This window comes from Streptomyces sp. GbtcB6, from assembly GCF_019091475.1.
GTDB lineage: Bacteria > Actinomycetota > Actinomycetes > Streptomycetales > Streptomycetaceae > Streptomyces > Streptomyces hyaluromycini.
The window spans coordinates 1-57,671 of the sequence record NZ_JAGXJL010000049.1 but is presented as its reverse complement, the minus strand read 5'-3'; the positions used below and the strand labels follow the sequence as shown (position 1 = coordinate 57,671).

The 57,671-nt window shown below is 71.7% G+C and carries 41 protein-coding genes (1 of these 41 running past the window's edge); 16 read left to right on the top strand and 25 right to left on the bottom strand.

From position 1 onward, the window contains the following. The 7 genes from iolD to KVT45_RS44575 form a co-directional block, all read left to right on the top strand. Nucleotides 1-1,485 carry the 3' portion of a 3D-(3,5/4)-trihydroxycyclohexane-1,2-dione acylhydrolase (decyclizing) gene (iolD, locus tag KVT45_RS44605; RefSeq protein ID WP_217555388.1) on the top strand. 387 nt of this gene lie to the left of the window's left edge, so the window shows 1,485 of its 1,872 coding nt (coding positions 388-1,872); its start codon lies beyond the left edge, outside the window; its stop codon occupies nt 1,483-1,485. Nucleotides 1,486-1,515: 30 nt separating this feature from the next. After that, entirely contained in the window at nt 1,516-2,301 is a 786-nt protein-coding gene (locus tag KVT45_RS44600) for a GntR family transcriptional regulator (RefSeq protein ID WP_217555386.1), read from the top strand. 320 nt (nt 2,302-2,621) lie between these two features. Beyond that, nucleotides 2,622-3,935: an ABC transporter substrate-binding protein gene (locus KVT45_RS44595; RefSeq protein ID WP_217555385.1), complete on the top strand. Its 1,314-nt coding sequence runs from the start codon at nt 2,622-2,624 to the stop codon at nt 3,933-3,935. An 8-nt stretch (nt 3,936-3,943) separates the two neighbouring features. Beyond that, nucleotides 3,944-4,924 carry a carbohydrate ABC transporter permease gene (locus KVT45_RS44590; protein ID WP_217555384.1) on the top strand — a complete coding sequence of 327 codons (981 nt, stop codon included), beginning with the start codon at nt 3,944-3,946 and terminating at the stop codon, nt 4,922-4,924. Then, nucleotides 4,921-5,811, top strand: a complete 891-nt coding sequence (locus KVT45_RS44585; protein ID WP_217555382.1) for a carbohydrate ABC transporter permease — start codon at nt 4,921-4,923, stop codon at nt 5,809-5,811. Before KVT45_RS44590 ends, KVT45_RS44585 begins: the two co-directional genes overlap by 4 nt. A gap of 26 nt (nt 5,812-5,837) precedes the next feature. Next, nucleotides 5,838-7,160, top strand: a complete 1,323-nt coding sequence (locus KVT45_RS44580) for a glycoside hydrolase family 36 protein (RefSeq protein WP_217555380.1) — start codon at nt 5,838-5,840, stop codon at nt 7,158-7,160. Further along, on the top strand, nt 7,157-9,166 hold the full coding sequence (locus KVT45_RS44575) for a beta-galactosidase (protein WP_217555378.1): 2,010 nt from the start codon (nt 7,157-7,159) through the stop codon (nt 9,164-9,166). The genes KVT45_RS44580 and KVT45_RS44575 overlap by 4 nt, the downstream gene beginning before the upstream one ends. Here KVT45_RS44575 and KVT45_RS44570 read toward each other — a convergent pair. From KVT45_RS44570 to KVT45_RS44530, 9 genes are all read right to left on the bottom strand, one after another. Continuing rightward, nucleotides 9,160-10,146: an aldo/keto reductase gene (locus KVT45_RS44570; RefSeq protein WP_217555376.1), complete on the bottom strand. Its 987-nt coding sequence runs from the start codon at nt 10,144-10,146 to the stop codon at nt 9,160-9,162. The genes KVT45_RS44575 and KVT45_RS44570 overlap by 7 nt on opposite strands. A 74-nt stretch (nt 10,147-10,220) precedes the next feature. Further along, nucleotides 10,221-10,889: an NUDIX domain-containing protein gene (locus tag KVT45_RS44565; protein ID WP_217555374.1), complete on the bottom strand. Its 669-nt coding sequence runs from the start codon at nt 10,887-10,889 to the stop codon at nt 10,221-10,223. Between the two features lie 209 nt (nt 10,890-11,098). Then, nucleotides 11,099-12,865 (bottom strand): ABC transporter ATP-binding protein, encoded by a 1,767-nt coding sequence (locus tag KVT45_RS44560; RefSeq protein ID WP_254648257.1) that lies wholly within the window; start codon nt 12,863-12,865, stop codon nt 11,099-11,101. A 262-nt stretch (nt 12,866-13,127) separates the two neighbouring features. Then, nucleotides 13,128-14,348 carry an ROK family transcriptional regulator gene (locus KVT45_RS44555; RefSeq protein WP_245883516.1) on the bottom strand — a complete coding sequence of 407 codons (1,221 nt, stop codon included), beginning with the start codon at nt 14,346-14,348 and terminating at the stop codon, nt 13,128-13,130. Between the two features lie 114 nt (nt 14,349-14,462). Beyond that, complete coding sequence (locus KVT45_RS44550) at nt 14,463-17,564, bottom strand: glycoside hydrolase family 38 C-terminal domain-containing protein (RefSeq protein ID WP_217555370.1); 3,102 nt, start codon at nt 17,562-17,564, stop codon at nt 14,463-14,465. Then, complete coding sequence (locus KVT45_RS44545; RefSeq protein WP_217555368.1) at nt 17,557-19,605, bottom strand: DUF2264 domain-containing protein; 2,049 nt, start codon at nt 19,603-19,605, stop codon at nt 17,557-17,559. Before KVT45_RS44545 ends, KVT45_RS44550 begins: the two co-directional genes overlap by 8 nt. After that, nucleotides 19,602-21,281 (bottom strand): substrate-binding domain-containing protein, encoded by a 1,680-nt coding sequence (locus KVT45_RS44540; RefSeq protein WP_254648256.1) that lies wholly within the window; start codon nt 21,279-21,281, stop codon nt 19,602-19,604. Before KVT45_RS44540 ends, KVT45_RS44545 begins: the two co-directional genes overlap by 4 nt. Nucleotides 21,282-21,289: 8 nt before the next feature. Then, nucleotides 21,290-22,231, bottom strand: a complete 942-nt coding sequence (locus tag KVT45_RS44535; RefSeq protein WP_217555366.1) for a carbohydrate ABC transporter permease — start codon at nt 22,229-22,231, stop codon at nt 21,290-21,292. Next, nucleotides 22,228-23,205 (bottom strand): sugar ABC transporter permease, encoded by a 978-nt coding sequence (locus KVT45_RS44530; protein ID WP_217555364.1) that lies wholly within the window; start codon nt 23,203-23,205, stop codon nt 22,228-22,230. The genes KVT45_RS44535 and KVT45_RS44530 overlap by 4 nt, the downstream gene beginning before the upstream one ends. 393 nt (nt 23,206-23,598) lie before the next feature. Here KVT45_RS44530 and KVT45_RS44525 point away from each other — a divergent pair, with 393 nt between their 5' ends. After that, nucleotides 23,599-24,519: an NADP-dependent oxidoreductase gene (locus KVT45_RS44525; RefSeq protein WP_217555363.1), complete on the top strand. Its 921-nt coding sequence runs from the start codon at nt 23,599-23,601 to the stop codon at nt 24,517-24,519. A gap of 159 nt (nt 24,520-24,678) precedes the next feature. Here KVT45_RS44525 and KVT45_RS44520 read toward each other — a convergent pair whose 3' ends face one another. The 16 genes from KVT45_RS44520 to KVT45_RS44445 all read right to left on the bottom strand — a co-directional run bounded on the left by KVT45_RS44520 (nt 24,679) and on the right by KVT45_RS44445 (nt 45,502). Further along, nucleotides 24,679-25,674, bottom strand: a complete 996-nt coding sequence (locus KVT45_RS44520; protein ID WP_217555361.1) for a hydroxyacid dehydrogenase — start codon at nt 25,672-25,674, stop codon at nt 24,679-24,681. Between the two features lie 94 nt (nt 25,675-25,768). After that, nucleotides 25,769-28,795: a glycoside hydrolase family 38 C-terminal domain-containing protein gene (locus KVT45_RS44515; protein WP_217555359.1), complete on the bottom strand. Its 3,027-nt coding sequence runs from the start codon at nt 28,793-28,795 to the stop codon at nt 25,769-25,771. 29 nt (nt 28,796-28,824) lie between these two features. Beyond that, nucleotides 28,825-29,904, bottom strand: coding sequence for a Gfo/Idh/MocA family protein (locus tag KVT45_RS44510; RefSeq protein WP_217555357.1), 1,080 nt, complete (start codon nt 29,902-29,904; stop codon nt 28,825-28,827). Then, a complete protein-coding gene (locus KVT45_RS44505) occupies nt 29,889-30,545 on the bottom strand; it encodes a ThuA domain-containing protein (protein ID WP_217555355.1) in 657 nt (218 codons plus the stop codon). The genes KVT45_RS44510 and KVT45_RS44505 overlap by 16 nt, the downstream gene beginning before the upstream one ends. 174 nt (nt 30,546-30,719) lie before the next feature. Further along, a complete protein-coding gene (locus KVT45_RS44500; protein ID WP_217555353.1) occupies nt 30,720-32,543 on the bottom strand; it encodes a glycosyl hydrolase family 28-related protein in 1,824 nt (607 codons plus the stop codon). Nucleotides 32,544-32,945: 402 nt separating this feature from the next. Continuing rightward, a complete protein-coding gene (locus KVT45_RS44495) occupies nt 32,946-33,995 on the bottom strand; it encodes a sugar kinase (protein WP_217555351.1) in 1,050 nt (349 codons plus the stop codon). Next, a complete protein-coding gene (locus KVT45_RS44490) occupies nt 33,992-34,627 on the bottom strand; it encodes a bifunctional 4-hydroxy-2-oxoglutarate aldolase/2-dehydro-3-deoxy-phosphogluconate aldolase (RefSeq protein ID WP_217555349.1) in 636 nt (211 codons plus the stop codon). The genes KVT45_RS44495 and KVT45_RS44490 overlap by 4 nt, the downstream gene beginning before the upstream one ends. A gap of 20 nt (nt 34,628-34,647) precedes the next feature. After that, a complete protein-coding gene (locus tag KVT45_RS44485; RefSeq protein ID WP_217555347.1) occupies nt 34,648-35,475 on the bottom strand; it encodes a hypothetical protein in 828 nt (275 codons plus the stop codon). Next, on the bottom strand, nt 35,472-36,617 hold the full coding sequence (gene dgoD, locus KVT45_RS44480) for a galactonate dehydratase (protein WP_217555345.1): 1,146 nt from the start codon (nt 36,615-36,617) through the stop codon (nt 35,472-35,474). The genes KVT45_RS44485 and dgoD overlap by 4 nt, the downstream gene beginning before the upstream one ends. After that, nucleotides 36,614-37,369 carry a FadR/GntR family transcriptional regulator gene (locus tag KVT45_RS44475; RefSeq protein ID WP_217555343.1) on the bottom strand — a complete coding sequence of 252 codons (756 nt, stop codon included), beginning with the start codon at nt 37,367-37,369 and terminating at the stop codon, nt 36,614-36,616. The genes dgoD and KVT45_RS44475 overlap by 4 nt, the downstream gene beginning before the upstream one ends. A 28-nt stretch (nt 37,370-37,397) precedes the next feature. Continuing rightward, the gene (locus KVT45_RS44470; RefSeq protein WP_217555341.1) at nt 37,398-38,171 is read right to left on the bottom strand and encodes an SDR family NAD(P)-dependent oxidoreductase; all 774 of its coding nucleotides are present in this window, start codon (nt 38,169-38,171) and stop codon (nt 37,398-37,400) included. A 40-nt stretch (nt 38,172-38,211) separates the two neighbouring features. Next, on the bottom strand, nt 38,212-40,284 hold the full coding sequence (locus KVT45_RS44465; protein ID WP_217555339.1) for an alpha-galactosidase: 2,073 nt from the start codon (nt 40,282-40,284) through the stop codon (nt 38,212-38,214). After that, nucleotides 40,281-41,141: a carbohydrate ABC transporter permease gene (locus KVT45_RS44460; protein ID WP_217555337.1), complete on the bottom strand. Its 861-nt coding sequence runs from the start codon at nt 41,139-41,141 to the stop codon at nt 40,281-40,283. Before KVT45_RS44460 ends, KVT45_RS44465 begins: the two co-directional genes overlap by 4 nt. Continuing rightward, on the bottom strand, nt 41,141-42,076 hold the full coding sequence (locus KVT45_RS44455) for a carbohydrate ABC transporter permease (protein ID WP_217555335.1): 936 nt from the start codon (nt 42,074-42,076) through the stop codon (nt 41,141-41,143). Before KVT45_RS44455 ends, KVT45_RS44460 begins: the two co-directional genes overlap by 1 nt. 1 nt (nt 42,077) lies before the next feature. Further along, nucleotides 42,078-43,367 carry an ABC transporter substrate-binding protein gene (locus tag KVT45_RS44450; RefSeq protein ID WP_217555333.1) on the bottom strand — a complete coding sequence of 430 codons (1,290 nt, stop codon included), beginning with the start codon at nt 43,365-43,367 and terminating at the stop codon, nt 42,078-42,080. A 14-nt stretch (nt 43,368-43,381) separates the two neighbouring features. Next, the gene (locus tag KVT45_RS44445; RefSeq protein WP_217555331.1) at nt 43,382-45,502 is read right to left on the bottom strand and encodes a glycoside hydrolase family 27 protein; all 2,121 of its coding nucleotides are present in this window, start codon (nt 45,500-45,502) and stop codon (nt 43,382-43,384) included. Nucleotides 45,503-45,771: 269 nt separating this feature from the next. Here KVT45_RS44445 and KVT45_RS44440 point away from each other — a divergent pair, with 269 nt between their 5' ends. The 8 genes from KVT45_RS44440 to KVT45_RS44405 form a co-directional block, all read left to right on the top strand. After that, entirely contained in the window at nt 45,772-49,407 is a 3,636-nt protein-coding gene (locus KVT45_RS44440) for a discoidin domain-containing protein (protein ID WP_217555329.1), read from the top strand. A gap of 231 nt (nt 49,408-49,638) precedes the next feature. Continuing rightward, complete coding sequence (locus KVT45_RS44435; RefSeq protein ID WP_217555327.1) at nt 49,639-50,259, top strand: hypothetical protein; 621 nt, start codon at nt 49,639-49,641, stop codon at nt 50,257-50,259. 210 nt (nt 50,260-50,469) lie between these two features. Continuing rightward, nucleotides 50,470-51,465, top strand: a complete 996-nt coding sequence (locus KVT45_RS44430; protein WP_217555325.1) for a LacI family DNA-binding transcriptional regulator — start codon at nt 50,470-50,472, stop codon at nt 51,463-51,465. 329 nt (nt 51,466-51,794) lie between these two features. Continuing rightward, nucleotides 51,795-53,324, top strand: coding sequence for an ABC transporter substrate-binding protein (locus KVT45_RS44425; RefSeq protein WP_217555324.1), 1,530 nt, complete (start codon nt 51,795-51,797; stop codon nt 53,322-53,324). Nucleotides 53,325-53,413: 89 nt separating this feature from the next. Next, nucleotides 53,414-54,355: an ABC transporter permease gene (locus tag KVT45_RS44420; RefSeq protein WP_217555323.1), complete on the top strand. Its 942-nt coding sequence runs from the start codon at nt 53,414-53,416 to the stop codon at nt 54,353-54,355. Next, nucleotides 54,352-56,181 (top strand): dipeptide/oligopeptide/nickel ABC transporter permease/ATP-binding protein, encoded by a 1,830-nt coding sequence (locus KVT45_RS44415; protein ID WP_217555321.1) that lies wholly within the window; start codon nt 54,352-54,354, stop codon nt 56,179-56,181. Before KVT45_RS44420 ends, KVT45_RS44415 begins: the two co-directional genes overlap by 4 nt. Next, a complete protein-coding gene (locus KVT45_RS44410; RefSeq protein WP_217555319.1) occupies nt 56,178-57,092 on the top strand; it encodes an ATP-binding cassette domain-containing protein in 915 nt (304 codons plus the stop codon). Before KVT45_RS44415 ends, KVT45_RS44410 begins: the two co-directional genes overlap by 4 nt. After that, on the top strand, nt 57,089-57,671 hold a 583-nt coding region (locus KVT45_RS44405; protein ID WP_217555317.1), incomplete at its 3' end, for a family 43 glycosylhydrolase. The genes KVT45_RS44410 and KVT45_RS44405, both read left to right, overlap by 4 nt.

Sequence of the window (57,671 nt, the reverse complement as noted above, 5' to 3'; positions counted from 1 at the left end):
CTGCTGCAACAGCTGGAGCACCCGAGCGAGTTCGACGTCTCCGTCAACGACACCCTGCGCCCGGTCTCCCGCTACTTCGACCGGATCACCCGCCCCGAGGCGCTGATCCCCTCCGCGCTGAACGCCATGCGGGTCCTCGCCGACCCGGCCGAGACCGGCGCGGTCACCCTCGCCCTCCCCCAGGACGTCCAGGCGGAGGCGTACGACTGGCCGGAGGAGTTCTTCGCCGAGCGTGTGTGGCGGGTCCGTCGGCCCGCCCCCGACCCCGTGGAGCTGGCCGACGCCGTGAGCGCCGTACGGGCCGCTCAGCGCCCCCTGATCGTGGCGGGCGGCGGAGTCCACCACAGCCGCGCGGAAGACGCTCTGAGGGCCCTTGTAGAGGCCACCGGCATCCCCGTCGCCTCGACCCAGGCGGGCAAGGGCTCGCTGCGCCACAACCACCCGGCCGACCTGGGCGGGGTCGGGCACACCGGGACGGCCGTCGCCGACGACCTGGCCCGCACGGCCGACCTGGTCATCGGCGTCGGCACCCGGTACACGGACTTCACCACGGCCTCCGGCACCCTCTTCCAGAACCCGGACGTCCGCTTCCTCAACCTGAACATCACCGGGTTCGACGCCCACAAGCTGGCCGCGCGCACGCTCGTCTGCGACGCGCGGGCGGGGCTCACGGCCCTCGCGGAGGCCCTGTCCGGGCACCGGGTGGCCGCGGACTACGCGGCCGAGTACCGGGCGGGCAAGGAGCGTTGGGACGCCGTCGTCGAGGCGGCCTACCGCGCGGACGACGAGGACGCCGTACCGACCCAGACCCAGGTGCTCGGCGCCCTGGACGCGGTCGTCGGTGATGACGACGTTGTCATCAACGCGGCCGGCTCGCTCCCGGGCGACCTGCACAAGCTGTGGCGGGCCCGCTCGCCGCGCCAGTACCACCTGGAGTACGGCTACTCCTGCATGGGCTACGAGATCCCGGCCGGCATCGGCGTCCAGCAGGCGGCCCCGGACGTCGCGGTCTGGTCGCTGGTCGGCGACGGCACCTATCTGATGATGCCGACCGAGATCGTCACCGCCGTCCAGGAGGGCCTGCCCCTCAACCTGGTCCTCATCCAGAACCACGGGTACGCCTCCATCGGCGGCCTCTCCGAGGCGGTGGGCGGCGAGCGGTTCGGCACGGCCTACCGCTTCCGCTCCGCCGACGGCACCTTCGGCGGCGCGCCGCTGCCGGTGGACCTCGCCGCCAACGCGGCCAGCCTCGGCATGGAGGTGCTGCGCGCCAAGACCGTGCGGGAGCTGCGCGAGGCGCTCGCCACGGCCCGCGCGAGCGACCGGCCGACGTGTGTGTACGTGGAGACGGACCCGGCGCCCACCGCTCCCCCGGCCGAGGCCTGGTGGGACGTGCCGGTCGCCGAGACCGCCGAGCGCGAGGCCGCCGTACTGGCCCGCGAGGACTACGACCGGCAGGTCGCCGACCGCCGCCGGCATCTGTGATTCCCCCGAACCCCGGAAGGAGGTGTCCCGGTGGCCCGAACCGGTGATTCCACCCGCACCGCGACCGTCTCGGCACTCGACGCCCTGGACTTCGCCCTGGACCGCGGCAGTCCGGTGCCGCTCTACTACCAGCTCGCCCAGCAGCTGGAGGAGGCCATAGAGCACGGAGTGCTCGCCCCGGGCAACCTCCTGGGCAACGAGATCGACCTGTCGGTACGGCTCGGCCTGTCCCGGCCCACGGTCCGCCAGGCCATCCAGTCGCTTGTCGACAAGGGCCTCCTTGTGCGCCGCCGGGGCGTGGGCACCCAGGTGGTGCACAGCCAGGTCAAGCGGCCGCTGGAGCTGAGCAGCCTCTACGACGACCTGGAGTCGGCCGGGCAGGGCCCGACCACCCGGGTGCTGCGCAACGAGCGGATCCCGGCGACCGCCGAGGTGGCCGCCGCGCTGGGGATCGCGGAGGGCGCGGACGTGGTCGTCCTGGAGCGGCTGCGCTGCACACACGGCCAGCCGGTGGCGTTCCTGTGCAACTACCTGCCCGCCGCCCTGCTCGAACTCGACACCGAGCGGCTGGAGACGACCGGCCTGTACCGGATGATGCGCACGGCGGGCATCACCCTGCACAGCGCCCGGCAGACGGTGGGCGCCCGCAGCGCCACCGCCGAGGAGGCCGTCCGGCTCGACGAGAAGGAGGGCGCCGCCCTGCTCACCATGCGGCGCACGGCGTACGACGACACCGGGCGGCCGGTGGAGTACGGCAGCCATGTCTACCGGGCGTCCCGGTACGCCTTCGACTTCCAGCTGCTCGTACGGCCGTAGAACGTGCCGTGCCGGGCCGGTTGCTGCGGGTTTAACCGCTGGTCCCGCGACCGGAAACCAACACGCCCGCACACGAGCCCCCATGGAGTTTGTCCCATGGGGGCTCCGTCGTACCGCTCTGTTCAACAAACCGCCAGGCGACCATGTCGATTACGTTTCGGGCAAGAGACGGGCGAGAGAGACGCAGGCTATTGACGCATGAGCGGACAAGCGGCTGTTATTGCGCCCACGATGTTCGGCCGAGTTGGTTTCTGATCGGTTTCGGGACCTTTCGAAGATCAACTCTTCCCCTTGCCGAACCCTGTTACTCAGGAGCCGCCATGCGCATCTCCCCGTCCGGTCTTCACGTGCCGGGACCGAGCCGCCGTAACGTCATCCGCGGTGCCGGTTCGGCCGCGCTGCTCGCCGGTGCCGGCATACCCCTGCTGTCCGCCTGTGGCGGCAGCGGATCCTCCTCGGACCCGAAGACGGTCAGCCTCGGCTCCAACCAGTCCGACGCCGTGCCGAAGAAGGCCTACGGAGCCCTCTACACGGCCTTCACCAAGCAGTCCGGCATCACCGTCAAGGTGAACACCAAGGACCACAACACCTTCCAGGAGCAGATCAACTCGTATCTGCAGGGCACGCCGGACGACGTGTTCAACTGGTTCGCGGGCTACCGCATGCAGTTCTTCGCGCAGAAGGGCCTTGCCTCCCCGATCGACGACGTGTGGGAGAAGATCGGGGCCAACTTCCCCGACGCGATGAAGAAGCTCAGCAAGGGCGCGGACGGCAAGTACTACTTCGTGCCGCTGAACACGTACCCCTGGGCGGTCTTCTACCGCAAGAGCGTCTTCCAGGCGAAGGGCTACACGGTCCCCACCACCTGGGACGAACTGGTCGCCCTGTGCAAGCAGATGAAGAAGGACGGTCTGGTCCCGATCGCGTTCGGCGACAAGGACGCGTGGCCGGCGATGGGCACCTTCGACCAGATCAACTTCCGTCTCAACGGCTACGACTTCCACGTCGAGCTGATGGGGGGCAAGGCCGCCTGGACCGACGCCAAGGTCAAGGCCGTCTTCGACCACTGGGCCGAGCTGCTCCCGTACCACCAGGACGGCTTCATGGGCCGCACCTGGCAGGACGCCGCCCAGACCCTGGTGTCGAAGAAGGCCGGCATGTACCTCCTCGGCTCCTTCGTGGCCCAGCAGTTCACCAACGCGGCCGACCTGGACGACCTCGACTTCTTCGCCTTCCCGGAGATCAACTCCGCGTACGGCCAGGACACCGTGGAGGCGCCCACCGACGGCTTCATGGTCAGCAAGTCCCCGAAGAACCACGACGGTGTCGTGAAGCTGCTGGAGTACCTCGGCTCCCCGGCTGCCGAGGAGCTCTACCTCAAGGGCGACCCGAGCGTGGTGGCGGCCTCCAACAAGGCCAGCACGTCGTCGTACTCGGCGCTGCAGAAGAAGGCGTACGACATGATCGGCGCCGCCAAGAGCCTCACCCAGTTCATGGACCGCGACTCCCGCCCGGACTTCACGTCCACGGTGATGCAGCCCGGTCTGCAGAAGTTCCTGCAGAACCCCAAGGGGATCGACAGCCTGCTCTCGTCCATCGAGCGCCAGAAGAAGACGATCTTCGCGTCCGAGTGAGCTGCTGAATGACGACTGAAATCCCCACGAAGTCCCAGGAGGCGGCCGCCGTGCCGCCTCCTGGGCGCGCGTCCGAAAAGAAGCGGGTCCAGCAGGGGCACAAGCGCCTGCTGACCCGCCGTGACCGGATCACCCTCGCCTTCATGGCGGGCGTGCCGACGCTTCTGCACGTTCTCCTGGTCTGGGTGACCGCCCTGGCCTCTATCCTCCTCGCCTTCACCTCCTGGGACGGCATCGGCTTCGACTCCATCAAATGGGTCGGGCTCGACAACTTCCAGCAACTCTTCAGCGACAACCCGCAGTTCTGGCCGGCCGTCCAGCACAACGTCATCTGGTTCGTCGTCCTCATCCTGATCCCGACCCCGTTCGGCCTGTTCCTGGCCGTGCAGCTGGACAAGAAGATCAGGTTCAGCCGGGTCTACCAGACGGCGTTCTTCCTCCCGGTCGTCATCTCCCTGGCGTGCATCGGGTTCGTCTGGCAGCTGATCTACAACCCGGACACGGGCCTGATCAACAGCCTCATCGGCGCGAACAAGCCGGGCCACTACATCGACTGGATCGGTGACCCGAACCTCAACCTGTGGGCCGTGCTGGTCGCCGCGTCCTGGCGGCACACCGGCTACATGATGATCCTGTACCTGGCCGGCCTGAAGAGCGTCGACCCGTCCCTCCGGGAGGCCTCGTCCCTCGACGGCGCCAACGAGTGGCAGACGTTCAAGAACGTCATCTTCCCGACGCTGCGGCCGACCAACACCATCGTCCTGGTCGTGACGATCATCGAGTCGCTGCGCGCCTTCGACCTGGTCTTCGTCTTCAACAAGGGCGCCCAGGGCACCGAGTTGCTCTCCATCCTGGTGACCAACAACATCATCGGCGAGTCCAGCCGCATCGGTTACGGCTCGGCGATCGCGGTGGTGCTGCTGTTCATCTCCCTGATCGTGATCATTCCCTATCTGATCGCGACCTTCCGGAAGGAGCGGCGCGCATGAGCACCGTGAGCAGCGCGCTGCCCAAGCAGCGCAACCCGATCCGCCCGGCCCGTGTCCTGCTGCACGTGTTCCTGGCCGGCACGGCCCTGGCGTGGCTCGCCCCGCTGCTGTGGGCGATCTTCTCGGCCATGCGCCCGTACAGCGAGACCAGCAACCGCGGCTACGTGTCCTGGCCGCACACGCTGAACTTCGACAACTTCAAGAACGCGTTCACGCAGTCGGACATGACCCACTACTTCATGAACACGCTGGTCATCGCGGTCCCGGCCGTGCTGCTCACGCTGTTCCTGTCGTCGATGGTCGCGTTCTACGTCGCCCGCTTCGACTTCCGGGTCAACCTCTTCCTGCTGCTGGTCTTCACCGCCGGCAACCTGCTGCCGCAGCAGGTCATCATCACCCCGCTGTACCGGATGTACCTGCTGACGAACCTGCCGGGGATCACGCAGAGCGGCAAGCTGTACGACTCGGCGCTCGGTCTGGTGCTGATCCATGTGGCGTTCCAGTCCGGGTTCTGCGCGTTCGTGCTCAGCAACTACATGCGTTCGCTGCCGCACGAGCTGACCGAGGCCGCGCTGGTGGACGGCGCGTCGGTGTGGCGGCTGTACTGGCAGGTCACGCTGCCGCTGTGCAAGCCGGCGATGGCGGCCCTGGCGACCCTGTTGTCGATCTGGATCTACAACGACTTCTTCTGGGCGCTGGTACTGATCTCGACCGGAGACAACATGCCGATCACCTCGGCGCTGAACAACCTCTCCGGCCAGTTCTTCACCGACCCGAACCTGGTCGCCGCCGGTTCCCTGCTGACCGCGATCCCGACGCTGCTCGTGTACTTCGCGCTCCAGAAGCAGTTCGTCAGCGGTCTGACCCTGGGCTCCGCCAAGGGCTGATCCGGCCCCGTCCGAAAGAGAACCTCGTGCACAACCCGTTCACCCCGGTCGCCTCCGTGCCGGTGGACACGCGCACCGCCCGTGTCCACGAGGAGGGCTGGCAGTCCTGGTCGCCGAGCGGCGCCTACGCCCTCGGCGCGGCCCCTTACCGCCCGACGAACGACAACTGGGCGACCGTGTGTTACCGCCCTGGCCGCAGCGTGCCCGACGGGGCCTTCCAGGGCGAGGGCCTGCTGGCGCTCGACCCGGGCGACGGCTCCCCGGTCCGGCTCTGGGCGGCGCCCGACCCGCTGCACGAGGTGCCCTCGATCCGGCTGACCGTCGCGGCCGGGGTCGCGGAGGTCGAGGCCGACGGCCCGGTCAAGGAGTGGACCGGCACGGACATCCAGTCCGTGCTGGCCGACTGGGCCGGCGCCCTGGCCGTGCCGGCGCCCCGCCCCGCGCCCACCGTCTGGTGCTCCTGGTACGAGTACTTCACGGCCGTCACCGAGGACGACATCCACGAGAACCTGCGGGCGATGGACACCCTCGACCTGCCGATCGACGTGGTGCAGATCGACGACGGCTACCAGAGCGCCCTGGGCGACTGGCTGACCCTCTCCGGCCGCTTCCGCTCCCGGCGGGGCATCGCGGACGCCATCCGCGCCCGCGGCCGCCGGGCGGGCGTCTGGACGGCGCCCTTCCTGGTCGACCCGGCGAGCGCCCTCGCCGAGACCTACCCGGACTGGCTGGTCCGCGACCCCGACGGCAACCCGCTGCACGCGGGCCGCAACTGGGGGCACGACCTGTACGTCCTGGACACCACCCACCCCGCCGCCGCGGCCTACCTCACCGACGTCTTCGCGACACTGCGCGCCGAGGGCTACGACTACTTCAAGGTCGACTTCCTCTACGCGGGCGCGATGGACGGCGTACGGCACTCGGGCGCGGACGCGCTGACCGCGTACCGGCTGGGCATCGGCCTGATCCGGGAGGCGATCGGCGCGGACGCCTACCTGCTCGGCTGCGGCGCGCCGATCCTGCCCTCGATCGGCCTGTTCGACGCGATGCGGGTCAGCCCGGACACCGCTCCGCACCGCCGTCCCGAGGCCGACGACTTCAGCCAACCGGGCCAGGATCCGGCCGAGTTCACCGGGGTCGGCCGCCAGTGGCAGCACGGCCGCCTCTGGGTCAACGACCCCGACTGCCTGATGGCCCGCCCCGCCGTGGAGACCCGTGCGCGCTGGGCGGCGCACGTGGAGGCCGTCGGCGGCCTGGTCGCCTCCAGCGACCGGCTGCTCTCCCTCGACCAGTGGGGCGTGGAGACAACCCGCCGCCTTCTCACCGGAGTTACCGGAGCCGACCGATGAACGACCGCACCCTCTCCGTCCCCGGCATCGTCTACGGCGGCGACTACAACCCCGAGCAGTGGCCCGAGGAGGTGTGGGCCGAAGACGTCCGCCTGATGCGCGAGGCGGGCGTGAACATGGTCAGCGTCGGCATCTTCTCGTGGGCGCTGATGGAGCCGTCCGAGGGCGTCTACGACTTCTCGCGGATGGACCGGATCCTCGGCCTCCTCCACGAGAACGGCATCGCCGCCGACCTCGCCACCCCCACGGCCGCCCCGCCGGCCTGGTTCTTCCGCGCCCACCCCGAGGCGCTCCCGGTGGACCACGACGGCCGCACCCTGTCGTACGGCAGCCGGCAGACGTTCTGCCCGAGCAGCCCCGCCTACCGCGCGGCCGCGCTGAGGATCGCGGGCGCGATCGCCGACCGGTACGCGAGCCACCCGGCCGTGAAGATGTGGCACGTCCACAACGAGTACGGCTGCCACAACGCCGCCTGCTACTGCGACACCAGCGCGGAGTCCTTCCGCCGCTGGCTGCGGGCCCGGTACGGCGACGACCTGGCCGCCCTCAACCACGCCTGGGGCACCACCTTCTGGAGCCAGTGGTACTACGACTGGGAGGAGATCCTGCCGCCCCGCGCGACCGGCGCGGTCCCCAACCCGACGCACCAGCTGGACTGGCGGCGGTTCTGCTCCGACGAACTGCTGTCGCTGTACACGGCGGAGCGGGACGTGCTCCGGGAGGCGGCCCCCGCGATCCCCGCCACCACCAACTTCATGGTGATGTACAACTTCGACGCCCTCGACTACTGGCGCTGGGCACCGGAGCTGGACGTGGTGGCCAACGACCACTACCTGATGTCGGCCGACCCGGAGTCGCAGATCGACGTCGCGCTGAGCGGCGACCTGATGCGGTCGCTGGCGGGCGGGCCGTGGCTGCTGATGGAGCACTCGACGGGCGCCGTCAACTGGCAGCCCGTCAACCGGGCCAAGACGGCGGGCGAGTTGCGACGCAACGCGCTCGCGCATGTGGCGCACGGCGCGGACGGCATCTGCTACTTCCAGTGGCGGGCGGCGAAGGCGGGTGCCGAGCAGTGGCACTCGGCGATGCTGCCGCACGCGGGGACCGACAGCCAGATCTGGCGGGACGTGGTCCGGCTGGGCGCCGATCTCAAGGCACTCGCCGAGGTGCGCGGCAGCACCGGCACCGCCGAGGTGGCCGTGGTCTGGGACTGGGACGCCCGCTGGGCCGTCGAGCTGCCCTCGCAGCCGAGCGAGAAGCTGCGCTACCTGGACGTCGTCCGCGCCTGGTACGAGCCGCTGTGGCGGGCCGGCGTGGCGGTGGACTTCGTCCGCCCGGACGCGGACCTGTCGGCGTACAAGGCGGTGCTGGCCCCGAGCCTGTACCTGGTGGACGACACGGGCGTGGCGAACCTGACCGCCTTCGCGGAGGCCGGCGGCACCCTGGCCGTCGGCTTCCACAGCGGTGCGGTGGACGAGAACTGCCATGTGCGGCTGGGCGGTTACCCGGGCGCCTTCCGGGAGCTGCTGGGCGTGCGCACCGACGAGCTGTTCCCGCTGCTGCCCGAGGAGCGGGTGACGCTGAGCGAGGGCGGCACGGGCTCGCTCTGGTCGGAGCGGGTGGGCCTGGCGGGCGCGGCGGCGGTGACGTCGTACGCCGACGGGCCGCTGGCCGGGGTACCGGCGGTGACCCGGCACGGCTACGGGTCGGGCACCGCCTGGTACGTGGCGACGCTCCCCGACCCGGAGACCCTGGCGGGGCTGCTCGGCCGGATCCGCGCCGAGGCCGGCGTGGCCGCGGGCCGCACCGCCCCGGCGGGCGTGGAGGTCGTCGTGCGGCGCGGTGCGGACGCGGACTACGTGTTCGTGATCGACCACACCGGCGAGGGCGCCGAACTCCCGGTCGCGGCAGGGTCGGTGGAGCTGCTGTCCGGCAAGCCCGCCGACGGCACGGTCACCGTGGCGCCGGGCGAGATCGCCGTCGTACGGGAGCCGCGCGGTCAGTGAGCCGCGTCCAGGCGGGCCCGCTGACCGGGCGTGAGCTCCAGGTCCACGGCGGCGAGGTTCTCCTCCAGCTGGGCCACGGACGACATCCCGGCCAGCGGGACGACCGGCAGCGGCCCGCCCAGCAGCCACGCCAGCACCACCTGGTTGAGGGTCGCCCCGGTCTCCCTGGCCACCTCGCCCAGCACGGCGAGGCGGGCCGGGGTGCCGGGGTGGTCGAAATCGGCGGGCAGCGTTTTGCCGGGCTGGGTGTAGGCGCCCTTGAGCAGCGGTGAGTAGGCGACCAGGGTGAGGTCCGGCTCCGCGCGCAGGTAGCTGCGCAGCTGGGCGTCGGCGCCGCCGAGGCTGCCGTCCGGGAACAGGTCGTCGGGGATGTCGGTGCGCGGGCGCAGGTAGCTGTGCTGGTACTGGAGCACCTCGTAGCCGGGCAGCCCGGCCGCGGCGGCCAGGGCCCGGGCGCGTTCCAGCCGCCAGACGGCGTGGTTGCTGGCGCCGAGCAGGCCGACGGTGCCCTCCGCGACGAGCGCGGCGAACCCCTCGACCGTCTCGCCGAGCGGGACGGCGGGGTCCTCTATGTGGGCGTACAGCAGGTCGAGTCTTTCGACGCCGAGGCGTTCGCGACTGCGCTCGGCCGACTCGCGGATCACCTTCGCGGACAGGCCCTCGGCGTTGTCGGTGTAGCTCGTGCCGGGGGCGAGGGGGCGGGCGCCGAGCTTGGTGGCGATGACGATCCCGTCGCCGATCCCGCGGCTGCGCCGCCAGCGGCCGAGCAGTTCCTCGCTCTGGCCGCCCTGGCTCCCGTCCTCCCAGAAGGCGTAGTTGTCGGACGTGTCGATGAAGTTCCCGCCGGCCTCGACGTAGCGGTCGAGGACGGCGAAGGAGGTCTTCTCGTCGGTGCGGGACCCGAACAGCATGGCGCCGAGCGCGAGGACGCTCACCTCGCGGCGGGTCCTCGGGTCGGTACCGATGGTGCGGTACTTCATGCCCTCTCCTCCGTCCGGGCACCCGGGGGTTCGGGTGCACGGTGGTGAGTCTTCGGCTTGAAGTGCGCACGAAGTCAAGGGCGCCTGGCGAACGGTCCGTCCAGGGCCGCCCACTGCAGCAGCATGATCGTCTTCGCGTCGGCGATCTCGCCCGTCCGGATCATCTCCAGGGCGCGCCGGAAGGGGAGTTCGAGGATCTCGATGTCCTCGCCCTCCTCGTCCAGGCCGCCGCCCTCGTGGGTGCGGGTCGAGGGGCCGTAGGCGGCGGCGTAGAAGGAGATCCGTTCGGTGACCGAGCCCGGGCTCATGTAGACGTCGAAGACGTGCTCGACCTCGCCGACGGTGTGGCCGGTCTCCTCGACGACCTCCCGGCGGACCGCGTGCTCCGGGTGCTCGGCCTCGTCGTCCAGGAGGCCTGCCGGGGTCTCGACCAGCATGCCGTCGGGGTGGCCGTTGACGTACACCGGGAAGCGGAACTGGCGGGTGAGTAGGACGGTTTCGCGTTCGGTGTCGTAGAGGAGGAGGGTGGCGCCGTTGCCGCGGTCGTGGGTCTCGCGTTCCTCGGTGTGCCAGGTGCCGTCGGCGTGCTGGAGATCGAAGGTGGTAGCCCGCTCGACGTACCAGTGGCTGGACAGGAGTCTCACCTCCCGGACCTTCACACGCGGGTTGCCGGTCAGGTCCAGTCCGGCACGGTCGAGGCCGGTACGGCCCCGGCGGTCGGGGGTGTCGATCCCGGCGGTCATCGGGTGCCCGCCGGGCGGGCGGGGGCGGTCAGGTAACTCATGATCACCTGTCTACCACCCGCCCACGTCCGGCAGGCGTCTCCCGAGCAGGCCGGGCGAAGTCCCCTACGGTTCGGCAGCGCCCCGTAGGGGCGCGGGGAACTGCGCGACCAGCCACAACGGTGCCGCAGCCAACCGACAACGCGCCCCCGGCTCCTCCAGCGAAGCGCCTAGTGCACTTCGGCCCGCGCCGGACCCTCGTCCAGGAACCCGCCCGACTGGTGCTGCCACAGCTTGGCGTAGGCGCCCTCCGCGGCGAGCAGTTCGTGGTGGGTGCCCTGCTCGACGATCCGGCCGCGGTCCAGGACCACGAGCCGGTCCATGGAGGCGACCGTGCTCAGCCTGTGGGCCACCACCAGCGCCGTCCGGCCCTCCATGAGCCGCCACAGCGCCTCCTGGACGAGGATCTCGCTCTCGGAGTCCAGCGCGCTGGTCGCCTCGTCCAGGAGCAGGATCGGGGCGTCCCGCAGGATCGCCCGGGCCAGGGCGACCCGCTGGCGCTGGCCGCCGGAGAGCTTGACGCCGCGCTCCCCCACCATCGTGTCGAACCCGTCCGGCAGCGCGTCGGCGAACTCCGTGACGTGCGCGGCCTCGGCGGCCAGCCGGATCTCGGCGTCGGTGGCGTCCGGCCGGGCGAAGGCGATGTTGTCCCGCAGGGTGCGGTGGAACATCGCCGGGTCCTGCGGGACGTAGGCGATCTGGCTGCGCAGGTCGGCCTGGCGCAGCCGGCTGATGTCCTGGCCGCCGATCATGATCCGGCCGGCGTCGATGTCGGTCATCCGCAGCAGCAGCCGGGTGAGCGTGGTCTTGCCGCCGCCCGACCGGCCGACGAACCCGAACTTCGACCCGCTGGGCACATCCAGTTCGAGCCCCTCGAACAGCGGCCTCGCACCCGCGTGGGTGAAGGAGACCTTCTCGAAGCGGACGCCGGCGGCCCGCGGCGCGAGCTGTTCCGGAGCCTCCGGGTCGTTCACGGTCGGCGGTTCCAGGAGCAGTTCGGTGAACTGGGCCGCCTCCGTCATGGAGCTCTCCATGCGCCGGTAGATCTGGTTGAACTCGAACATGATCCGGGTCGCGTTGGTGTAGTAGGTGAAGGCGACCACGACCGCCTCCACGTTGTGCCCGCCGCCCGCCAGTGCCACCGCGAGCAGCAGCCCCACCGCGTTGGTCGCCACCGACATCGGCGCGACGAACGTGTCGATGCGCAGGTTGCCGTAGTCCCAGGAGCGCAGGGTGCGCCGCCTCGACTCGGCTACCCGCGACCGGTGTTCGGCGGCCTCCCGCTTCTCGGCGGCGAACGCCCGGACCGTGTCCATGTTCATCAGGCTGTCGGCGACATGCCCCGACACCCGGGCGATCGCCTCCTCACGCTGGTCGACCAGCCGTTGCCGGTGGCGGATCAGCGGGAACACGCACACGGCCGTCACCGCGATCATCGCCAGCAGCGCGACGACGAGCAGCGGCTGGTAGCGCCACAGCACCACCGAGCCGAACGCCAGCGGCACGAAGCTGCCGACGATGTTGAAGGTCAGCGTGTCGCCGAACTCCTCGAAGCGGGTGGCGAAGCTCAGCACCCGCTTGGTGAGCGACCCCGCGAAGTTGTCGTGGAAGAACGCGGCGTCCTTCGCGAACAGTTCGTCCATGCCGATGACGTACAACTGCTCGATACCGAGTGCGTCCACTCGGTTCAGGCAGTGCAGACCGATGCGCCAGAACGCCTCCGCCAGCAGCAGGACACCGGCGAAGCCGAGGACGTACGGCAGTGTGGCGCCGAGGCCCAGGCCGTGGCCGTCGGCGATCCGGCCGACCAGCTTGGCCACGACCAGCGGGGCCAGGTAGTTGATTCCGATGTTGCCGAGCGCCGGCAGCAGCAACGCGGGCAGGGTGAGCCGCTTGAGCCGGGCCAACTCCCGTCCGTAGTAACGAAGCGCGAGCATGACGGCGCCCTTGCGGGGTCCCGTCGCAGGTAAATCGACAGAGGATGTCATCTCAACCCTGTGTAGTCGTCGTACGGCATGCCGAGTCGGCCGCCGCATGGTCCGCGACGGCCTGGAATCGGCAGGTCAGGAAAGGGAAGTCTCCCGCGACGACGGTCGCTCGGTCCACGTGTTTTTTCGTCGACGACTACGGAGCGAACACGTGGTCGACCGAAGGGGGGCCGTATCCGGGTGGTCCGGTACGGCCCGGCCGGCTCGGGGCTCAGCCCAGCAGCAGCGACCTGGGCTGGGCGGAGAGCGCCTGGTCGAGGACGAGGGAGGCGGCGCCCACGGCGGCGACGTTCTCGCCGAGGGTGGTGGAGACGACCGTCGTCGGGTGGGTCGCCTTCACGAACGGGGAGCGGGCGACCATCGGTTCGATGACGCGCAGCAGCCGGTCGGCGAGCAGCTTCCAGGTCGGCCCGCCGAACACGATGGTGTCGACGTCCAGAAGGGTGGCCGCCGCGCACACCCCGCGGCCGATCCGGATCGCGAGGCGCTCGATGATGCCGTCCGCCTGTGCGTCGCCCGCGGCGGCGAGCTCCGCGAGCCGCTCCAGACCGCGCTGGGCGTCGGCCGGGTTGGTCACCGTGTACTCGGCGCCGAGCACGCCCAGGGCGACGCCTTCCTCGACGAGTGTCTTCGTCGAGGAGGCGGCGCCGAGGCCGCCGACCTCGCCCGCGTTCCCGGAGACGCCGCGCAGCACGGTGTCCTCCACCACCAGACCCATGCCGGAGCCGGTGCCGAGGTAGAAGAAGAGCAGGTTGCGGCTGTCGGTGGCCGCTCCGGTCCAGCGTTCGGCGACCACGGCGGCCGTGACGTCCTTGTCGAGCAGCGCCGGGAACCCGGTCGCCTCGCTGAGCCTGTCGCGCAGCGGGTAGCGGCCCCAGCCGGGCAGCTCGGGCGGGTCCACGACCCAGCCGGCGTCCGCGTCGATGGGGCCGGGCGCGGCGATGCCGAGGCCGAGGACCCGCTCCCGGTCGGCGCCCGACTCGGCGACGATCGCGGAGACCGAGGCCGCCATGTCCGCGGCGATCGCGTCGGTGTCGCCGCCGCTCGGCGTCACCACGCTGCGCTGGGCGACCACGGTGCCGAGCAGATCCACCAGGACGCAGGTGATGACCGCCGGGTCGAGGTGCACCCCCACCGCGTACCGGGCCGCGGGGACGATTTCGAGCAGGGTGCGGGGCTTTCCGCTGCCGGTGCTCTGCTTGCCGGACTCCCGTGCGATGCCCTGGTCGAGCAGGCGCCGGGTGATGTTCGAGACGGTCTGCGCGGACAGCCCGGTGGCCTGGGCGAGTTCCACCCGGCTCAGGCCGGTGGGGTGCCGGCGGATGGCGTCCAGGATCACGGACTCGTTGAAGTCACCGAGGCGCGGCAGGTTGGTACCGCGCCGGATGGTGGGCTGCCCGGTGCTCGCCGTGCTCCCCGTCGTGCTTGTCAACGTGCTTCTCCCTGCCTCGGCCGGCGGCATCCCGCGTCCGCCCCTCCGACGCATTCAGTTGGTGGAATGTTAGGGCACGGCTCCGTGGCCGCGGATGGTCCTTGCGCGTACACGTCAGGCTCGGTCCGGGGATCCGCCGGCCGGGCGCAGCCGCAGCGTCCGGATCTGGAACGGCCGGAACCCGAGGTCGACGGCGGCCTCTCCGGACGCCTGGGGCAGCTCCCGTTCCGGCCGCTCCAGCAGGTCGCAGTCGTGGACGGCGGCGGTCGCGAAACCCGCCGTGAGGCGTGCCCGGACCGCTCCCCCGCACGCCTCGTACAGGCGCACGACGACATCGCCGCTGCGGTCGTCGGCGAGCTTGACCGACTCCACGACCACGTCGGAGGTGTCGAGGGCGACCAGCGCCCGGGCCGCGACCGGGGCGGGCCGCAGCGGCAGGTTCAGGGCGTAGCCGCCGGCGACGGCCTCCTCGATGCCGGCCCCGGCGAGCAGCGCGTAGCCGAAGGTGTGCCGGCCGCGGTCGGCCTGCGGGTCGGGGCTGTGCGGGGCCCGCAGGAGGGAGAGCCGCAGGGTCGTGGTCGTGCCCCCGTCCCCCCGGGTGTCGCGGCGGACGTCGTGCCCGTAGGTGGAGTCGGTGAGCAGGGCGGCGCCCCAGTGCCGTTCGCCCACGTGCACCCAGCGGTGCGCCCACAGTTCGAAGCGGGCCGCGTCCCAGCTGGTGTTCTCGTGGGTGGGCCGCCGGACGTGCCCGAACTGGATCTCGGCGCTCTCCTGGTCCGCGTGCACGTCCAGCGGCCAGGCCGCCTTCAGTACGGTGTCCCGCTCCTGCCAGTCGATGTCGTTGCGGACGGTCACCCGACGGCTCTCGGCGGCCACCTCGATGTGCTGCACGAACCGTGAGGAGCCGTGGACGCGCTCGACCCGCACCGACGCGAGCAGCGGCCCCTCCGCCACGAGCGTCACCGACTCGGCCTCGTCCAGGTCGCGCACGGTGTCCCGGTAGTAGGGGTCGAGGTTCCACGCCGACCACAGGTTGGGGTCGTCCGGGTGGAGCTGGAGGAGGTTGCCGGCGGCTCCGGGGGCGATGGCCTCCCGCCGCGCCGCGTGGTCGTACACGGAGGTGACCAGGCCACGGCTGTCGACGACGACGGTGAGCGCCCCGTTGCCGAGGACGAAGCCGCCGTCCCGCGCGGCGGCGGTGACCGGGCCGCGGTACTCGTCGGCCGTGCCGCCGGAGGCGAGCGCGCCGACCTCGGCGAGGACGGCGCTGCGCCCGTCCGGCAGGCGCTGGCCACCGGGGAAACCGGGGACCACCACGACCTCGCGGCGCGGGTACGGCCCGGCGTTGAGGAGGGCCGGCGGGCCGGGCAGGAAGGCCACCGCCTCGGCGATCAGCGTCTCCAGCTCAGCGTGGATCTCCGCGTACTCCCGCTCGGCCTGCCGGTGCACCCAGGCGATGGACGAGCCCGGCAGGATGTCGTGGAACTGGTTGAGGAGCACCCGCTGCCACAGCGACTCCAGCCGCTCGTACGGGTACGGCGCCCCGGCCCGGACGGCGGCGGTGGCGGCCCACAGCTCCGCCTCGCGCAGCAGCGCCTCGCTGCGCCGGTTGCCGCGCTTGGTGCGGGCCTGGCTGGTGTAGGTGCCCCGATGGTTCTCCAGGTACAACTCGCCTCGCCACACCGGGAGTTGGCCCTTGTACTCGGCGCGGGCCGCCTCGAAGAACGCGTCCGGCGACTCGATGACGACCTTCGGGGAGCCTTCGAGGTCGCGCAGCCGGCGGGCCTTCTCCAGCATCGAGCGGGTGGGACCGCCCCCGCCGTCGCCGTGGCCGAACGGGGCCAGCGAGCGGGTGGCCACCCCCTTCTCGGCGAAGTTGCTTTCGGCGTGGGCGAGTTCACCGGCCGTGAGGGAGGCGACGTAGCTGTCGACGGGCGGGAAGTGGGTGAAGACGCGTGATCCGTCGATGCCTTCCCAGGCGAAGGTGTGGTGCGGCAGCCTGTTCGTCTCGTTCCAGGAGAGTTTCTGGGTGAGGAACCACCGGGCACCGGCCAGCCTGGCGAGCTGCGGGTAGGCGGCGGTGTAGCCGAACGAGTCGGGCAGCCACACGCCGTGCTGCTCGACGCCGAGATTCTCCGCGAAGAAGCGCCGCCCGTAGACGAGTTGGCGGGCCAGCGCCTCGCCGCCGGGCAGGTTGCCGTCGGCCTCCACCCACATGCCGCCCACCGGTACCCAGTTCCCGTCGGCCGCGGCCTTCTTCATCCGGGCGAAGATCTCCGGCCGCTGCTCCTTCATCCACGCGTACTGCTGCGCCGAGGAACAGGCGAAGACCAGCTCGGGGTACTCCTGCGCCAGCGTGGTCATGTTGGTGAAGGTGCGGGCGCACTTGCGCACGGTCTCGCGCACCGGCCACAGCCATGCCGAGTCGATGTGGGCGTGGCCGATCGCGGCGACGGTGTGCGCGGAGGCGTGCGCGGGCCGGGACAGCACCTCGGCCAGGCGCTGCCGGGCGGCGGACGCCGTCCCCGCCACGTCGGCCGGGTCGACGGCGTCGGCGGCGCGGCGCAGCGCGTGCAGGATCTCGTGCCGTCGGCCGGCACCGACCGGCAGTTCGTGCATCAGTTCGTCGAGCACCTCGATGTCGTGGACGAGGTGCCACACCTCGTCCTCGCGCACCGCGATCTCGGCCTGTACGAGCCGGTAGAGGGGTGCGGTGCCCGCGGTGTCGGGCGAGCCGTAGTGGACGCCCACGCTCGCGCTGGCGACGATCGGCGGGTTGGCGGCCAGCTCGACCAGCAGGTCGACCCGGTCGCCGCCGGTCGCGGAGCCGGTCAGGAGCACGGTCCGGTGGTAGGGGTGCAGGCCCTGGATCGGGGCGCCCTGGGCGTCGTGGACCAGGCCCTCCGCCTGGCCGCCGGGTCCCTTGGTCAGGTCGAAGTCCAGGTCGAAGACGGCCTCTACGCGCCGGCCCGCCCACTCCGCGGGTATCTCCGCGCGGGCCCGCAGCCAGGTCGTCGCCCAGGGGCCGCCCCAGGTGGAGCCGAGTGTGAAGGGCTCGTAGTCGGCGCGCAGCGCGTCGGCGACGGGGACCGGTTCGCCGTCCACGAACCAGGCGCTCAGTCGGAGGGGGCGCGCGGCGCTGTAGAGGGCGGGGCGGACGACCCGGTCCAGCAGTTTGCGGATCCGGGTCTCGGTGATCCGGCGGTCGTCATGCACGGTGCGGGTCCTTCCGGACGTCGGGCCGGACGTCGTGCTCGGGGTCGGGGTCGGGCAGCCGGACGGTGTCCCGGGTGCCGTCCGGCCAGGTCACGTCCGCGAGCAGGGTGGTGCCCTCGGCGCGGGTGGTGACCTGGGGCAGGGCGGTGGGGTCGGTGCCGCCGAGGTGGATCAGGGCGATGTGCAGGGTGCCGTGGGCGACCGGCCCCGCGGTCTCCGCGAAGGGGGTGGCGGACGGGGAGCCGAGGGCGTTGCTGTCGACGCCGTCGGCCACGGCGACCCGCGGCAGTCCCCGTGCACCGACGACGAGCGAGACCAGCCCCTCGTCACCGGTGACCCGGGCGGCAGCGCCGTGGTCGTCACCGGCGCCCCCGGCGGCAGCGCCGTGGTCGTCACCGGCGCCCCCGGCGGGAGCACCGTGGCCGTCACCGGCGACCCCGGCGCCGCCGCCGTCCGCCCGGCCGGCCAGGGCCCAGCCGCCGACGCGCAGTACCTGGCCGTCCCCTGGGTCGCCGTCGACGCGTACGGCCCGGACCTCGACCGAACCGCGCAGCACGGACCCGACGGTGATCCAGGGGCCGGGGGTGTAGCGGGTGTCGGGGCCGCCGAACGGGTCCCAGGTCGCGTCCGCGGGCCAGTGCGCCCGGGAGCGCGAGACGGCCGTGGCACCGTCGAGGGACACCCGCGTCGCCGGGCGCCGGTGGGAGGCGCGGCCCGCGGCGTCCAGCAGCACGACCGCGTTGTCCAGCGGGTCGGCGTCCGCGCTTCCGCCGGGGAGGGTGGGGTCACCGGGTGTCTCGGGTGCGGTGTGCGTCGAGTAGGCGAACCGCGCGTAGCAGGGGTCGTCCGCATGCGGGCGGAACGGGTCGGTGTGGTCGCCGCCGTGGTTGACGACGCGTACGACGCCGTCGGCGGCGGTGCCGGCGACCAGCCAGCCGGGTGCGGCCAGGGCGCGGGTGAAGTCTCCTTGCTCCACGGCGAGTTGTTCCTCCGGCTCGGTCCACACGGGGTGGTCCGGCGGCAGCAGGAGACCGAGGAAGCCCTTCGCCGCCCAGTACGGGGAGGCGGGTCCCGAGTACACCTGGAGGAGGCCGCGGAACGGGCGTCGCCAGCCGAGGGTGAGCAGGCTGTCGGCGTCGGTGCCGAAGTGGCCGAGCATCCGGTTCGCGATCGCCCGGGTCTCCCCCGGCGCCAGCGGGGTGGCGTCGAACAGGGCGCCGGTCCACAGCGGGGCGAGCGCCGCGTGCCGGTAGGTGAGCGAGCGGCCCTGGATCAGCGGCCCGCCGTTGGCGCCGATCAGCAGCCGCTGGTCCGCGAGGAAGCGGTGCAGCCGGGCCCGGTAGCGGTCGAGGAGTCCGGCGGGCGCGGCGGTGCCGAGGATGCGGCAGAACCACAGCGGGTAGAGGTGCATGGCCCAGCCGTTGTAGTGGTCGAAGTTGCGCCGTTCGCCGCCGGTGAGTCCGTCGGAGTACCAGCCGTCGCCCGCGTACCAGCCGTCGGTGAGCGCGATGACCCGGTCCAGGTCCTGTTGCCGCCACTCTCCGCCGGTCGTGCGGGCGAAGGCCTCGGTGACGCCCTGGAACCAGATCCAGTTGTTGCCGGGCATCGGGTCACCGGCCATCGGGGCCAGCCAGTCGAGGATCCGCTGTCTGACCCGGTCGTCGAGGCGGTCCCAGATCCAGGGCCGGGTCTCGTGCAGGGCGAGGACGATCGAGGCGGCCTCGACCTTGGCCTGGTTGCACTCGGTGAAGGCGGGCCAGCGGTCCGGGTGCCTCGGGTCGGTGCCGGCGGCCAGGCCGGCCGCGTACCAGCCGGCCAGGTCGTGCGGGTCGGCCCCGCCCGCCCCCGCCAGCCGGAGACCGGCCAGCAGGAACGTGCGGGCGAACCCTTCCAGGCCGTCGCTGAGTGAGCCGTTCGCGCTGGGCACTCCGGGGAGCCGGACCAGGGAGTGGTCCTCGGTGGCGTACGGCCGTACCGCGAGCAGCATCCGGTCCGCGGTCCGCTCCCAGTGGGCGCGGTCCTCGGCGGGGGTGCGGTTCATGAGTTCCGGGTCTCCCATGCCTGTTCGAACTCGGCGCGGATCCGGTCACCCGCCTCCTTGCGCCAGTTCCGCATCGCGTCGTCCCACGCCTTCAGCGGGAGGCGGCCCTGCATGATGCCCTTGCGGGTGTCGTCCAGGAGGGTGCCGAACAGCTTGGACTTCTTGGAGTCGGTCGGCGAGTACAGCGGCTCGGCGGGGTTGGGGATCAGTACCTTCACGGCTTCCTTCTGGAAGGCGTACTGCGTGTTCACGATGTCCGGCTTGGCCGGGTAGTACAGGGTGAACGGCGCGTCCGTCGCGAAGATGGTGGGCAGCGTGGCCTCGGCCTGGCCCTGCGGGGTGAGGACCGGGTCGGTGCCCTTCAGGGTGTGGTCCGGGCCCCGGACCCCGTACTTGCGCAGCAGGTAGGCGTCCGTGCCGAAGGGGGCCGCGAGGGCGTTCATGGCGCGCAGGATCTGCTGGATACGGGACCTGGGGGCCTTCTTGACGATGAGCGTGGCGTAGTTGGCGGAGCCCTGCCACTGGCCGCCCGCGCCGCCGTCGTACCCGGGGGCCATCATGTAGCCGAGTTCGAAGCCCTTCGTGGCGGCGGCGTAGTTGGTGTAGTAGTCGTTCCACGCGGCGGGTGCGTCGGGGTTCATGACGGTCTGTCCGCCGCCGAACCAGTCCTTCGCCTTGCCGAGCACGCTGTACGTGTCCGGGTGCATGACCCCGGCCCTGGTCAGCCGGCGGACGGCGTCCAGTGCCTGCTTGGCCTCGTCCGTCTCGTAGTACCAGGTGAACTTGCCGTTCTCCGCACGCCAGTTGTTGGGGGCCTTCAGCATCTGCATCACGAAGTTCCAGGCGGTGATGCTGTCGCCCAGGGCGTACTGGTTGTTCTTCGGGTCCGTGACGTCCTTGCAGAGCTGGAGGAACTCGGCCCAGCTCTTCGGGTTCGGGTCGAGCCCGCGCTTGTCGATCAGGTCGAGCCGGGTGTAGGTGGGGCCGCCGGAGAGCGGGCGGGGCATCGGCAGCGCGTAGATGCCGCCGTTGCGCACGCAGGGCGCCCAGGAGGCGGAGGGGATGTTGGCCAGGAAGGGGTAGTCCCGGATGTTGTCGCCGGACAGGTGCGGGGTGAGGTCCTCGAAGAGGGTGTCCAGCATGTCCGGGGTGGCGGCCGAGTTCTGGTCCGGCTTCAGCATCAGCATCGCGTCGGGCAGGTCGCCGCCCGCGATGGTCACGGCGAACTTGGCCGGGTAGTCGCCGACCGGTGTGATCTCGAAGTCGAGGTCGCAGCCGACGCTCTTGTTGAGGTTCTGCCACAGGACGTTGCGTCCCTCCGGCGGCGGCACCGGGTTGAAGATGAGCGTCATGATGTCGATGGCCGGGCCCTTGGCGGGCGGGCCGTCCGGGAAGGCCGTGACCGGGGCGGCCGGGTAGTCCAGATAGCCGGGTGCGACGCCGTCCGCGGTGGCCGGCATCGCGGTCGTCACCCCCTTGTACGGGAGGTACGCCGGCAGCTGGGCCTGGGCGTTGGCCTCGCGGGCGGTGGCCGGGCGGTAGTCCCCGCAGCCGGCCAGGGCCAGGCCCGCGGTGACGCCGGCGGCGGAGGCGAGGAAACCGCGCCGGCTCAGGGATCCGCTGTTCACGAGGGTGTTCGCGGAGGTGTTCACAGGGGTGTCCACGGGGGTGTCCATCGGGGTCCTCATCCCTTCACCGCCCCGATCATCACGCCCCTGTTCATGTGCCGTTGCAGGAAGGGGTAGATGACCACGATGGGCACGATCGACAGAACCAGGATCGCCGCCTGCAGCGACTGGGCCGGCGGCAGCGGCGCCCCGGCCGCGACATCCACCTGCCCGCCGCTGAGCGCCGCGTTGTTGACGACGTACGTCCGCAGCACCAGCTGCATCGGCCACTTGGACGCGTCGTTCATGTAGAGCAGGGCGTTGAAGAACGCGTTCCAGTAGGTCACCGCGTAGAACAGGCCGATGACGGCGACGGACGCCTTGGACAGCGGCAGCACCAGCCGGGTGAGGATCTTCCGCTCGGAGGCGCCGTCCATCCGGGCCGCGTCGATGAGCTCGGCGGGCAGGCTCATGAAGAAGGAGCGCAGCACGATCACGTTGAACGCGTTGATCGCGGAAGGCAGGATCAGCGACCAGTAGCTGTTGATCAGGCCGAGCTGCTTGACCATCAGGTAGCTCGGGATGACACCGGGCACGAACAGCATCGACATCAGCAGCAGGAGCAGCACGGGCTTGTGCCCGAAGGACCCGGGGCGGCTGAGGCCGTACGCCAGCATGATGGACGAGACCAGGCTGAGGGCCGTGCCGACGACGGTGATGCCGACGCTGACCAGCATGGCCTTGGAGACGATCCCGCCGTTGAGGAGTGCCCTGTAGGCGAGGAACGTGGGGTGGTCGGGCCACAGGACGTAGCCGCCCGCCTTGGTGACCTCCGCGGAGTCCGCCAGCGAGGTCGAGACGATCGCCACGAAGGGCAGCACCACCAGGACCACGCAGACCAGCAGGATCAGCGACTTGGCGGTACGCCAGGGCAGGGTGCCCGGGGTCTCCCCGGGGATGGCGCTGTAGGCGCGGCGCGGCCTGCGGCGCACCGGGTGGGCCGGCGACAGCGTTGTCATGACCGGTAGACACCTTCTTCCCCGAAGAGGTGGGCGATCTTGTTGGCGCCCAGCACGAGCACCACGCCGACCAGGCCCTTGACCAGGCCGACGGCGGCGCTGACCCCCCAGTCGCCGGCGATGAGGCCGTGGTTGTAGACGTAGGTGTCCAGCACCTCGCTGTTGTCGAGGCCGACACCGGTCTGCTGGAGCAGGATCTGTTCGAAGCCGACGGACAGCGCGTCGCCGAGCCGGAGGATCAGCAGCAGGATCACCAGGCCCCGCAGGGCCGGCAGGGTGACGTGCCAGGTCTGCCGCCGGCGGCTGGCGCCGTCCATGGCGGCCGCCTCGTAGAGGTTGTTGTCGACCCGGGAGAGGGCGGCGAGGAAGAGGATCGTGCCCCAGCCGGTGTCCTTCCAGATGACCTGGGAGGTGAGCAGCGTCTTGAACAGGTCGGGGTTGCCGATGATGTTCCAGGTGCCCATGTCGTGGGCCTGGAGGAACAGGTTGAGCATCCCGCTGCCGCCCAGCAGCTGCTGGAACAGGGAGACGACGACCACCCAGGACAGGAAGTGCGGCAGGTACAGGACGTTCTGCACCCACTTCTTGACGCGTTCGCTGACCAGGCTGTTGAGGGCGAGCGCCAGGAGGATCGGCGCCGGGAAGACGAACACGACCTGGATCAGGGTGAGTTCGAGGGTGTTCACCAGCGCGTGCAGGAACTGGTCGTCACCGTTGAACAGCACGTCGAAGTTCTTCAGCCCGTTCCACGGGCTGTGCATGATGCCGATGTACGGCTGGTAGTCCTGGAACGCGATGATGTTGCCGAGCAGCGGGATGTAGTGGAACAGCAGCAGGACGACGAGGCCTGGTGTCACGAACCAGAACAGGCCCAGGTCGCGGCGGCGTCCCGGCCGGCCCGGCCTCGGGCGTCCGCTGCCCGGTGGCCCGCCCTCCTCGGCCGGACGAGCGGCCGGTTCTTGCAACGTTGTCATGACGAGAGAGCCCTTTCGTCGAGAGACGTACGACGGGCGTGTTCCGGCCACCCCCCGGACCGGCAGGAGTATGTAAATCCAATCGATGGGCTAACGTCAATGCTCCCGACAGGTAAATTCATGGGCGGGTTCACGGCTTACGGGCGCCCGGAGGGGCAGGGCGCGGGCGAAGTGGCCCATGCCACGGGACGGAAGGTGGCCCAGAGGTCCGGGCCGGTTCCGGGATACCGTCGAAGGCGTGACGACAGCAGCGCCCGCCGGTCCCCTCGGCCGGCCGCCGTCCGCGGTGGCAGGGCTCGCCGCGGGGCGCTGAGATGGGTCACGACGGGCGGCCGCCGCCGGGCGGGGCCGGTCCGTCGCCACGACTCCCCCACCCTCCCAGAGGTACCTCTCATGCAAGCCATCACCGTCAAGGACCGCGACGCCGGAGTCGGCGGTCTCGCCCTCACCGAGCTGCCGCTCCCGCACGCGGCGGAGAACGACGTGATCGTGCGCGTGCACGCCGCCGGGTTCACGCCCGGCGAGCTGACCTGGCCCGCCACCTGGACCGACCGGGCCGGCCGCGACCGCACGCCGAGCGTGCCCGGCCACGAACTGTCCGGCGTGGTCACCGAGCTGGGCTACGGCACCACCGGACTGACCGTCGGCCAGCGGGTGTTCGGGCTCGCCGACTGGACCCGTGACGGCACGCTCGCCGAGTACACCGCCGTCGAGGCCCGCAACCTCGCCCCGCTCCCGGCCGACGTCGACCATGTCACGGCCGCGGCCCTGCCGATCTCCGGGCTCACCGCCTGGCAGGGCCTCTTCGACCACGGCCGCCTGGCCACCGGCCAGACCGTGCTGATCCACGGTGCCGCGGGCGGCGTCGGCTCCATCGCCGTGCAGCTGGCCCGTGCGGCGGGCGCGCGGGTGATCGGCACCGGCCGGGCGGCCGACCGCGACCTCGCCCGCGACCTGGGCGTGGACACCTTCGTGGACCTGCAGGCCGGGCGGCTGGAGGACATCGGCGAGGTCGACGTGGTGTTCGACGTGATCGGCGGCGAGATCCTCGACCGCTCCACGGCGCTGGTCCGCGCCGGCGGCACCCTGGTCACCATCGCCCGTCCGGTCACCGTCCACCCCGCGGACGGGCGGGCGGTCTTCTTCGTCGTCGAACCCGACCGCGCACGCCTCACCGACCTCGCCGCACGGCTGCGCGACGGACGCCTCAGGCCCGTCGTCGGCGCGGTCCGGCCGCTCGCCGAGGCGGTTGCCGCGTTCACCCCGGAGAAGCGCACGCCCGGCAGGACGATCATCCGGGTGGCGGAGGACTGAGGGGCGCCGGTACGGGCGGTCCCCGCCGGTCACGCCGGCCGGCGCGACAACGCACCGTGACGTGCTCCAGGCCGCCCGGCCAGAGCGCTCCGTGCCCCGGCCGGGCGGCCTGGAGCACGTCTCGCCGCGGCGCCGCCCGGGACGGCCCCGTGGCCCCTGTCAGGCCAGTCGGTGCAGGGCCTCCTCGGTCACCTCCCCGAGCAGTGGCTCGCCGGCCGCCCAGCGCTCGACCTCCGCGAGCGCGTACCGGCCCAGCCGGCGCAGCTCGCTGCCCTGGGCACCGGCGATGTGCGGGGTGACCAGCACATTGGGCAGGGACAGCAAGGGGTGCCCGGGCGGCAGCGGTTCCGGGTCCGTCACGTCGAGGTACGCCTCCAGCCGGCCGGAGGCGCACTCGCGGGTCAGCGCCTCCGTGTCGACGACGGCGCCGCGGGCCGTGTTGACGAGCACGCCCCCGTCCGGGATCAGGGCGAGCATCCCGGCATCGAGCAGGCCGGTCGTCTCCGGCAGCAGCGGCGCGTGCACGCTCACCACCGCCGACCGGCGGCACAGCTCGGCCAGTCCGACCCGCTCCGCGCCCAGCCGTCGCGCCTGTTCGTCCGTGACGTGCGGGTCGCTCAGCAGCAGCCGGTGGCCCGCGTCGGACCGGCGCAGCCCGGCCAGCACCGCGCGCCCGATGCGTGAGGCACCGACGATGCCCACCGTTCCGCCGTCGGCGCCGGTACGGCTCTCGAAGGCCGGCCACCCGGCGCCGTAGCCGGCCGCCATGGTCAGCGTGCGGCGGGCGGCGAGCGTGACGAGGGCCAGGGTGTAGGCGGCGACGGGGCCCGCGTTGGCGTCGGCCGCCGACGACACCACGATGCCGCGCTCCCAGACCGCGTCGGTCACCAGCCCCTTGACGCTGCCGGCGGCGTGCATCACGGCCCGCAGGCGGGGTGCCCGAGCCAGCACGTCAGCGGTCAGGCGCGGGCAGCCCCAGCTGCTGATCAGCACCTCCGCCTCGGCGAACGCGGCGGGGAAGACCGCCCCCACCGGGCCGGGGGCGAGCCGGACCAGCCCGGAGAGCCGGTCCCGCAGCTCCGCGGGGAGCACCTGGTCCGCGACGACGGGGTCCATGACGGACACGGCCGTGGGCCGGCCGGACGGGGCAGTCATCGTGCTGGGTCCTCTCTCGGTCCGTACGACAACGGGATCGGAGACGGCACCGGGCCCGGCGGACGTGCCGGGCCCGGGGTGTCGGGTCACCGGGTCAGGCGCGCGGCAGCCGCAGCGTCACCATCTGGAACGGCCGCAGCGCGAGGACGACACCGCCGTCCGCCGCGGCGGGCCGCTCGGCGTCCGCGAGCGGGCGCTCCAGCAGGTCCGTCAGGACGGCCCGGTCCGCCGCGAAGCCGTCGGCGGACACGGTGGCCCGGGCCCGGCCGCCGTTCGCCTCGTACAGCCGCACCACCAGGTCGCCGCCGCGGTCGTCGGCCAGCTTCACCGCGCTGACGACGACGGCGTCGTTGTCGACGGTCACCAGCGGCGCCACCTCGGCGGCTCCGCCGACCCGGCGCTCGGGCAGGTTGGCCCGGTAGCCCTCGCGGACCGCGTCCCCGATCGTCGCACCCGGCACCAGCGCGTGCCGGAAGCGGTGCACGCCCTGGTCGGTCTCCGGGTCCGGGTAGCGGGGCGCGCGCAGCAGCGACGCCCGTACGGTGGTCGTCGTACCCGCGTCCCCGGCGCCGGTGCGCACCGCGCGGGTCACGTCGTGGCCGTACGTCGAGTCGTTGACGACGGCGACGCCCCAGCCCGGTTCGTCGAGGTGGACGAAGCGGTGGTTGCAGGCCTCGAACTTGGCCCACTCCCAGCTGGTGTTCTGGTGGGTGGGCCGGTACACGTGCCCGAACTGCGTCTCGGCGGCGTACCGGTCGGCCCTGATGTCCAGCGGGAAGGCCAGCTTCAGGAAGCGCTCGGTCTCGTGCCAGTCCACCTCGGTGTCGATGTCGAGGCGCTTGGCGTCCGCCGGGACCGACAGCAGCTGGATGACCCGGGAGCCGCCGAAGACCCGCTCGACACGCACCGCGCCGCCCTCGGCCTCCAGTCCCGCCACCTCGGCGAGGTCGCTGCCGACGTTGCGGTAGAAGGCGTCGACGTCCCACGCGTCCCACTGGTTGGGGAAGTCGGGGTGCAGCTGGAGCAGGTTGGCCGCCTGCCCCGGCGCGATCGCCTCCCGGTCCGCGGTGATGTCGTACGCCGAGACCACCAGTCCCCGTCCGTCGATCTCGACCCGCAGCAGGCCGTTGTCGAGAAGATAGCCGCCGCCCTCGCGCGGGACGGGCGTCACGGTGTCCCCCTGGGCGGCCCGGGCCGCGGCACCTCCGGCGGGCACCGAACCGCGGGTGTGCGGAGCGGAGTTGAAGATCAGAGTGCGCTCCCCCTCCCCCGCCAGGGCACGCTGGGCCGCGCCGATGACGCCCTCCAGCTCCCCGGCCAGCCGTGTGTAGGTCTCGCGGGCCTCCCGGTGCACCCAGGCGATCGACGAGCCGGGCAGGATGTCGTGGAACTGGTGGAGCAGGACCGTCTTCCAGATCCGGTCCAACTGCTCGTAGGGATACGGGAATCCGGTACGCACCGTGGCCGTCGCGGCCCACAGTTCGGCCTCGCGCAGCAGGTGTTCGCTGCGCCGGTTGCCCTGTTTGGTCTGCGCCTGGCTGGTGAGGGTCGCGCGGTGCAGTTCCAGGTAGAGCTCGCCGACCCACACCGGCGGGTCCGGGTATTCGGCCTCCGCCTTGGCGAAGAAGTCGGCGGGCGCCTCCCACGCGACGGCCGCCGAGCCCGCCAGGCTGCGCAGCCGGGCTGCCTTGGCGACCATCTCCCGGGTGGTGCCGCCGCCCCCGTCGCCGTAGCCGGTGGGGGCGAGGGAGCGGGTGGCGGCGCCCTTCTCCTTGAAGTTGCGGGCCGCGTGCGCGATCTGACTGCCTGTCATCTCGCAGTTGTAGGTGTCGACGGGCGGGAAGTGGGTGAAGATCCGGCTGCCGTCGATGCCCTCCCACTGGAAGGTGTGGTGCGGGAAGCTGTTGGTCCGGCTCCAGGAGATCTTCTGGGTGAGGAGCCGTGTCGAGCCCGCCGCCCTGATGATCTGCGGGAGCCCGGCGGCGAAGCCGAAGGTGTCGGGCAGCCAGGCCTCGTCGTTCTCGATGCCGAACTCGTCGAGGAAGAACCGCTTGCCGTGCACGAACTGACGGGCCATCGCCTCCGAGCCCGGCATGTTGGTGTCCGACTCCACCCACATCCCGCCCGCCGGCACGAACCGACCCTCCGCGACCGCCTTCTTCACCTTCGCGTACACCTCGGGCCGGTGCTCCTTGATCCAGGCGAACTGCTGGGCCTGGGACATGGCGAAGACGAATTCGGGCTCCTCCGCCAGGAGGGCCGTCATGTTGGACGTCGTACGGGCCACCTTGCGGACCGTCTCGCGAATCGGCCACAGCCACGCCGAGTCGATGTGCGCGTGCCCGACCGCGCTGATCCGGTGGGCGGAGGGCGCGGCGGGGACGGCGAGCACCTCGGCCAGACACGCACGCGCCCGTTCCGCCGTGCCGTTCACGTCCTGGAGGTCGACGGCGTCGAGTGCCCGGCCGACCGCACGCAGGATCTCCCAGCGGCGTGCCCCGTCGACGGGCAGTTCCGCCATGAGCTCGCCGAGGACCTCCAGGTCCATGACCAGGTTCCACACGGTCTCGTCGAAGACGGCCAGCCGCAGCTCGCCGAGGACGTACTGGGGCGCGTCACCGGCGGTCGCCCGGTCACCCATCGGGGTGGGCCGGAACGGCACGCCGCTCGCGTCCAGGTCGGGGTTGGAGGCGGCCTCGATGCGCCAGTGGACCTGCTCCCCGCCGGCCACGGGTGAGCCGACGCGGACATGGGTGTTGCGCGGGTGGAGGCCCTTGACCGGCGTGCCGTCGGGACGGTAGACGAGACCCTCGCACTGGAAGCCCGGGGTGCGCGGGGTGAAGCCGAGGTCGAGGACGGCCTCGACGGTCCGGCCGGCCCACTCGGCGGGGACGGTGCCGGTGACCTTGAACCAGCTGGTTCCCCACGGCGTGCCCCACGGGGTGCCCGGGGCGATGGGGCGGGTCGGGGCGGCCAGCCCCTCGGCCACCGGGACGGGTTCGCCCGGGGTGGACCAGATCTCCACGGTCAGGGGGGTGGTGACGGGGTGGACGGCGGGACGGATGCGTTCCCTGAGGACGCGTTCCAGACGTGCTTCGACCAGGTTCCGGTCGTCGTGCATGAAGGGGGTCTCCTGTTGCGTGGTGCGGGTCAGTGGAGCGGAGCGGGTCGCTCGCAGGTACTGGTCACCGGGAGTGCGCGGCCCTGGTCCGCCGCGTCCATGAGGGTCAGCATGACGTCCAGGACGTGGGCGGCGAGTTCGGCCGACGCACGGTGCGGGCGCCCCTGCGTCAGGGCCTCGGCGAGATCGGCGAGGCCGATGCCGCGGCCCGCGTCCCGGTAACCGGCGGAGACGGGCAGGGTCTGCCAGCCGTCGCCCCGATGGAGTTCGACGGCGCCGTCGAAGCCGTTCGGGTCGGGCACCGACAACGAGGCATCGGTGCCGTGCACTTCGATGCGCGGCAGCCGGGCGGCGCGCACGTCGAAGCTCATGACCAGGGTGGACAGGGCTCCGCCGGCGTGCTCCAGAACACCGGTGATGTGGGTGTCCACCTCCACCGGGAAGACGGTCCCCGCGCGCGGGCCGCTGCCGATGGTCCGCTCGGCCCGCGGCCGCGAGGAGGCGCCGGTCACCCTGACCACCGGGCCCAGCAGGTGGACCAGGGCGGAGAGGTAGTAGGGGCCCATGTCGAGCAGGGGGCCGCCGCCCGGCCGGTAGTAGAACTCCGGGTCCGGGTGCCACTTCTCGTGTCCGGCGCTGGTCATGAAGGCGGTGGCCGCGACCGGCCGGCCGATCAGACCGTCGTCGACCGCCTTGCGCGCGGTCTGCGTTCCGGTGCCGAGGACGGTGTCGGGCGCGCAGCCGACCCGCAGCCCGGCCTCCCGCGCCGCCGCCAGCACGGCGTCGGCCTCCTTGCGGTTCGCCGCGAGCGGCTTCTCGCCGTACACGTGCTTGCCTGCGGCGAGCGCGGTGAGGGCGACCTCCGCGTGGGCGGCGGGAACGGTGAGGTTGAGGACGGCGTCCACGTCGTCCCGGGCCAGGAGCGCGGTGACGTCCGGCGCCTCGGCCGCGCCGGTCTGCCCGGCGACGCTCCGCGCCCGGGCGGGGTCGAGGTCGGTGACGGCGGTGAGCCGTACGGACGTCAGCCCTTCCAGGGTCGAGAGGTAGGCGCCGCTGATCTTCCCGGCGCCGACGATGCCGATGTCCAAGGGCTTCAGCGGCTCGCCCACAGCAGTCCCCTTTCGGTCAGTGTGCGCACTTCGGGCACGTCGAAGTCGTCGGGCTTGTGCCCGATGGCCGAGACGAAGACCCGCCCCGCGCCCCAGGTCCTGGTCCACACGGCGGGCATCACCGCGGGCCGGTCCCGGAGTTCGTCGGCCGGGAAGGTGGTGGTCGCGAGGACGTCGATGTGGGGGTCGGTCAGCAGCCAGTACTGCTCGGTGTGCACGGCGAAGTCGTCGAGCCCCGCGACGACCGGGTGGCCGGCCCGCTCGGGCAGCAGGTGCACGGTGTGGTCGTGGAAGCCCGGCGGGTGCATCACGAACTTGCCGCCGGTCAGCAGGTGGTAGCCGTGGTCGTGGAAGCTGTCGACGATGCCGCCGTGCCAGCCGGCCAGGCCGGTGCCGGCGCGTACCGCGGCGGCGAGGTTGTCGCTCTGCTCCCGGGTGATGGTGCCCATGGTCCAGCACTGCACGACCAGGTCGGTGGCGGCCAGGCGCTCCGTGTCCTCGTACACCGCGAGGTCTTCGGAGGTCTCGACGACGAACCCGTTCTCCTTGAGGAAGGGGACGAAGCCGTCGCTGATCGTCACGGGCTGATGCCCGTCCCAACCGCCGCGGACGACCAGCGCCCGCCGGATGTCGGTGGTCAAGGTGATCGCACGCTCCCATCGGCGCCGCACGGCTGTGCGCGGCGGTCGGTATTGAAAGGGCGGGTCGGAAATGAAAGGCGGGTCGGACTAGGGGCGATGTGAACCTATGGATGCCCCCGACAGTTTGTCAATACGTTTTATGAACCCTGCGCGCGGTGTGCGGGCAGGTGCCGGTCAGCCGGTGATGTCGAAGGTGGACGCCGAGTCGTTCTGGGTCGCGACCTGGCCCGACCGCAGGTTCTGGATGGTGTTGCCGGAGAAGGTCCCGGTGCCGGTGACCCCCGAGGCGACCCAGATTCCCTGGTCGGCCGGAGCGTCGATCGTGTTGCCGGTCAGCGTCACGTTGACGTTCTTGCGGTCGATGTAGAGGCCCGCGCGGAAGGCTCCGCGCAACACGTTGTTGCTCAGGGTGACGTTCGTATAGGCGTCCGGATACAGCGAGGTACTGGCCGGGGAGCTGATCCGTACCCCGTGCCGGACGCCGTTCCAACCGCCGCCGCCGATCAGGACGTTGCCGCTGACCGTGGCCGACTCCAGGGGGTGGCCGGTGTCGCCGAACACCCCGATGTCCAGGGCGCTGTTGGAGGACACACTGTTCACCAGGTTGTCCGTCATCTCGACGTTGCGCCCGCCGGCGATCCGCAGGCCGTTGGCCCACCAGGGCGCGATGGCGGTGTTGTCGATGATCTTCGCGCCGTCGACCTGGCCGTTGGTGCCGCTCGCGCCGGCGTCGGAGTAGGTCGCGAAGGAGTCGTCGCCGGTGCCCCGGGCGAAGTTGTTCTGGACCGTGATGTGGTAGCCGAGCTTGTCCGGGTTCGGCGTGTTGCTGTTGTTGATGTTGAAGCCGTCGCCGTAGGAGTCGGCGGTCCGGCTGTCCCGGACGATGCCGTTGGAGCCGGAGAGCCAGTTGGCGTCGGTGTGCCGGGTCCAGATGCGCTCGACCAGCCAGCCGCCGGCGCCGCTGGCGTTGATGCCGTAGTCCGCGCCGCCGGAGCCGCCGACGCCCCGCCAGACGGCGTTGGTGTCGATCTGGACGTCCCGCAGCGTGGTGCCCGAGCCCACCAGGATCTGCGACCGCCAGGTGGCCGGCAGCGGCGGCCTGCGGTAGATCGTCGTGTACCACATGCCGGCACCCTCCACCGTCACGCCGGTGAAGTTGAGCGTCGTGCCCGACAGGCTGTTCGTCAGGTACTTGCCCGGCGGGATCCACACCGACTTGCCCTGTGTCCTGGCGGCGTTGACCGTGTTCTGGATGGCGGCGGTCGAGTCGGTGCCGAAGTTCGGGTCCGCGCCGTAGCCGACGACGGAGAGCGAGTCGGCCGGCTGGGTCCGCGCGGCTCCGACGTTCTCCAGGTCGACCGAGTCGACGTCGTAGACCGCGGCGGTGTTGGCGGAGTCCTTCCGGAGGGTGATGGTGCCGCCCGCCGGGATGGCGGTGCCGGTGACCCGGACGGGGAACTCGTTGTAGAAGCGGTACGGCATTCCGCCCGCGTTGGGGTCGTCCGGGTTGGTGGTCGCGTCTCGGTAGTTCCAGGCCTGCTTGGAACTCAGGGTGATCGCCTGCCGGTAGGTGCCGTTCACATAGAGGTCGAGCGTCGCGTCGATGCCACCGCCGGTCGCCGAGTCGGGGATGGAGGCGCGCACCACCAGGCTGTTGGCCGCCTTGCCCGAACTGTTCTTCAAGGTCACCGAGTTGCTGGTGCCCTTCAGCTCGACCAGCGAGTTCCCGGAGGCCTCGGTCTCCAGGGTGGCCACGGACGGCACCGCGGCCCCCGGCTTGAGGGAGCGGACGGCCGCGCCGCCGCCGAGCGTGCCGGTCTCGGCCTCGACCGTCACGAACGGCGTCGTGGCACCGGCCGTCGCGGCGGCCGGCCGGGCATCGGCCCCGGCCGCGGCGCCGGCCCGGCCGTCGGTGCCGGGAACGACGAACAGCGCACCGGCGGCGACGGAGGCCATACCGCCGAGCCAGAAGGAGGGTCGTCGGATTCTTCGGAGCATGTGTCACCTCTCGACGAGAGTCGGAGGCAGCGCGGGACCGACCGGTCGCACACTCCCTCGCTGTCCAAACGGGGTGCGGGACACTTACTTCCGGGACACTTGCTTCTCTGCGTGCGAAGGGCACGCACGCACCTGCCAAAGCCGACCTCGCGCCGGCACCGGCGCACGCACACATCGGCCGCACCGGCACCGGCGCACAGCCGTACCGGCCCGCGCCGGCACCGGTACACGCCCGTACCCGTACCGGCGCCCACCGATGACCGGCATACGCCGACACCGACACCGACACCGATGTGTCGCCGCCGATTTCCTTCGACCTGATCCGCCGGACAGGCCCCGGCCCCGCCGATCGCGCTGGCGAGTCTAGCGACGGCCCGGCGATTATTCCATCACCTTGATTAACTAACTTTGAACCGCCTCGGAGCCTTCTCGCCGCCGCCCTTCCGGCCCGGCCGCCGGTCCGTCGCCGGATCCGTCGTCGTACCGCTGCCAGTCCCGGTCCGTGAGTTCGAGGAGCCGGGCGATGTCCGTCGGCTCGGGCAGAGGACCGTGGTCCCCCGTCACCTTGAGGGCGGAGACGGCGGTGAGGTGGCCGAGCCGGAGGGCACGGGCCGGCGTCTCCGCGCGCAGCAGCCCGGCCAGGAAGCCCGCCGCGAACGCGTCGCCCGCGCCGACCGGTTCCACCACGGCCGTCCGCAGCGCGGGCACCGTGCACGCGCCGTTCGCGGTCACGGCGGTCGCGGCCCGGGCGCCGTCCTTGACGACGAGGATCCGCGGCCCGGGCAGCAGCTCTCGCAGGCCGGTGACGGTCAGGTCGCCGCCCCACAGCTCCTGGGCCTCGTCGAGGCCCACGAAAACGATGTCAGCGCGGTCGGCGAGGGCACGCAGCAGTGCCGGCGCGGTGCCGTCCGGCCACAGCGCGACCCGGTGGTTGACATCGAAGCTGACGGCGTACGGCCGTTCGGCCGCGGGCGTGTCGAGGGCCCGGGTCACCAGGGCGCGGCAGGACGCGGAGAGGGCGGGGGTGATGCCGGTGAGGTGCAGGAGGGCCGCCGAGCTCAGGGGTTCGCCGTCGAGCAGGCCGGGGCCGAGGGCCGAGGCCGCCGAGCCGGCGCGGTAGTAGTGGACGCGGGTGCCGGCGGGGCCCGGGTTCTTGAGGAGGAGGCCCGTGGGCCGGTGCGGGTCGGTGCGCACATGCGTCACGTCGACCCCGGCGGCGGCGACCGCGGCGCGCACCCGGCGGCCCAGCGGATCGTCGCCGACGGCCGAGAGCCAGCGGGCCGGAATGCCGTGGTCGGCGAGGTACATGGCCACGTTGGACTCCGCGCCCGCGACGGACAGCCGCAGTTGCTCGGCGTCCGCCAGCGGCCGGGGCGGGTCGGGGGCCAGGGCGGCCATGGTCTCGCCGAGGCAGACGACCGGTCCCGGGGCCGGACGCCAGGGGGCCGTCACGCCGGTCCCTCCTCCGGTACGGCGGCCCGGAAGGCGCGGGCCCGCTCGCGCAGGGCGGTGATGCTGCCGCCGTCCGCCGCGTCCCCGACGAGCGGGGAGCCGATGCCGACGGCGGTGGCCCCGGCGGCCAGGTAGGCCCGCGCGGCCGGCACGTCGACGCCGCCGACCGGGACGAACGCGGCGTCGGGGAACGGTCCGCGCAGCGCCTTCAGGTAGGCCGCTCCCCCGGCCTCGGCGGCCGGGAAGAGCTTCAGCGCGGCCGCGCCACGGGCCTGCGCGGCGATCACGTCGGTGGGGGTCAGCACGCCGGCCAGGACCGGCATGCCGAGTTGCCGCGCGGTGTCGGCACCGGCGCCGAGACCCGGGGTGACGGCGAAAGTGGCGCCCGCACGGTGGGCGGCGTGCGCGTCGGCGGCGGTCAGCACCGTGCCGGCGCCCAGCGGCCGTTCGGGGCCGAGTTCCTTGTGGGCCCGGGCGATGACGGCGAGGGCGTCCGCGCCGCTGAGCGACACCTCGATCAGTTCGATGCCCTCCTCGGCCAGGGCCAGCACGGTGCGCAGGGCGGCTTCCGGGTCGCCGCCGCGCACGATGGCGAGCAGACGGCGGGCGGCGAGGGCGGCTCGCAGATCCACGAGCGGGGCTCCTTCCATGGTCAGCGGGGGCAGTGGCAGTCGGTGCCGATGGTGAGCCGCCAGCGGACCTCGCCCGAGGCGGGGACGCGGGCGGCGTCGTCCGGGCCCGCGTCGGCGAGGTCGAAGACGCGGCCGAGCATCGGCTCGACGCCCGTACTGCGATAGGGCCGGTCGGCGGGGAAGCCGCCGAGGTTGCGCCACAGGGCGACGGAGAGCGGCTGTCCCTCCGCCTCGACGGCCAGGGCTAGCCGGTCCGTGCCGTCGTGCACACAGCACCGGTTGCCGTCCACCACGGCCCCGACCGCCGTACCGTCGTCCGGTCCGAAGCGGTCGAGCCGCAGCCCCAGGGGTGCGGGCCAGGTGCCCGTCACCCAGGGTGCGCCGTCCGGCCAGGGACCGTCCAGCAGGGGCGCCGCCTCCGGGAACAGCCGGGTGGGCGCCCCCTCCCGGGCCCGCAGGACGGCTTCCTCGGAGAGGTCGAGGAGCGCGTGGGCGGCCCAGAGGAAGCGGAAGCCGGGGTCGGCCGTCAGCACGTAGTCGGCCTCGACACCGTCGGCCGTGTCGCGCAGCGTGCGCGTCAGGGTGAAGCGGTCGCAGCGGACGGTCTCCCCGGCACCGTCACCGTCGCGCGTCCAGGGCCGGGACCAGGCGTCCCCGTGGTCGGGGGTGCCGCGGACGGTGGGGACGCACTCCTCCAGTCCTCCCGCGTCCACGAACGCGTCGCCCGGTGCCACGCCGTGGCGTTCGGGGCTCTCGCGCCGCCACAGCCACTCACGGCCGCCGCGGCGCAGCGAGGTCCAGCGGCCGCCGTGCGCGAGGTCGGTGACGGCGTCGAGCGGCACGGTCACCACTCCGCGAAGGAGCCGTCGGCGTGCCGCCACACCGGGTTGCGCCACCGGTGCCCCGTACGGTCGGCCGCGCGTACGGCCGACTCGTCGAGGGTGATGCCGAGCCCGGGGGCGTCACCGCGGTGCGCGTGCCCGTCCACGAAGCGGAAGGGTTCGGGGTCGACGAGGTAGGAGAGGAGGTCGGCTTCCTTGTTGTAGTGGATGCCGCGGCTCTGTTCCTGGATGAGGAAGTTCGGGGTGGCGAAGGCGACTTGGAGGCCGGCCGCGAGGGAGATGGGGCCGAGCGGGCAGTGCGGGGCGAGCTGGGCGCCGTAGGTCTCGGCGAGCGAGGCGATGCGGTGCACCTCGGAGATGCCGCCGGCGTGCGAGAGGTCCGGCTGGGCGACCGCGATGCCGGCGGCCAGGACGGGCAGGAACTCGGCGCGCGAGTACAGGCGTTCGCCGGTGGCCAGCGGCACCGGGCTCGCGGAGACCAGTCCGGGCAGCAGGTGGCCCTGCTCGGGAAGGACCGGTTCCTCCACGAACAGCGGGTGCAGCGGGGCGAGTTCGGCGAGGACGCGGCGGGCGCTCGCGGCGGTGAAGCGGCCGTGGAAGTCGACGGCGACGTCCCGCTCCGGGCCGAGGGCGTCCCGGGCGGCGCTCACCCGGGCGACCACGGCCGCCGTCTCCGCCGCCGTGGCCAGCGGCGAGGTGGCCCCGGCGGCGTTCATCTTCACCGCGGTGAAGCCCGCCTCGACCTGGGCCGCTATCTGCTCGGTCAGCTGGGCGGGTTCGTCGCCGCCGACCCAGGCGTAGACCCGTACCCGATCGCGCACCGGACCGCCCAGCAGGGCGTGCACGGGCGCGCCGTAGGTCTTGCCGGCGATGTCCCACAGGGCCTGGTCGAGGCCCGCGACGGCGCTCGACAGCACCGGCCCGCCCCGGTAGAAGCCGCCCTTGGTGAGCACCTGCCAGTGGTCCTGGATGCGCAGCGGATCCTGCCCCACCAGGTATTCGGCGAGGACGTCGACGGCCGCACGGACGACCTCGGCGCGCCCCTCGACGACGGGTTCGCCCCAGCCGACCACTCCGTCGTCGGTCTCGACGCGGCAGAACAGCCAGCGCGGCGGGACGAGGAAGGTCTCTATCCGGTCGATCTTCACTGGCCGCCGCTGCCTTTCGTGTCGTTGCTCCCGGTCCCGTCCTCGGGGCCGTCGAGCCGTGCCAGGTCGCGGCCCGCCTGGTCGAGCAGGGCCCGCATGGCGGTCTCGGCCGCCTGTGGGTCGCGGTCGCGCACGGCGTCCAGGACGGCGCGGTGCGCGGGGACGGGATCCTCGCTGTGCGGGGCGCTGTGCACGATCCGGTCCCGGTGGGCCAGCCCCGACTCGATCACCATCTCCATGCGTTCGAGCAGTTCGTTGTGGGTGGCGGCGAGCAGGGCGCGGTGGAAGGCGAGGTCGGCGTCGACGGCGTGGCCGGGGTCGGCCTCCTGCCTCCCCATCGCCTCCACGGCCGTCTCCAGCAGCAGCAGGTCGGCCTCGGTGCGGCGCTCGGCGGCGAGCCGGACGGCGGCCGGTTCGATGATGGCGCGGACCTCGGCGAGGTTGCGCAGCAGCGACCACTCCGCGCCGGTCGTACCGCCGCCCTCGAACTGCCAGCGCAGCACGTCGGCGTCGAGCAGGTTCCAGTCCGCGCGAGCCCGTACGAAGGTGCCGCGTTTCTGGCGGGCGTCGACCATGCCCTTGGCGGCGAGCACCTTGAGGGACTCGCGCAGGGCGGTGAGGCTGACGTCGAGTTCGCTCTGCAGCGCCACCAGGTCGAGCGTGGCCCCTTCCGGGATCTCGCCGCCCAGGATGCGGCGCGCCAGGGCCTCCACGGTCTGGCCGTGCACACCGCGGCGGGCGTAGGGCGTCATGTCGTACAGCCTTTCTGTTCAAGGGGCATCATGCGGAGGCCTTCACGACGCTCCAGCCACCGTCCACGACGAGACTGGACCCGGTGATGTAGGAGGCCTCGTCGGCGCAGAGGAACGCGATCGCGGCGGCCACCTCCTCGGGGGTGCCGAACCGGCGGGCGGCCGTTCCGGCGACGCTGCGTTGCCGCTCCTCCGGCGGCACCCTGTTCCAGGCCCCGGTCAGGATGGGCCCGGGGAGTACCGCGTTGACGCGCACCTCGGGCCCGTACTCGACGGCGAGCTGTCCGCACAGGGACAGCAGGCCGCCCTTGGCCGCGGCGTAGGCGGGGTGGCCGGGGATGCCCGCGTGGGCGTGCACCGACGAGGTGAGCACCACGGCGCCGCGGCGGGCGCGCAGGTCGGGCAGGACGGCCTTGACGCCGAGGAAGCCGCCGGTGAGGTTGACGGCGAGCTGCCGCTGCCAGGACGGCAGGGTCATCTCGTGGGCCGGCAGGACCTCGACGGTGTACGCGTTGCTGACGAGCACGTCGACCGGTCCGAAGGCATGGGCGGCGGTCACGATCCGCGTCCAGTCGTCCTCGGCGGCGACGTCCGCGTGCACGTACCGGGCCCGGCCGCCGTCCTTCTCGATCCCGTCCACCACGGCCTGGCCGCGTTCGTCCGCGATGTCGGCGAGGACGACGGCGGCGCCCTCCCCTGCGAGGCGTGCGGCGGTGGCGGCTCCGATGCCGGAGGCGGCGCCGGTCACCACGGCGGTACGGCCGGTGAAGCGGGCACCGTACCGTGGCACGGACTGGTCCATCGGGCTCCTTAGAGGGTGAGCTGCTGGCAACATATGCGTCCTACAGGCGTCTCAGCACCACCAGGTCGGCGTCGTGCTCGGCACTCCACGCGAACGGCAGGCCGTGGTGGAGCAGATGGGCTCCGCCGTACGACGTTCCCGTCGCCGTGTCCCGGTAGCGCGCCGCCGGGTCCAGGCCCCGCAGCCGGAGCCGCGCGGGGCGGCCGGGCAGCAGCGGTGCCCCGTCGAGGCGGCCGGTGGAGAGCGCGGCGACGACGGTACGGTCACCGGCGTCGTACTGCACGCCGCAGGTGGGGTCGTCCGGTGTGCCGAGCAGCCGGGCCTCCCCGTGGTGGACGACGTCCCGCACCTCCTTGTACCGGGCGATCCACCGGGCGGCCTCGGCCCGCTGTTCCGGGGTCCAGGCGCGCAGGTCGGCGCCGATCCCGAGGACGCCGCACATGGCGTTGACGAAGCGGAAGGCGAGGCTGCGCGGGCGCGGGTCGAAGATGCCGGGGGCGTCGGTGACCCAGGAGCTCATGACGTGCGGCGCGTGGGCGTGCAGGAAGCCGTGCTGGATGCGCAGCCGGTCCAGCGGCGCGGTGTTGTCGCTGGGCCAGACGACGTCGGTGCGGGCGAGGGTGGCGTGCTCGATCCGTCCGCCGCCGCCGGCGCAGCCCTCGACGGTGACGTCGGGGTGGGCGGCGCGCAGGTGGTCGAGGACCCGCAGGTATCCGGCGACGTGCTCGGCGTCCAGGTCGACCAGGTCGGCGGGGCCGGCGCCGGGGCGGCCGCGTTCGGTGGGCGGGCGGTTCATGTCCCACTTCAGATAGCCGATGCCGTGGGCGCCGAGCAGCCGGTCGAGGGTGCCGATGACGAAGTCCTGGACGTCGGTCCGGCCCAGGTCGAGGAGCAGCTGGTTGCGGACCAGACGGGCCGGGCGGCCGTCGATGCGGTAGACCCACTCGGGGTGTTCGGCGTACAGCCGGCTGCCGGGGCTGACCGCCTCCGGCTCCACCCACAGGCCGAAGTCCAGGCCGAGGGCGCGGACGTCCGCCACGAACCGGTCGAAGCCCTGCGGAAACGCCTCCGGGTCCGGGTACCAGTCGCCCAGTCCCCCGGTGTCGTCGGCGCGGCCGGTGAACCAGCCGTCGTCCACGACGAACAGCTCGGCCCCGATGTCCGCGGCGACCTTGGCCAGCTCCAGCTGCCCGGCCGCCTCGACGTCGAAGCCGGTGGCCTCCCAGGAGTTGTAGAGCACCTTGCGGGGGCGGTGCAGCCGGTCGCCGGAGAGGTGGCGCTCGTAGCGGTGCCAGACCCGGGACAGGCCGTCGAGTCCGTCCGGGCTGAAGGCACAGGCGAGCCGGGGAGTCGCGAGGGTCTCCCCGGGGGCCAGGTGTACGGCGCCCTCGTGCGGAACCCGGCCGGCCCGGACCCGGACGGTCCCGCCCGGCTCGGCCTCCGCCGTGATGTGCCAGTTGCCCGGCCATTCGAGGGCGACACCGTACGCGGACTGCACGTCCTCCGCGTCTTGAACGGCGAGCCAGGGCGCGTAGGCGTGGCCGGGCACGCTCTGCAGGCTGCCGATGGTGAATGTGCCCCGGGGGAGGTCGACTTGAGTGCGCTGGAACTCCTGCGACCACTGCCCGGCGAGGTACGTCAGCCGGGCCGCACCGGTGACCGGGATGTTCACGGCCGCCGAGTCGAGGCGTTCCAGGCGGAGTTCGGCCGTGGCGGTGAACTCGGTCCAGCGGAGGATCACGTCGGTGCCGGGGACGGTCTCGTAGCAGAGGACCGTCCGCAGGCCGATCACCTCGTCCGTGAAGGCGAGCCGCAGGCCCCCGTCCGACTCCTGTGCGCCGTCGAACTCCCACCACACGCCGCGGTCCTCGCCCGGACCTCGTACCACCAGTTCGGATCCGGTGAACGGCCGTAGTCCGTACGGCAGATACTCGGCCGGGGCCGCGTCGGCGGGCGTGATGAAGTGGGTGCGGTGGGACCAGTCCAGGGCGGACGGCCCGTCCTCGACGCCGAGCGGGCCCCAGGCGTCGAGCTCGGCCCAGGGTCCGTCCGGCGACAGCCGGACGGTGTAGCTGGTGTTGGCTGTCCGCAAGGTCCAGCGCCGGTACGTCACTTGACTGCTCCCAGGTTGAGGCCGGCCACGAAGTGCCGCTGGAAGCGCAGGAACACGGCGACCGTGGGTGCGGCGGCGATGACCGACCCGGCGGCGATCACGTTCCACTCCGACACGTACTGGCCCTGGAGTCCGATGAGGGCGGCGGTGATCGGCATCTTGGTGTCGCTGCGCAGGACGGTGATCGCCCAGAGCAGGTCGTTGAAGATCCAGGTGAAGGAGAGCGCGCTGAGGGCGGCCAGGGCGGGGCGGGTCAGCGGGAGGATGATCCGCCAGAAGATCTGCCAGGGTCCGGCGCCGTCGACGACCGCCGCCTGCTGGATCTCCACCGGGATCGACCGCATGAAGCCGTGCAGGACGAAGACGTAGAAGCCGACGCCGAAGCCGATCTGCACACCGATCAGCGCGGGCAGGGTGTCGTAGACGCCCATCACTTCGCTGAGCTTGGACACCGGGATGAGCAGGATCTGCGGCGGGAGCAGGTTGCCGCCGAGCATGAGCAGCAACAGGGAGCGGCGGAAGGGGAGTTCGTAGCGGCTGAGGGCGAACGCGGCCATCGCGGCGAGGGCCAGCGTCACCAGGACGCAGGGGACGGTGACGAGGAGGCTGTTGATCAGGGCGCGCTGCTGGCCGCCGCCGGTCCAGGCCTGGCCGAAGTTGGACAGGGTGAAGGAGTGCGGCCAGCTGCCCAGGCCGTGGGCGGCGATGTCGTCGAAGGAGCGCAGGCTGGTCACCAGGACCAGGGCGATGGGCAGCAGCCAGAGCACGGCCAACGCGCCCGCGCCCAGGTGGAATCCGGCGGTGGCGGCCCGCCTGCGACGCAGTGCGGTGGAGTTGGCCGCGGTGTCGGCGGACATCAGTCGGCCTCCCGGAAGGCGCGCACGAGGTAGGAGGCGATGACCCCGAAGGCGAGGACGAAGATGACGACGGCCAGGGCGGAGCCGTAGCCGAGTCGCAGGGACTGGAAGGCGGTCGAGTACATGTAGGTGCTCAGCAGCTCGGACGAGTGGTAGGGGCCGCCGCGGGTGAGCGACCAGACGACGTCGAAGGAGCGCAGCGAGTCGATGACGATGACCGACAGGACGACCGCGTTGACACTGCGCAGCTGGGGCAGGGTGACGTGCCGGAGCCGCTGCCAGGCGCTCGCGCCGTCGACCTTGGCGGCCTCGTAGAGCGCCGGGTCGATGCCTTTGAGGCCGGCCAGGTACAGGACCATGACGTAGCCGATCTGCCGCCACAGGGCGGGCACGATCACCGCGTACAGGGCGGTGTCCTGGTCGGCGAGCCAGGCGTGCTGGAGGCTGCCGAGGCCCACCCCGTCCAGCACCCGGTTGAGGACGCCGTCGGGCTGGTAGACCGCCTGCCAGACCAGGGCGGTGGCGACCAGCGAGAAGACGACCGGCAGGAACAGCGCGGCCCGGTAGAAGCCGACCCCGCGCCGTTCCTGCTGGAGCAGCAGCGCGGCGGCGAGCCCCAGGACGGCGGACAGGCCGCCGAAGAGGACCAGCCACAGCACGGTGTGGCCGAGCGCGCTGCGGAAGACGTCGTCGTGGGCCATCTCCCGGAAGTTGTCCAGGCCGATGAACTGCGGCGGGGAGACGCCGTCCCACTTGGTCAGGGCGAGGTAGAAGCCCTGCAGGGCCGGCCAGAACACCCACACGGCCTCGGCGAGCAGCGGGACCAGGACGAAGGCGAGGACCAGCGGCGGAGTGCGCCGGGGGCCCCGGGGCCGCCTGCCGCTGACGGGCAGGCGGGCCGGGGACTTCCGGTCGGGGGCGGTGAGCACAGCCACGTCAGGCGTTCCAGATCTTCTGGGCATCGCGCTGCCAGTCGGTCAGGATGCTGCCGATCTGCTTCGGCCTGGCCAGGAACTTGGTCAGCGCGGTGTCCGCGGTGGGCTGGAGGGCGTCGCTGGAGTCCCGGTTGAAGAACTGGGTGATCTCGGCGGCCTCGGCGACGTGCGCACGGCCCTTCTTCACCAGCGCCGTGCCGGCGTCCTTGGCGTCCGGGTTGCAGGGCAGGACGGTGCCGGAGGAGCCCTTGATGTAGATCTCCTGGGCCTCGGCGGTGGCGAGGTACTTCATCAGGTCGATGACCTGGTCGCGGCGGCCGGTGCGGGCGCTGGCGAAGTAGCCGTCGACCGGCGCCTCTTCGGCGAGCGGCACCTTGGAGTCGATGACGGGGAAGCGGAAGAAGTCGATGTCGTCCAGGGCGCTCTTGGGTGCCGAGTCGGCGAAGAAGGTGCCGATGAGCATCATGCCGGTCTTGCCGCCCAGCAGGGCGGTCGTGGCGTCCTGGAAGGCGAGGGCGGTGCCGTTCGGGTCGAAGTACGGCAGCACCTCCTGCCAGCGGTCGAAGACCTTGCGCACCTCGGGGTCGTCGAACCGGTGCTTCCCGGCGAGGAGTTCACGGTGGTACTGGGCGCCGTTGATCCGGATGTCCAGGTAGTCGAACCAGGCCGCCGCCACCCAGGGGGTGTTGCCGCCCGCGCCGAGCCCGATCGGGGCGACGCCCTTGCTCTTGAGCTTGTCGCACAGGTCGAGGAAGCCGTCCCAGCTCGTGGGCTCGCTCACGCCCCACTTGGCGAAGTTGGACTTCCGGTAGAACATGCCCCACCAGTAGTAGGTGTTGGGCACGAAGACCTTCTTGCCGGAGCTGGCGGTGCAGAGCGAGTTCAGCGCCTTGGTGTACCGCTTGAGGTCGGGCGAGGAGCTCCACACCTCGTCGAGGTCGAGCAGCAGGTTCTTCTTGGCGTAGGCGTCCGCGACCGAGCCGGGGTACCAGGTGTACACGTCCGGCGGGTTGGCCGAGGTGAGGTAGGTCGGCAGCTGGGTGCGGAAGGTCTCGGCGGCGATCGTGTTGAGACTGGCCTTGCCGGACCCCTTCTTGCCGTACGCCGCGACCAGGTCCTCCATCGCGGTCTTGGCCTGCGGGGCGGACAGGTTGGACTGGAGGGTCACCGCGCCCTTCGAGGAGCCCTTGCCGGAGGAGGTGTCGGTGACACAGCCGCTGAGCAGTGCCGCGGTCCCGGCGGCACCGAGTCCGGCGAGGAACCGCCGTCTGCTGGTCTGGGGGTTGGCCATGTTGGATTCCTCGTTCACTTGAATTGGGTCCGGTACACGTGGCCGTCGACTCCGCGGAACACCGCGTCCACGGCTCCGTCCGGGCCGGCGACCGCGCCGAGCGATCCGTCGAACGCGGCGCTCGGGAACTCCTGCCGCTTGCTCCAGCCCTGCCAGGCGCCGTCGGCGTACCGCTGCTGCCAGAGCGTGTAGTCGGCGGCCCGCACGTACAGCAGCACCGCGTCTCCGGCGGCGACCAGCGTCGGGCTGCCGCTGACGGTCCCGCCGAGGGCGGTCCAGTCGGACCACGTCCCCGAGGTGTCCCGGGTCAGGGTCCACACGTCGTCCGCGGCGGTGCGTACGGCGACATGGACGCGCCCCTGCGCGTCGACGACGGCGGACGGGCGGCCGGAGACCTGACGTCCGGCGGGCGCGCCGAGGGAGGACCAGCCGGACGCCGGACCGCGCTGCACGACCGTGCCGTCGGCGCCGCGTGCGAACAGCGTCCAGTGGGCGGGATCGGTGAAGGCGACGGACGGCGCGTCGGTCAGCTCGCCGCCCAGGGCCTGCCATCGGCCCCAGCGGCCGTCGGCGTAGACCCGCCGGTAGGCCCGCGAGTCGGCGCCGCGTACGAAGACGTCGATCCGGCCGCCGGCGGAGGCGTACGCGGCGGGCTGGCCCAGGATCTTCCCCTGCGCGGGACCGCCGAGGTCCTGCGTCTTCCCGTCGGTCTTCTCCACGAGCGAGCCGTGCGGCCCCCGGAAGAAGGTGGAACCGTCGCCGACGACGGCCGGGCTCGCCGTGGCCGTCACGCCCAGGTCCGTCCCCGGCAGGGCGTCGGCACCGGTGAGCTTGAGGAACGCGGTGCCGTGCGCGGGGACCTCGACGGTGTACGACCCGGTGTGGGTGCCCCGGTCGGCACGCGCCCGCAGGTCACGGACGCGCACCGGGCCGCCGAGGCCGGTGTCGGCGAACTGCACGGTGCGCAGGGCCGGCTGGTCGGAGCGGTTGAGCAGGACGACCGCGCGCTGTCCGTCCCCCCGAAGCACCTTGCTGTACACGTCACCGACGGAATCGGTCGCGATCCGTACGCCCTGGACGGCGAGGGGGTCCTGGTCGACGGCGATGATCTCCGGGTTGCGGAGGGTCCCGAGCATCGAGTCGGACAGGGTGCGCGGGTCGGACCCCAGCATCAGCGGTGAGCCCATCTCGGCCCACATCACGAACTGGGTGGTGGACTCCTCCTGCGTGAGCTCGTACGTCCCGTCGGTCATCTTCCGCATGGGGATGAGGTAGTCGGGGTCGTTGTAGTGGCCGGGGCCCTGCGCCTCGGGGTGCCAGGCGTTGGCGTCCATGTTGCGCAGGATGTTGGGCCACTCGCCGGGGCTCGGGGTGCCCCAGGCGATGTCGGTGCCGGTGCGCCAGGAGTCGGCGATCGCCGGGGCGTAGACGTAGGTGTTGTGGGCGTCCTGCTCGGGGGTGTGCGGCAGGCCCCAGTCGTCGGTGAGCGGGTTGCAGAGGTTCAGCAGCATCTTCCGGCCGGACTTGGCGACCGCGTCGCTGAACTCCTTGTAGGCGGGCCCCGGATCGAGCTTCGCGCCGATCCCGCAGAGGAAGTCGACCTTGATCGCGTCGATCTTCCAGCTCGCGAACTGCCGTGCGTCCTGGTCGTAGTACCCACGGCTGCCCAGACCGCAGCTCTTGCCGCCGTCGTAGGTACCGCCATCGGTGTAGATGCCGGCCCTGAGTCCGCGCTTGTGCAGGTAGGAGACGAGGGCCGGGATACCGGAGGGGAAGCGGTCCGGGTTGGCCGTCAACCGGCCCTGGGCGTCCCGGGGGTTGTCGGCCTGCCAGCCGCCGTCCAGCCACACGATGTCGTAGCCGGCGTCCCGCAGACCGCTGCTGACCAGCTTGTCGGCGACGGCGCGCACCTCCTTCTCGGTGGGCGCGCCGAGCCCGTAGTAGGTGTTCCAGCCCATGTAGGGCGTCGGTGCGAGGCCGCTGTCGTAGCCGGCGGGTGCGCCTTGGTCGACGGCCGTCTGCGCGACGGCGTCGGGGGTCACGGTGGCGGCCAGGACCACCGCGACGGCGGCCGCGAGGGCGGGCCGGGTGAAGCGGTGGTGCCGGGGTCCCGGTGCGGGCGGGTGCGAGGTCACGTACGTCTCCCAAGGGTCGGGAAGCAGGAGAACGGGACGCGGGCCGCTCTGCCGGAGCAGGCCAACGACGTCACGGCGAAGACTGTGGCCCGCGGCCGAAACCGTGTCAAGAATAATTACTAATTTAATAGAAGCAGAGCGGAGGCGTGCACAGAGTCTTGACAGGTCCACCTCGCGACGGCAGTGTTCGGCAACGTTGTCAGAAGCGATGGCAACGTTGTCATCACCCTGGTGCCCGGCTCGAACTCCCCTGATCGGAGCCCTCGTCCATGTCGGATCAGTCAACTCCGCCGTCCCGCCGTGCCGTCCTCTCCGCCGGCACCACCCTGCTGGCCGGATTCGGGCTCGGCATGGGCCCGTTCGCCACCACCGCCACGGCCGGATCCGGACAGCCGCCACGAAGCTCCTCCGGCGGCGAACTCGCCGCCTACCGGCCGGTCTCGGTGTCCTCCACGGACTACGCGGCCACGCCCGCGGAGTTCGCCGTGGACGGTCTCGGCACGGTCGGCGTCCGGGGCTCCGGATGGCGGGCCGCCGCCGGCGACCCGCAGTGGATCTGCGTCGACCTCCAGGCCCGGTGCCGGGTCGAGTCGCTGCGGCTCGTCTTCGAGGCGACCGTGGACGACCCGCCGTTCACCGACTCGCCGAACGGCAGCCCGCGCAACGACACGACGGGACAGGAGATCCTGTCGAGCTGCGCGGTCGGCTTCGTCATCGAGACCTCGCGCGAGGGCGGGACCTGGACCGCGGTGCACCGCACCGACTCCGGCACGGGCGGGGTCATGGAGATCACCCTGTCCGAGCCGGTGGACGCCCGCTGGGTGCGCATGACGGTGCACAAGCGCTCCAACACCAACCCGCTGGGCCTCAACGGCTTTCAGGTGTACGGCACGTGCGACGCCCCGCGCCCCGGCGCCACCGGCTGGACGGACTGGGGCACACATCCCCGCTCCCCCGAACCCCTGCACGTCGCGGCGGACGGCACCGTCCCGCTGGAGTCCGGCTGGGACCTGACCCTGGACGACTGGGCCGACGGCGACGGACCCGCGCTGTCCAGGCCCTCGGTGGACACGAGCCGTTGGCTGCCGGCCACGGTGCCCGGCACCGTACTGACCTCGCTGGTGGACCAGGGGAAGCTGCCCGACCCGGTGTCCGGCCTGCACAACCTCCGGGTCCCGGAGGCGCTTTCGCGGCACTCCTGGTGGTACCGGCGCGAGTTCCGCCTCCCCAAGGGCCTGCGCACCGGCGCCGGACGCCGGGTCTGGCTGGAGTTCGACGGGATCAACCACCGGGCCGAGGTCTGGCTCAACGGCAGCCGGGCCGGTGACCTGACCTTCCCCTTCGCCCGTGCCGCCTTCGACGTGACGAAACTGCTCGCCGACGGCCCGGCGCAGGCCCTCGCCGTCAAGATCACCCCGATGCCCTTCCCGGGCAGCCCCGCCGACAAGGGCCCGGCCGGGCTGGCCTTCGTGGACGCGGGCGCGAACATGATGAACCGCAACTCGCCGACGTACCTGGCCGCTTCGGGCTGGGACTGGATGCCGGCGGTCCGGGACCGGGCGGCCGGCATCTGGAACCACGTCCGGCTGCGCTCGACCGGCCCGGTGGTCCTCGGCGACCCCCGGGTGGACACCAGGCTGCCCGACCTGCCCGACACGGGTACGGCCGAACTGACCGTCGTGGCCCCGGTGCGCAACGCCGGCACCGGATCCGCCCGCGTCACCGTCACCGCCGCCTTCGGGGACGTATGGGTGTCGCAGACGGTCACCGTGCCCGCGGGCGAGACCACCGACGTCGTCCTCACCCCTGCCGGCCATCCCCGACTACGCCTCCAGAACCCCGGGTTGTGGTGGCCCAACGGCTACGGCGAGCCGACCCTGCACCGCCTGACCCTCACCGCCTCCGTCGGGGGCGAGGAGAGCGACCGGCGCACGACCCGCTTCGGGATACGCCAGTTCGGCTACGAGTACGAGGTCCCGCTCACCTTCCCGCCGGGCGGCAACGCGGTCCCGCAGACCGTGGACCTCACCCGGCGGACGGCACGGTACGTACGCGTCCTGTGCGGTACGCGCGCCACGGGCTGGGGCGCGTCGATGTGGAGCCTGGCGGTGCTGGACAGCTCGGCGCCGGACACCGATCTGGCCCTGCACCGGGCTGCCACCGCGTCCTCCGTCGACGATCCCGGGCACGGGCCGGGCAACGCCACCGACGGCGACCCGGGCACCCGCTGGTCGTCCGCCTTCGAGGACGGCCAGTGGATCCAGGTCGACCTGGGGAGCGCGGTGCCGTTCGACCGGGTCGTCATCACCTGGGAGACGGCGTACGCACGCACGTACACCGTCCAGGTCTCCGACGACGGCTCCGACTGGACCGACGTGCGGTCCGTCGACAACTCCACCGTGCCGCTGAAGATCAGCGTCAACGGCGTCCGGGTGTTCTGCCGCGGCGGCAACTGGGGCTGGGACGAACTGCTGCGGCGGATGCCGGCCGGGCGCATGGACACGGCCGTGCGGATGCACCGCGACATGAACTTCACGATGATCCGCAACTGGGTGGGCAGCAGCAACCGTGAGGAGTTCTACGCCAGTTGCGACGAGCACGGGCTGCTCGTGTGGAACGACTTCCCCAACGCCTGGGCCATGGACCCGCCGGACCACCAGGCCTTCCTCGACCTCGCCCGGGACACCGTCCGGCGCTACCGGATCCACCCCTGCGTGGTCGTGTGGTGCGGCGCCAACGAGGGCAACCCGCCCGGCCCGGTGGACGACGGCATGCGCGCCGCGGTCCGCGAGGAGGCGCCCGGAGTCCTCTACCAGAACAACTCCGCGACCGGGATCGTCTCGGGCGGCGGCCCGTACGGCTGGATCGAGCCCGAGCGCTACTCGTCCCCCTCGACCTACGGCGGCGGGAGCTTCGGCTTCCACACGGAGATCGGCATGCCGGTCGTCCCGACCGCCGAGACGATGCGCCGCCTCGTCGGCGACGAGCCCGAGTGGCCCGTCGGCGGTGCCTGGTACCTCCACGACTGGAGCACCAAGGGGAACCAGGCTCCGCAGAACTACCGGGCCGCCATCGAGTCCCGCCTCGGCGCGGCGACGGACCTGGACGACTTCTGCCGCAAGGCGCAGTTCGTCAACTACGAGAACATCCGCGCCATGTTCGAGGCCTGGAACGCCCGGCTCTGGGACGACGCGAGCGGGCTGATGCTGTGGATGTCGCACCCGGCCTGGTACAGCACGGTCTGGCAGACCTACGACTACGACTTCGACGTCAACGGCGCCTACTACGGTGCCCGGAAGGCAGCCGAGCCGGTCCATGTGCAGGCCGATCCCGTCGACGGCCGGGTGATCGCCGTGAACCACACCCCGCGGCCGGTCGGCGGCGCGACCGTGACCGCCCGCCGGTACGACCTCACCGGCCGCCAGGTCGCCCCCGAACGGCGCGCGACCGTCGACATCGCGCCGTCCGCCGCCACCACCGCGTTCACCGCACCCGTCGAGGACGGCCTGCCGGACCTCCACCTGCTGCGGCTGCGCCTCACGGACGCGCGGGGCACGCTGCTCTCGGAGAACACGTACTGGCGCTATCGCTCCCCCGAGGCCATGCGGGCCCTCAGCCGGATGGAGCGGACCCGGATCTCCGTCGGCCCCACCCGCACCGAACGCCGCACGACGACCACCCGGGTGACCAACCGGGGCCCGGCCGTCGCGGCCATGCTCCGGGTCTCGCTCCTCGACGCCCGCTCCGGCAACCGCGTTCTGCCGACGCTCTACAGCGACAACTACCTGTGGCTGCTCCCCGGAGAGTCACGGACCATCACCGCGACCTGGCCGGCCGGCCTGCCGGTCACCCGCCCGAGCCTGCGGGTCGAGGGCTACAACGTCCCCCGCACCACCACACCATGAGCAAGGGGGTGTGCCGGAAACCTCCCGCCGGCGCGCAGGCCGCCGCGGGCAGGATCCGGTGCCGGAACGCCGGGAGGGAACCGCGGCTCCGGGCAGGCTCGTGTCCTGGTACAGACGGAGGGGCAACCGGGCGAGGTTCGCGGGGGAATCATGCAGATCATCGAGGTGACCGGATATTCCGTCCGATCTGCTGTGATCACCATGAGGCGGACGGGGGCGCCACTCGAGTTCGTGATCTTCCCGATGCTGCATGTGGCCTCACCGACGTTCTACTCCCAGGTCCGCCTCCGGCTCAGGGAATGCGACCTCATCGTCCTCGAGGGAATCCGGGGGAAGTCGGCCGGAGTGAGCGCCCTCACGCTTGCCTACCGGTTCGCCCCCCGCCGACGGCGCAACGGCCTGCAGGAACAGCGCGACGAGCTCCTGCTTCCCAAGGACGTGCCGGTCATCAACCCGGACGTGACCGCGGCCGAGGCGATCGAGGACCTCAAGACACTGCCGCGGTGGATGTACGTGCTGCTCATGGTCGCGGCCCCGGTGATGGGCCTGGTGTTCGCGCTGCGCGGTCCGAGCGTCTTCTTCGATGAAGACCTGGCGGTCGAGGATCTGCCGTCGACACTGCGGGCGGAGATGATGGCCGACAATCCCGTGGAGCAGGCGATGACCGGTCGGCGCGACCAGCGGTTGCTCGACGCGCTCGGCGAGATCCACGCGGAGCGCGGCGAGGAGCCGATCCGGGTGGCCGTCGTCTACGGAGCCGGTCACGTCCCGGCGATCGTGTCGGGACTGTGGGATCGGTACGGGTACCGGCCCTGGGAAGCCGAATGGCTCACCGTCCTCATCCAGGCGTAGCCCGGACAGGCGTAGCCCGGAAGCAGTCGCTCGGTCGCGGAACTTTCGGTGCGAGGTTGCCCGGCCCCGGGCGTCGCCGAGATCTCAAGGCGGCGGGACGTGTCCGGGTTCTCGGACACCGCCACATCCTCACTGTTACGATTCAGTGACGCTCATCGTCGAGTCGAGCGCGCTGTATCGGCTTGTCCAAGATGTTCCCAGGAGGCTCCCATGGCGCGCAGGACCGGCCGCGTGACGGCGACCGACGTCGCCAAGGAGGCAGGGGTCTCACAGACCACGGTCAGCTATGTGCTGAATGACGTGCCGCACCAGAAGATCTCCGAGCAGACCCGGCGCAAAGTGCTGGATGCGGTGGCGAAGCTGGGCTACAAGCCGTCGGCCGCCGCACGCGCGCTCCGCCTGGGCCGCAGCGATCTGGTGCTGATGTTCCTTCCGGACGTTCCCGTCGGCGGCACGCTGACAACCCTGGTCGAGCTGCTCGGCGACGAGCTGGAGCGCCACGGCCTGAACCTCGTCACCCGGCGCGAACGGCACGCCCCGCTCGAATCGCTGTGGCGGGAACTCATGCCGGCGGCCGTGATGACGACCTTCGACGTCTCCGCCGAGGACGTGGCCAGCATGAGGGCGGCCGGAATCCACGTGGTCAGCGCCGGGATGGGCCCGACGGTCGACCCGGGTGTCCTGACCATTCCCCAGCGCCTCATCGGCACCATGCAGGTCGAGCGGCTGGCGGCGACGGGACACACGCTCATCGGCTATGCCGCCCCCGGGGATCCCAGGCTCCAGGGGTTCCTGACCCTGCGGCTCGACGGCGCCCGTGCCGCCTGCGCCGAACGCGGCCTCGAACCCCCCGTGGTGCTTGAGGTGCCCCTCGACATCTCGGCCGCAGCCGCGGCAGCGGAGCGCTGGCACTCGGCCGTCCCCGCCGTCACGGGAGTGTGCGCCTACAACGACGAGACGGCTTTCGCCCTCCTCGCGGGCATGCGCAGGGTGGGCCTCTCCGCCCCCGGCGACCTGGCCGTGATCGGTGTCGACAACGACAAGCTGGCGCCCTTCGCGATGCCTCCGCTGACGACGATCGACAACAACCTCGACGTCGTCGTGGGCCGCGCGGCCCGGATGATCGTCAGTGGCGTGACCGGCCGATCGCTGCCGACGCCGCCCCAGGCGACTCCGCTGAGCCTGGTCGTCCGCGAGTCGGCCTGACGCCCGCCGGCCCCGGTCGCGGGGCCTTCTTCGGGCGCGCCATGACGCCGCTCTCCCCCGAATTCCGGCTTTCCGGAAAAGAGTGACGCACGGGTCTTGTGGCCCGCCAAGGGCTGGGCTTACGTTACGCATACGTTTCACTTGTACGTATCAGTGGCTGGTTCTCACCCACCGAAAACGGTGGCGAACACACCCCCTTCGGCCAGGACGGCTGACTGCCAAGAGCGGTCGAAGCCGCGTCAGGACCTGGTTTCCCACTACCTCCGAGGCCCTTGCGGGCGGCTCGATGCCCGACGCCGCCCGGTCATCAACTCACCAGCGGAGTACCCATGCGAAGAATCGCGCTGACGGCCGTGTCCGCGGCCCTGATGTTGTCCGCGGCCGCGTGCGGCTCGGGCTCAGGTTCCGGTTCGGGCAAGGCGGCCACCGGCGGCACCCTCACCCTGGCCCCCCTGGTCGCGGCGCAGCCGTGGGACCTGGCCGACGCCGGGCTCGGCAACAACGCGCAGTACTACCAGCCCGTATACGACTCGCTGTTCCGGCTGTCCCCGACGGCCGAGGTCAAGCCCAATCTGGCCACCAAGTGGTCGTACGACGCGGCCCGCACGGTACTCACGCTGACCCTGCGCAGCGGCGTCAAGTTCACCGACGGCACCGCCCTGGACGCCGCGGCGGTCAAGGCCAATCTGCTGCACACCAAGGGGGGCAGCAGCGAGGCGGCCGGCCAGCTCGCCAGCATCAGCGGCGTCGACGTCGTCAACGCCACCACGGTCGCGATCAAGCTCTCCGCCCCCGACCCCTCGCTGGTGCCGAACCTCGGCAACGTGGCCGGCATGATGGCCAGCCCCAAGGCCATCACCGCGGGGACGATCAAGACCACCCCGGTGGGTTCCGGCCCGTACACCCTGGACAAGTCCGCCACCACGGCGGGCAGCACGTACACCTTCGTGCGCAACCCGGGCTACTGGAACAAGGCCGCCTTCCCCTTCGACAAGATCGTCCTCAAGCCGCTGACCGACCCGACCGCCGTGCTCAACGCGCTGCGCTCGGGACAGGTCAACGGCGCGCTGCTGGCCAGTGCGAAGAACATCGCGCCGGCCAAGAGCAGCGGGCTCGACGTCACCAAGTACACCTCCGGTGACGTCGAGGGTGTCTACATCTGGGACCGCGAAGGAAAGATCGTCAAGGCGCTCGGCGACGTCCGGGTCCGCCAGGCCCTGAACTACGCCTTCGACCGTTCCACGATCGTCAGGACGGCGAAGCAGGGGCTGGGCAAGGCGACGACCCAGATCTTCAACCCGGCGGGCTCCGCCTTCGACGACTCGCTGAACTCCAAGTACTCCTACGACCCGGCGAAGGCCAAGCAACTGCTGGCCGAGGCGGGCTATCCGCACGGCTTCTCGGTCACCGTCCCGGATGTCTCGGCGGTCTTCCCGGACCAGCAGGCCGCCATGGTCCAGCAGTTGGAGGACATCGGGATCAAGGTCAAGGTCGACAAGATCCCGGTCGCCCAGTTCATCAGCGCCCTCCTCGCGGGCAAGTACCCCCTGTCCTACATGACCCTGGCCTCCTTCCGCCCCTGGGACACCATCCAGATCGAGGTGGGCAAGAGCGCGCTGTGGAACCCGCTGCACACCGAGGACGCCAAGGTCACCGGCCTGATCACCAAGGCCCGGTCGGCCACCGGCGCCGCCCAGGACGCGCTGTTCAAGGAGCTCAACACCTACCTCGTCGACCAGGCGTGGAACGCGCCCTGGGACTCCGTGGAGGCCACCTACGCGACGACCAAGGGCGTCACCTTCACCCCGCAGACGTTCGCCGCCGTTCCCCCGATCTACAACTTCAAGCCCGCCGGCTGACCCGGGCGAGGGCCGGGCGGGGGTGGTGACCCCGCCCCCACCCGGCCGCCGATCAACACCGGTCAGGGAAAGGCAAGGTGGAGAGACTGATGATTGTTTTCTTGGTCCGGCGCATCGCCGCCGGGCTGGTCCTGGTCCTGGTGATCGCGACCACGACCTTCGCGCTGATGGGCCTCACCGGTTCCGATCCGGTGCGCCAGATCGTGGGGCAGACCGCGACCCGGCAGCAGGTGGCCGCCAAGTCCGCCGAACTCGGACTCGACCAGCCCTTCGTGGTCCGCTACGGGCACTGGTTCGCGGACGCGGTGCACGGCAACCTCGGCAGCTCGTGGTTCAGCGGTGAGTCCGTGACGGGCTCACTCGCCAACAAACTGCCGGTCACGCTGTCGATCGTGCTGGCGGCGCTGCTGCTGTCGGCGGTGCTGAGCACGGTGCTGGGAGTGGCCGCCGCGGTCCGCCGTGGCGCACTGGACCAGTTGGTGCAGTTGCTCGCGGTCCTCGGGTTCGCCGTGCCCAGCTTCCTGGTCGCCCTGGTGTTCGCCGTGGTGATAGGCGTCGACCTGGGCTGGCTGCCGGCGACCGGTTACGTTCCGTTGGCGGACTCGGCGGGCGGCTGGCTGAAGTCGATCACCCTCCCGGCGTTGTCGCTCTCCGTCGGAGCGATCGCCGCCACCGCCCAGCAGGTGCGTGGCTCCATGGTCGACGTCCTGCGCGCGGACTACATACGGACCCTCCGCAGCCGTGGCATCAGCGAGCGGAGCCTGCTGTTCCGCCATGCGCTGCGCAATGCGGCCCCGGCCGCGCTGACCGTGCTGGCCCTGCAGTTCATCGGGCTGGTCGGCGGCGCGGTGGTCGTCGAGAAGGTCTTCGGCCTCAACGGGATCGGCAGCCAGGCGACAACCGCCGGATCCCAGGGCGACACCCCGGTCGTCATGGGCGTCGTGGTGGTGATGGTCGCCCTCGTCGTGGTGGTGAACATCCTGATGGACCTCGCGTACGGATGGCTCAACCCGAAGGTGCGTGTCGGATGACGCTTCCTCAGCCCGAAGCGACGGCACACACGGCCGCCGTACCCGGCCGGGCGGGACTCCTGCGCCGACTCCTGCGCAGCCCGGTGGCCGTGACCTGTCTGGTCCTCCTCGCGCTCATCTCGCTGGCCGGCCTGTTCGCCCCGCTGCTGACCGGCCAGGACCCGGCCCACACCTCGCTGACCGACAGCCTGGCCCCGATGAGCGGCAAGCACCCCCTGGGCGGTGACGGCGTCGGCCGTGACGTCCTGGCCCGACTGCTCTACGGCACTCGTACGAGCCTCCTGGGAGCCCTGCTCGCGGTGGCCGTCGCCCTGGTGATCGGGGTTCCCGCAGGTCTGGTGGCCGGGTACTACCGCAAGTGGTTCGACGCCGTGAGCAGTTGGCTGGCGAACCTGCTGATGGCCGTACCGGCGATCATCGTGCTGCTGGTCGTGATGTCGGCGGTGGGGCAGAACACGTACATCGCCATGGCGGTCTTCGGCGTGCTGATGTCGCCGGGTGTGTTCCGGCTGATCCGCGCCTCGGTGATCTCCGTACGCGAAGAGCTGTACGTCGACGCGGCGCGGGTCTCCGGTCTGGCCGACCCCCGGATCATCCGCCGGCACATCCTGCCCGTCGTGCAGGCGCCGACCATCATCCAGGCCGCCCAGATGCTCGGCCTCGGCATCGTCATCCAGTCCGGGCTCGAGTTCCTCGGCCTGGGCTCGGCGACCCAGGCGAGCTGGGGCTCCATGCTCAACGACGCCTTCGCCAACATCTACACCAAGCCGGTCCTGATGGTCTGGCCCGGAGTGGCGCTCGCGGTGACCGTCGCCGCGTTCGGACTGCTGGGCAACGCCCTGCGGGACGCGCTGGACGGGAGTGCGGTGAAGGCGCGGAGGCCACGCGGCGCCGCCGCCCGCAAGCAGGTCGCGGAGAAGAAGGCGCCGTCCGTCACCGCCGAAACGTCAGAGGCGGACGACGCCCTGCTTGTCCTCGAAGACCTGAAGGTCTCCTATCCGACGGCCGAGGGAGAGAAGACCGTCGTCGACGGTGTCTCCCTGACGGTGCGCCGGGGCGAAGTCCTCGGACTCGTGGGGGAATCGGGCTCGGGCAAGAGCCAGACCGCCTTCGCCGTCCTCGGCCTCCTGCCCCGGGAGGCCCAGGTCTCCAGCGGCCGACTGGTGTTCGACGGCGCGGAGTTGGGAGGGCTCGGCCGCGCCGGGATGAACCGGTACCGCGGCCGTCGGATCGCCTACGTGCCGCAGGAGCCGATGTCCAACCTCGACCCCTCCTTCCGTATCGGCTCCCAGCTGGTCGAACCGGTGCGCCGGCACCTCGGGCTGTCGGCGGCCGAGGCGAGGGCGAAGACCCTCGGCCTGCTGGAACGGGTCGGCATCGCGGACCCGGAACGGGTCTTCGACTCCTATCCGCACCAGATCTCCGGCGGTATGGCGCAGCGCGTCCTCATCGCCGGCGCGGTGTCCTGCGAACCGGACCTGCTGATCGCCGACGAGCCGACCACGGCGCTCGACGTGACCGTGCAGGCCGAGGTGCTCGACCTGATCCGGTCCCTGCAGCGCGAGCGGAACATGGGCGTGATCCTGGTGACCCACGACTTCGGTGTGGTGGCCGACATCTGCGACCGCGTGACGGTGATGCAGACCGGCGCCGTGGTGGAGTCCGCCCCCGTACGGCAGTTGTTCGCCGATCCGCGGCACCCGTACACCCGCATGCTCCTGTCGTCCACGTTGGAGGACGCCGAGCCGCGGTCCGCGCTCGGCCGCACCGTGCCGGCGAGTGTGGCCGCGAGCACGAACACCGCACGTCAGGAGGGGCCGGCATGACCGGGACACTGGACAAGGAGCTCTCGGCTGAACCTCTGCTGGTCGCCGACGACGTGGTCGTGGAGTACCCGTCGAAAGGCTGGCGGAAGCCGCCGCTCCGGGTGCTGAAGGGGGTGTCGATCGCCATCGGCGCGGGCGAGACCCTCGGGCTGGTCGGCGAGTCGGGCTCGGGCAAGACCACCCTGGGCCGGGCCGTCCTCGGACTGGCTCCGGTCACCGCCGGCACCGTCCGCTACCGCGGCAAGGTCATCTCGGGCCTGGGCCGAAAGGAGCGCCGGGCGCTCAGCGACGACATCCAGGTGGTGTTCCAGGACCCGTACACCTCGCTCAATCCGGCGATGACGGTGACCGACATCCTCAGCGAGCCGCTGAGAGTCGCGGGAACCTCCCGGACGGAGGCCGAGAAGCGGGTGAAGGACCTGCTCGACCAGGTCCGGCTGCCCGCCGACGCCGGGGAGCGGCTGCCGCGGGAGTTCTCCGGCGGCCAGCGCCAACGCATCGCCATCGCACGGGCGTTGTCCCGGGACCCGCGGGTCATCGTCTGCGACGAGCCGGTCAGCGCACTGGACCTGTCGACGCAGGCCCGCGTCCTGGACCTGTTCGTCGAGATCCAGGAGCGCACCGGCGTCGCCTACCTCTTCGTCACGCACGACCTGTCGGTGGTCCGGCACATCAGCCACCGGGTGGCGGTCATGTGCGGCGGGGAGATCGTCGAGACCGGGGACGCGGCGACCGTCACCACCGCTCCCGAACACCCCTACACACAGCGGCTGTTGCTCGCCGCGCCCGTGCCGGACCCCGGGCGGCAGGCGGAGCGCCGGGCCGAGCGGCGACGTCTGGCGGCGGCCATGGCGGCCGACGCCTCCTCGAACACTTCCGTTATCGCCTCCACGTCGGGAGACCGAGCATGACCCTGCCCAACCCCACCGTCCCCGGCTTCCACCCGGATCCCAGCATCACCCGCGTCGGCGACGACTACTACCTCGCCTGTTCGAGCTTCGAGTACCTCCCCGGCCTGCCGCTGTTCCACAGCCGCGACCTGGTGCACTGGGAGCAGATCGGCAACGTGGTGACCCGCCCGGGGCAGCTCGCGGTGGAGAAGGTCCCCACGCTCGGCGGTGCCTGGGCGCCGACCATCCGATTCCACGACGGCCGCTTCTGGCTGGTCGTCACCGACGCGATGGGGCGCGGCAGTCTGATCTTCACCGCCGACCGGGCCGAGGGGCCCTGGTCCGACGGCGTCGTCATGCAGGGGGTGCCCGGTATCGACCCGGACCTCGCCTGGGACTCCGACGGCACCTGCTTCGTCACGTACTCGGGTCTCCAGCTCGACGGAGACCGGGCCGGCGAGCATCTGGGCATCCAGCAGGTCCGTATGGACCTGGAGACCGGCCAGGCCCTGGAAGAACCCCGGTCGCTGTGGTCCGGTACCGGACTGATGTTCCCCGAGGCGCCGCACCTGTACGAGATCGACGGCACCTGGTACCTCC

What these genes read in the sequence shown, in the direction of transcription:
- KVT45_RS44590 (WP_217555384.1), top strand. Translation starts at nt 3,944, where the DNA reads ATGACGACTGAAATCCCCACGAAGTCCCAGGAGGCGGCCGCCGTGCCG.
- KVT45_RS44575 (WP_217555378.1), top strand. Translation starts at nt 7,157, where the DNA reads ATGAACGACCGCACCCTCTCCGTCCCCGGCATCGTCTACGGCGGCGAC.
- KVT45_RS44585 (WP_217555382.1), top strand. Translation starts at nt 4,921, where the DNA reads ATGAGCACCGTGAGCAGCGCGCTGCCCAAGCAGCGCAACCCGATCCGC.
- KVT45_RS44500 (WP_217555353.1), bottom strand. Translation starts at nt 32,543, where the DNA reads ATGCTCCGAAGAATCCGACGACCCTCCTTCTGGCTCGGCGGTATGGCC.
- KVT45_RS44525 (WP_217555363.1), top strand. Translation starts at nt 23,599, where the DNA reads ATGCAAGCCATCACCGTCAAGGACCGCGACGCCGGAGTCGGCGGTCTC.
- KVT45_RS44420 (WP_217555323.1), top strand. Translation starts at nt 53,414, where the DNA reads ATGATTGTTTTCTTGGTCCGGCGCATCGCCGCCGGGCTGGTCCTGGTC.
- KVT45_RS44535 (WP_217555366.1), bottom strand. Translation starts at nt 22,231, where the DNA reads ATGACAACGCTGTCGCCGGCCCACCCGGTGCGCCGCAGGCCGCGCCGC.
- KVT45_RS44470 (WP_217555341.1), bottom strand. Translation starts at nt 38,171, where the DNA reads ATGGACCAGTCCGTGCCACGGTACGGTGCCCGCTTCACCGGCCGTACC.
- KVT45_RS44425 (WP_217555324.1), top strand. Translation starts at nt 51,795, where the DNA reads ATGCGAAGAATCGCGCTGACGGCCGTGTCCGCGGCCCTGATGTTGTCC.
- KVT45_RS44540 (WP_254648256.1), bottom strand. Translation starts at nt 21,281, where the DNA reads ATGGACACCCCCGTGGACACCCCTGTGAACACCTCCGCGAACACCCTC.
- KVT45_RS44565 (WP_217555374.1), bottom strand. Translation starts at nt 10,889, where the DNA reads ATGACCGCCGGGATCGACACCCCCGACCGCCGGGGCCGTACCGGCCTC.
- KVT45_RS44450 (WP_217555333.1), bottom strand. Translation starts at nt 43,367, where the DNA reads ATGGCCAACCCCCAGACCAGCAGACGGCGGTTCCTCGCCGGACTCGGT.
- KVT45_RS44530 (WP_217555364.1), bottom strand. Translation starts at nt 23,205, where the DNA reads ATGACAACGTTGCAAGAACCGGCCGCTCGTCCGGCCGAGGAGGGCGGG.
- KVT45_RS44520 (WP_217555361.1), bottom strand. Translation starts at nt 25,674, where the DNA reads ATGACTGCCCCGTCCGGCCGGCCCACGGCCGTGTCCGTCATGGACCCC.
- KVT45_RS44560 (WP_254648257.1), bottom strand. Translation starts at nt 12,865, where the DNA reads ATGCTCGCGCTTCGTTACTACGGACGGGAGTTGGCCCGGCTCAAGCGG.
- KVT45_RS44415 (WP_217555321.1), top strand. Translation starts at nt 54,352, where the DNA reads ATGACGCTTCCTCAGCCCGAAGCGACGGCACACACGGCCGCCGTACCC.
- KVT45_RS44545 (WP_217555368.1), bottom strand. Translation starts at nt 19,605, where the DNA reads ATGAACCGCACCCCCGCCGAGGACCGCGCCCACTGGGAGCGGACCGCG.
- KVT45_RS44595 (WP_217555385.1), top strand. Translation starts at nt 2,622, where the DNA reads ATGCGCATCTCCCCGTCCGGTCTTCACGTGCCGGGACCGAGCCGCCGT.
- KVT45_RS44460 (WP_217555337.1), bottom strand. Translation starts at nt 41,141, where the DNA reads ATGTCCGCCGACACCGCGGCCAACTCCACCGCACTGCGTCGCAGGCGG.
- KVT45_RS44515 (WP_217555359.1), bottom strand. Translation starts at nt 28,795, where the DNA reads ATGCACGACGACCGGAACCTGGTCGAAGCACGTCTGGAACGCGTCCTC.
- KVT45_RS44430 (WP_217555325.1), top strand. Translation starts at nt 50,470, where the DNA reads ATGGCGCGCAGGACCGGCCGCGTGACGGCGACCGACGTCGCCAAGGAG.
- KVT45_RS44410 (WP_217555319.1), top strand. Translation starts at nt 56,178, where the DNA reads ATGACCGGGACACTGGACAAGGAGCTCTCGGCTGAACCTCTGCTGGTC.
- KVT45_RS44440 (WP_217555329.1), top strand. Translation starts at nt 45,772, where the DNA reads ATGTCGGATCAGTCAACTCCGCCGTCCCGCCGTGCCGTCCTCTCCGCC.
- KVT45_RS44475 (WP_217555343.1), bottom strand. Translation starts at nt 37,369, where the DNA reads ATGACGCCCTACGCCCGCCGCGGTGTGCACGGCCAGACCGTGGAGGCC.
- KVT45_RS44570 (WP_217555376.1), bottom strand. Translation starts at nt 10,146, where the DNA reads ATGAAGTACCGCACCATCGGTACCGACCCGAGGACCCGCCGCGAGGTG.